This window comes from Nocardia sp. NPDC127606, from assembly GCF_042671725.1.
GTDB lineage: Bacteria > Actinomycetota > Actinomycetes > Mycobacteriales > Mycobacteriaceae > Nocardia.
This window is the reverse complement of sequence record NZ_JBHXWQ010000002.1, coordinates 681,231-738,901: the sequence shown is the minus strand read 5'-3', so window position 1 is coordinate 738,901 and position 57,671 is coordinate 681,231. Positions and strand designations below refer to the sequence as shown.

The 57,671-nt window shown below is 68.0% G+C and carries 42 protein-coding genes (2 of these 42 cut by a window edge); 10 read left to right on the top strand and 32 right to left on the bottom strand.

The genetic code is table 11. From position 1 onward, the window contains the following. The 11 genes from ACFVJ5_RS14090 to ACFVJ5_RS14040 form a co-directional block, all read right to left on the bottom strand. A protein-coding gene (locus ACFVJ5_RS14090) for a T3SS effector HopA1 family protein (protein ID WP_379220317.1) crosses the window boundary here: on the bottom strand, window positions 1-10,025 show its 5' portion. 8,347 nt of this gene lie to the left of the window's left edge; only the first 10,025 of its 18,372 coding nucleotides appear in the window; the start codon lies at window positions 10,023-10,025; its stop codon lies beyond the left edge, outside the window. A 16-nt stretch (window positions 10,026-10,041) separates the two neighbouring features. Continuing rightward, the gene (locus ACFVJ5_RS14085) at window positions 10,042-10,473 is read right to left on the bottom strand and encodes a YbaB/EbfC family nucleoid-associated protein (RefSeq protein WP_379220316.1); all 432 of its coding nucleotides are present in this window, start codon (window positions 10,471-10,473) and stop codon (window positions 10,042-10,044) included. A 65-nt stretch (window positions 10,474-10,538) separates the two neighbouring features. Continuing rightward, window positions 10,539-10,859 carry a hypothetical protein gene (locus tag ACFVJ5_RS14080; protein WP_379220315.1) on the bottom strand — a complete coding sequence of 107 codons (321 nt, stop codon included), beginning with the start codon at window positions 10,857-10,859 and terminating at the stop codon, window positions 10,539-10,541. A gap of 149 nt (window positions 10,860-11,008) precedes the next feature. Next, window positions 11,009-11,392, bottom strand: coding sequence for a hypothetical protein (locus ACFVJ5_RS14075; protein WP_056818350.1), 384 nt, complete (start codon window positions 11,390-11,392; stop codon window positions 11,009-11,011). Next, on the bottom strand, window positions 11,389-11,751 hold the full coding sequence (locus ACFVJ5_RS14070) for a toxin-antitoxin system YwqK family antitoxin (protein WP_063893671.1): 363 nt from the start codon (window positions 11,749-11,751) through the stop codon (window positions 11,389-11,391). Before ACFVJ5_RS14070 ends, ACFVJ5_RS14075 begins: the two co-directional genes overlap by 4 nt. 28 nt (window positions 11,752-11,779) lie before the next feature. Next, on the bottom strand, window positions 11,780-13,036 hold the full coding sequence (locus tag ACFVJ5_RS14065) for a hypothetical protein (RefSeq protein ID WP_379220314.1): 1,257 nt from the start codon (window positions 13,034-13,036) through the stop codon (window positions 11,780-11,782). A gap of 7 nt (window positions 13,037-13,043) precedes the next feature. After that, window positions 13,044-26,282 (bottom strand): hypothetical protein, encoded by a 13,239-nt coding sequence (locus ACFVJ5_RS14060; RefSeq protein ID WP_379220313.1) that lies wholly within the window; start codon window positions 26,280-26,282, stop codon window positions 13,044-13,046. Between the two features lie 11 nt (window positions 26,283-26,293). Continuing rightward, window positions 26,294-26,764 carry a YbaB/EbfC family nucleoid-associated protein gene (locus ACFVJ5_RS14055; protein WP_379220312.1) on the bottom strand — a complete coding sequence of 157 codons (471 nt, stop codon included), beginning with the start codon at window positions 26,762-26,764 and terminating at the stop codon, window positions 26,294-26,296. Beyond that, on the bottom strand, window positions 26,761-27,105 hold the full coding sequence (locus ACFVJ5_RS14050; RefSeq protein WP_056818360.1) for a hypothetical protein: 345 nt from the start codon (window positions 27,103-27,105) through the stop codon (window positions 26,761-26,763). The genes ACFVJ5_RS14055 and ACFVJ5_RS14050 overlap by 4 nt, the downstream gene beginning before the upstream one ends. A gap of 153 nt (window positions 27,106-27,258) precedes the next feature. Continuing rightward, complete coding sequence (locus ACFVJ5_RS14045) at window positions 27,259-28,050, bottom strand: ESX secretion-associated protein EspG (RefSeq protein ID WP_379220311.1); 792 nt, start codon at window positions 28,048-28,050, stop codon at window positions 27,259-27,261. Next, the gene (locus tag ACFVJ5_RS14040) at window positions 28,047-30,017 is read right to left on the bottom strand and encodes a hypothetical protein (RefSeq protein ID WP_379220310.1); all 1,971 of its coding nucleotides are present in this window, start codon (window positions 30,015-30,017) and stop codon (window positions 28,047-28,049) included. Before ACFVJ5_RS14040 ends, ACFVJ5_RS14045 begins: the two co-directional genes overlap by 4 nt. A 348-nt stretch (window positions 30,018-30,365) precedes the next feature. On the opposite strand from ACFVJ5_RS14040, the gene ACFVJ5_RS14035 reads away from it, so the two are divergent. After that, on the top strand, window positions 30,366-31,865 hold the full coding sequence (locus ACFVJ5_RS14035; RefSeq protein WP_379220309.1) for a hypothetical protein: 1,500 nt from the start codon (window positions 30,366-30,368) through the stop codon (window positions 31,863-31,865). Window positions 31,866-31,960: 95 nt separating this feature from the next. Beyond that, window positions 31,961-32,404 carry a D-aminoacyl-tRNA deacylase gene (gene dtd, locus ACFVJ5_RS14030; protein ID WP_379220640.1) on the top strand — a complete coding sequence of 148 codons (444 nt, stop codon included), beginning with the start codon at window positions 31,961-31,963 and terminating at the stop codon, window positions 32,402-32,404. Here dtd and ACFVJ5_RS14025 read toward each other — a convergent pair whose 3' ends face one another. The 15 genes from ACFVJ5_RS14025 to ACFVJ5_RS13955 form a co-directional block, all read right to left on the bottom strand. After that, window positions 32,405-33,691 carry an ABC transporter permease gene (locus ACFVJ5_RS14025; protein ID WP_379220308.1) on the bottom strand — a complete coding sequence of 429 codons (1,287 nt, stop codon included), beginning with the start codon at window positions 33,689-33,691 and terminating at the stop codon, window positions 32,405-32,407. Next, entirely contained in the window at window positions 33,688-34,965 is a 1,278-nt protein-coding gene (locus ACFVJ5_RS14020; protein WP_379220307.1) for an ABC transporter permease, read from the bottom strand. The genes ACFVJ5_RS14025 and ACFVJ5_RS14020 overlap by 4 nt, the downstream gene beginning before the upstream one ends. Before the next feature lie 8 nt (window positions 34,966-34,973). Next, a complete protein-coding gene (locus ACFVJ5_RS14015; RefSeq protein ID WP_379220306.1) occupies window positions 34,974-36,491 on the bottom strand; it encodes an ABC transporter ATP-binding protein in 1,518 nt (505 codons plus the stop codon). Between the two features lie 11 nt (window positions 36,492-36,502). Beyond that, the gene (locus ACFVJ5_RS14010) at window positions 36,503-37,588 is read right to left on the bottom strand and encodes a BMP family protein (protein WP_379220305.1); all 1,086 of its coding nucleotides are present in this window, start codon (window positions 37,586-37,588) and stop codon (window positions 36,503-36,505) included. Between the two features lie 74 nt (window positions 37,589-37,662). Then, window positions 37,663-38,460, bottom strand: coding sequence for a type I methionyl aminopeptidase (gene map, locus ACFVJ5_RS14005; protein ID WP_379220304.1), 798 nt, complete (start codon window positions 38,458-38,460; stop codon window positions 37,663-37,665). Between the two features lie 26 nt (window positions 38,461-38,486). Beyond that, window positions 38,487-39,032 (bottom strand): adenylate kinase, encoded by a 546-nt coding sequence (locus ACFVJ5_RS14000; protein WP_056818371.1) that lies wholly within the window; start codon window positions 39,030-39,032, stop codon window positions 38,487-38,489. After that, window positions 39,029-40,351, bottom strand: a complete 1,323-nt coding sequence (gene secY, locus ACFVJ5_RS13995; protein WP_378632265.1) for a preprotein translocase subunit SecY — start codon at window positions 40,349-40,351, stop codon at window positions 39,029-39,031. Before secY ends, ACFVJ5_RS14000 begins: the two co-directional genes overlap by 4 nt. Before the next feature lie 164 nt (window positions 40,352-40,515). After that, entirely contained in the window at window positions 40,516-40,959 is a 444-nt protein-coding gene (gene rplO / locus ACFVJ5_RS13990; protein ID WP_101464424.1) for a 50S ribosomal protein L15, read from the bottom strand. A gap of 2 nt (window positions 40,960-40,961) precedes the next feature. Continuing rightward, complete coding sequence (rpmD, locus tag ACFVJ5_RS13985; RefSeq protein WP_056819257.1) at window positions 40,962-41,141, bottom strand: 50S ribosomal protein L30; 180 nt, start codon at window positions 41,139-41,141, stop codon at window positions 40,962-40,964. A gap of 1 nt (window position 41,142) precedes the next feature. Further along, window positions 41,143-41,802: a 30S ribosomal protein S5 gene (rpsE, locus tag ACFVJ5_RS13980; protein ID WP_378598341.1), complete on the bottom strand. Its 660-nt coding sequence runs from the start codon at window positions 41,800-41,802 to the stop codon at window positions 41,143-41,145. 31 nt (window positions 41,803-41,833) lie between these two features. Further along, entirely contained in the window at window positions 41,834-42,241 is a 408-nt protein-coding gene (rplR, locus tag ACFVJ5_RS13975) for a 50S ribosomal protein L18 (protein ID WP_379220303.1), read from the bottom strand. A gap of 2 nt (window positions 42,242-42,243) precedes the next feature. Beyond that, on the bottom strand, window positions 42,244-42,783 hold the full coding sequence (gene rplF / locus ACFVJ5_RS13970; protein ID WP_379220302.1) for a 50S ribosomal protein L6: 540 nt from the start codon (window positions 42,781-42,783) through the stop codon (window positions 42,244-42,246). Between the two features lie 15 nt (window positions 42,784-42,798). Next, window positions 42,799-43,197, bottom strand: a complete 399-nt coding sequence (gene rpsH / locus ACFVJ5_RS13965) for a 30S ribosomal protein S8 (RefSeq protein ID WP_056818383.1) — start codon at window positions 43,195-43,197, stop codon at window positions 42,799-42,801. 268 nt (window positions 43,198-43,465) lie between these two features. Continuing rightward, entirely contained in the window at window positions 43,466-44,197 is a 732-nt protein-coding gene (locus tag ACFVJ5_RS13960; RefSeq protein ID WP_379220301.1) for a YoaK family protein, read from the bottom strand. Window positions 44,198-44,342: 145 nt separating this feature from the next. Next, entirely contained in the window at window positions 44,343-44,504 is a 162-nt protein-coding gene (locus ACFVJ5_RS13955; protein ID WP_379220300.1) for a hypothetical protein, read from the bottom strand. Window positions 44,505-44,580: 76 nt separating this feature from the next. Here ACFVJ5_RS13955 and ACFVJ5_RS13950 point away from each other — a divergent pair, with 76 nt between their 5' ends. After that, a complete protein-coding gene (locus ACFVJ5_RS13950; protein ID WP_379220299.1) occupies window positions 44,581-46,140 on the top strand; it encodes an alpha/beta hydrolase in 1,560 nt (519 codons plus the stop codon). On the opposite strand, the gene ACFVJ5_RS13945 is transcribed toward ACFVJ5_RS13950, so the two are convergent. Continuing rightward, complete coding sequence (locus ACFVJ5_RS13945) at window positions 46,133-46,357, bottom strand: hypothetical protein (RefSeq protein ID WP_379220298.1); 225 nt, start codon at window positions 46,355-46,357, stop codon at window positions 46,133-46,135. The two genes, ACFVJ5_RS13950 and ACFVJ5_RS13945, sit on opposite strands and share 8 nt — an antisense overlap. Before the next feature lie 174 nt (window positions 46,358-46,531). After that, on the bottom strand, window positions 46,532-46,837 hold the full coding sequence (locus ACFVJ5_RS13940) for a hypothetical protein (protein ID WP_379220297.1): 306 nt from the start codon (window positions 46,835-46,837) through the stop codon (window positions 46,532-46,534). A gap of 207 nt (window positions 46,838-47,044) precedes the next feature. On the opposite strand from ACFVJ5_RS13940, the gene ACFVJ5_RS13935 reads away from it, so the two are divergent. Together ACFVJ5_RS13935 and ACFVJ5_RS13930 are read left to right on the top strand one after the other, a co-directional pair. Then, window positions 47,045-48,877 (top strand): sensor histidine kinase, encoded by a 1,833-nt coding sequence (locus ACFVJ5_RS13935; protein ID WP_379220296.1) that lies wholly within the window; start codon window positions 47,045-47,047, stop codon window positions 48,875-48,877. A gap of 85 nt (window positions 48,878-48,962) precedes the next feature. Further along, window positions 48,963-50,555, top strand: coding sequence for a protein kinase (locus ACFVJ5_RS13930; RefSeq protein WP_379220295.1), 1,593 nt, complete (start codon window positions 48,963-48,965; stop codon window positions 50,553-50,555). Window positions 50,556-50,643: 88 nt separating this feature from the next. Here the strand turns inward: ACFVJ5_RS13930 and ACFVJ5_RS13925 are convergent, their stop codons facing one another. Genes ACFVJ5_RS13925 through rplN form a run of 4 tightly spaced genes read right to left on the bottom strand, consistent with a single transcriptional unit; the run spans window position 50,644 to window position 52,087 of the window. Continuing rightward, window positions 50,644-50,829 (bottom strand): type Z 30S ribosomal protein S14, encoded by a 186-nt coding sequence (locus ACFVJ5_RS13925; RefSeq protein WP_056818387.1) that lies wholly within the window; start codon window positions 50,827-50,829, stop codon window positions 50,644-50,646. 4 nt (window positions 50,830-50,833) lie between these two features. Beyond that, window positions 50,834-51,397, bottom strand: a complete 564-nt coding sequence (rplE, locus tag ACFVJ5_RS13920) for a 50S ribosomal protein L5 (protein WP_056818389.1) — start codon at window positions 51,395-51,397, stop codon at window positions 50,834-50,836. Window position 51,398: 1 nt separating this feature from the next. Further along, a complete protein-coding gene (gene rplX / locus ACFVJ5_RS13915) occupies window positions 51,399-51,716 on the bottom strand; it encodes a 50S ribosomal protein L24 (RefSeq protein ID WP_056818391.1) in 318 nt (105 codons plus the stop codon). A gap of 2 nt (window positions 51,717-51,718) precedes the next feature. Further along, window positions 51,719-52,087: a 50S ribosomal protein L14 gene (rplN, locus tag ACFVJ5_RS13910; protein ID WP_056818394.1), complete on the bottom strand. Its 369-nt coding sequence runs from the start codon at window positions 52,085-52,087 to the stop codon at window positions 51,719-51,721. A 267-nt stretch (window positions 52,088-52,354) separates the two neighbouring features. Between rplN and ACFVJ5_RS13905 the strand changes: the two genes are divergently transcribed. From ACFVJ5_RS13905 to ACFVJ5_RS13885, 5 genes are all read left to right on the top strand, one after another. After that, the gene (locus ACFVJ5_RS13905) at window positions 52,355-52,798 is read left to right on the top strand and encodes a hypothetical protein (RefSeq protein ID WP_379220294.1); all 444 of its coding nucleotides are present in this window, start codon (window positions 52,355-52,357) and stop codon (window positions 52,796-52,798) included. A 98-nt stretch (window positions 52,799-52,896) separates the two neighbouring features. After that, entirely contained in the window at window positions 52,897-54,933 is a 2,037-nt protein-coding gene (locus ACFVJ5_RS13900; RefSeq protein ID WP_379220293.1) for a M13 family metallopeptidase, read from the top strand. An 81-nt stretch (window positions 54,934-55,014) separates the two neighbouring features. Further along, the gene (locus tag ACFVJ5_RS13895) at window positions 55,015-55,992 is read left to right on the top strand and encodes an ABC transporter substrate-binding protein (RefSeq protein ID WP_379220292.1); all 978 of its coding nucleotides are present in this window, start codon (window positions 55,015-55,017) and stop codon (window positions 55,990-55,992) included. A gap of 39 nt (window positions 55,993-56,031) precedes the next feature. Beyond that, window positions 56,032-57,381: a SagB family peptide dehydrogenase gene (locus ACFVJ5_RS13890; protein WP_379220291.1), complete on the top strand. Its 1,350-nt coding sequence runs from the start codon at window positions 56,032-56,034 to the stop codon at window positions 57,379-57,381. Window positions 57,382-57,481: 100 nt separating this feature from the next. Beyond that, window positions 57,482-57,671, top strand: partial view of a YbaB/EbfC family nucleoid-associated protein gene (locus ACFVJ5_RS13885; RefSeq protein ID WP_379220290.1) — the beginning only. 326 nt of this gene lie beyond the right edge of the window; only the first 190 of its 516 coding nucleotides appear in the window; the start codon lies at window positions 57,482-57,484; its stop codon lies off the right edge, out of view.

The window sequence follows — 57,671 nt, the reverse complement described above, 5'->3', positions numbered from 1 at the left end:
TCCACATGGTCGACCAGGGCCGCGTGATCGGCATTCGCCCGGATGAGTGCTTCGCCGGCGAGTCCGGGATCGGACAACCACGCGGGCCGGACGTCTTCGTCGGCTGCATCGGAATCCCGGAGCACGTGCAGCACACCGGATTCGTCACCGTGCGTACGTGTTCGGGCCGCATCGGCGGGCGCGATTCCCTGCCGCACGAGGTCATCTCGGACGGTGTCGGTGATCTCGTCGACGATGCGCGCGTGCTCCACCGTCGCCCTGGTGTGCTGGGCGGCCAGATCATTGAGCAGCAGAGCGTTGTCGAGGCCGTGCCAGATGTCGATGTCCATCGCCCGCAGCACCAGCATGTCGGTGATCGCGCGGCGCGTGCCGGGCAGTTCGTCGACGGGCAAGTTGAAGCCGCGCACCAGGCGATCGGCGACCAGATCCCAGTCGGCTTCGATCCGGGTGAGCGTGCGCGAGGCCGCCGACTGCTCGCGCATCAGTCGCTCGAGTTCGCGGGCCGCGTCACGATGCGACGGCACGTATTCGTCGAGTCCTGTCCTCGGCGTCGGGTTTTGATGCCGATCCCATTCGGCGCCCGCTTCGGCGCGTCGACTGAACCCGTCCGGGTTGTCGAAGTGTGGGTGGTCGAGCAACCGGGCGACGCCCGCTTCCCGGCCGATCTGCCGCGATTGTTCGGGGCTCAGGGTCGAATCCCGTTGGGTGGCAGCGTCTACCGCCGCGTCGTAGGCCGCGAGGTAGGCCTCGTCCAACGTCTTGCGGGTCGCGACGTCCACCAGATCATGGGCAGTACCGCTGAACGGATCGTGGCCCGCCTCGTTCAGCTCACGATGGAATTCGGCCTGCCTGCCGAAGGCCTCTGCCTCGGCACGGACGCGGGCGGTGATGTGGTCGTCCCGATCGAGCGCCCTGATCTGTGCGGGCGTCACCTCGACGCGGCCGCCGAGCACCGCGTCGGCGAGGCCTGCGGCGTGCACCAATGCGTCGGCCTGCCCGACGCGATCGCGGCCGTCGGCGCCGACGACCACGTCCATCGTCCGGCCGTTGAACGAGTCCGGCGCGTTGTCGTCGAGCGTCCCGAAACGCACGCCCGCGTCGACGGCATCGAAGGTGGCCAGCGCTTCGCCACCGATGTCGGTGCGCGCGAGCAGGTCTCGGATCGCGGCCGTCGCGGGATCGGGTGTGTGCAGCAGCCAGCCGTACGGTTGCCCATCGCGCGGCAGCGGCACGTCGGGATCGGGGCCACGGAGGTAGCCGGGGCTGTCGAGTGAGGGCTCCCCCATCGTGTCGAACTCGGCGATCGGCAACGGGACATCGGCGAGGACATCCACGCCATCGCGCACCAGCAGCAGCTCGGTCACCGTGACCTCGCCGCGCGCGGAGGCGTGCACCAGGTGGTACTCGACCCGCAGGGTGCCGTCCGCGGCCGCCGCGCGCAGCTCGCGCACCGCCTCGCGCAGTGTCCGGCCCGCGTCGCTGTCGGGCTCGAGACCGCGCGCCGCCATCTGGGCCGGGGTCTCGTTGAGGATCCTGGCCAGGTTCTGGTCGATCGCCAGTGTGCGCCGCAGGTATTCCGGCGAACCCTGTTGTGCGTGTGCGGTTTTCGAGCCACCGAGGGACGCTCCGACGCCCTTGGCCTCGACGACGATCAATGTCGTCGGCGCCCCGTCGACGGACCGGGTCATCGACGCGATATCGACGGTGTTCGCACCGTCGAAGGAACCATCGAACGGGGACAACAGGACCGCGCCCGGCCTGGTCTGCGGGTCGAGGGCGAACGCGCGCCCCGTCAGCTCGCCGAGGTGCTTGGAGACCTCGACCATCTTCGGACCGAGGTCGTTGTACTTCGTCGCCGCGACTTCCAGATCGGCGAGTGTGGCCAGCTTGGACACCAGGTCTGCCTCGGTGAGCGATGGATCGGCGTAGAGCCGCGCCTGCTGCCGCTGAGTCTCGGGGCCGAGCCGTTCGGTCGTCAGGTCCGTGAGTCGATCGATCCCGAACTCGGACTTCAGTCGATCGACGGTGTCACGGACCGCGTCCCGCTCGGCCTGCAGTTCCATCCGCTCGGCGGACGCGTCCCGCAATTGTCGAGCGAGGTCGGGATCGCTCACCTCGTAGGGGTGTGTATCGCCCTTCTGCGCCAGGTACTCGTACTCCTGCGCGGTGAGATGATCGCTGAGGAACTGGTTGTTCGCATCGCGGTAGCCGAAGTTCGCGTCGCGGTGGGTGTTCGGCGCGTCATCGGTGTGGTGCCAGGTGCCGTCCGCATCGCGGTAGCTGTCGGTGTGAACGTCTGGGCCGTCCTCGCCCATGACGTCGTATGGCCCCTGCCTGGGTGGGGTATTCGGGTCCGGCGCACCGATTTCGGGCCTGGTCCCCTGTGTGGTCGGAGTCGGGTCGTCCGGGGTGCTCCGCGCGGGCGCTTCGAACGGGATGTTCGCGCGGTCACCGGTGAGCGGCGCGCGGTGACCGTCCCAGTGATCGCCCGGCATGCGCGCGACACGGTCCTGGATTTCTTCCCAGGTGAGGTTGTAATCGTCGTCTTCGTAGCTACGGCGGCGCTGCTCGGACCACTCCCACGCATCCCGCATCAACAGCAGGTCGCCCGGCTCCGGCTCGCCCCTGCTCAGTCGACCCCATGCTTCGGCCACATGCGCCAGCCGGTCGAGTGGACGCCACCGCAGCTGACCCGAATCCGGGTCGGTCATCAATATTTCGTGCTCCATGAGGAACTGCTTGATCTGGCGCACGTTGTCGGGGGTGAGTTCCGGGATGCGGCTCGGCAGCTGGTTCGCGATCGTATCGGCGATGACGTGGTTGGGGACGCCGGACTCCAGCCAGTCGTAGACCTGTCGCAGTGCTTCGCGGCGGGTCTCGGCCTCCGTGTCTTTGCGGCTGAACCGGGTTTCGGGGTCGGCGAGGCTAGCCCTGACCTCGTCGATCAAGGCCCGCTTCCTGGTCTCGGGATCGCCCGGCAGTCGTGCGGCGGCTTCGTCGAGCGCGCTCTTGATGGCGTCGACCATGTCCCGGGCCTGGGTCCGCTGGTCGGCCACGCGCTGATCCCGCACCGCATCCGCGATCGGACCCACATCACCGTCGGTGCGCAGGAACTGGTCGTATTGCTGATCCGCCCAACGCTGCACCTCGGCCCATGCGGCCCGTCGGGCGTCGCGCCGATCCCGCATCTGCGCCGAATCGTTCGGGTGGGCCACCACATCGGCGCGGTCGGGCCGGTTGACGAACGGCTGCTGGTCCGAGCTGAACCGGCGGATGAGGCGCTTGGGCTTGAAACCGGGCTTGATGCGGCTGGAGTCGTTCGGGTCCTGGAACCACGACCAGCCCGAGATCTTCACCAGTTCCACGGTGATCCGCAACAGGTTGGACGCGGCCTCCGGCACCGGATTCGCGTGGCTGTCGAGGCCCGGGTCCAGGGGCGGACCGCCGGGAACCCGGGGCAGGAAGCCCTCATTGATGCCGGGGCCGTGCGAACCGCTGATCCCGTCCACGATGGCCGCCTGGGTCGGGCTGACGCCGACGCTGCTCACGCCTTCGGGCAGCGGCCTGCCTTCGAAGTGGTCGGGCCGTTCGTCGGAGCCGCGCCGGTTCTCCCACCGGGCGCCTTCCGGATTGACGTCGTGCCAGGTCCCATCGGAGGAACGCCACTGCACGACATCCAGATGTGTGCGCCCACCAGCGCTGTCACGGATCGTGTAATCGATGGTGGTGCGCCGCACCTGCGGTCCGTCGTTCGGCATGACATCGACGCGGGCATTGCCTGCACGGTCGGCGGTGATCCTGCGGAACTCCACCGTGGCGCGGTCGCGGGTGAACGCCCTGACCACCGCGTCGGAGGTGCTCAGCGCACGCTGCAGCGCAGTCTCGTGGTCGGTGAGTCCGCCGTCGCGCGGCAGATAACCCAACGGATCACGCGGTCCGTAGACGACGATCCGCGGCGGTTCGCCGTCGACGAGACCGACATCTCTGGTGTGCATCCGGCCGCCGTCGCCCTCGACATCGGTGCGGGCCGCACCGGCCACCAGCGCCATATCGTCCTGGAGGCGGCCGATCCGATTGTGTGCCTCGTTCACGTCGCGGGCGGCGGTGGCGAGTGCGTCGAGTTCGGCGGTGCGGCCGGCGGGATGGTTGTCGCGCAGCTGATCGATCGTCGCGGCGAGGTTCTCCGGGGCGAGCGCGGCCTCGTCGATCGCACCGTCGGCGTCGACCAGGTCGAAGCGCTGCGCCAGGTCGTCGCGCATGGCGCGGTGCGGCTTGATCCGCAGCAGTTCGGCGGCCCGCTGCCTGGCCAGCCGATCCAGTTCGGGGCCTGCCTCGGCACTCGGCGGTCGTCCGTCGAGGGCGCCGCTGGCCTCGAGTTCGGCGATCTGGCGGTCGATGGCGGCGAGGTCCTCGCGCAGGTCGATGACGCGACGCGCGGCATCGTCGAGCTTGGCGGCGGCCTCGCGCCGATGTGCCTGGTCGGCCTGCGAGCGCCGCTCGTTGACCTGCCCGCCCGCTTCCTCACCGATCGGCGCGACCCGGGTGGGCCGCGATGCCGCCTCGTCCGCCAGCCGACGCATCGTCTGCGCGAGGTCGGCCCTGGTACCGACCGCCAGCTCCGCATCGACGATCCCCATCAACCGGATGACCCGGTCGTCGCGCTTGGCCCGCCAGAACTGCGTCTCGCGCGCCAACTGGTTCCGCTCGGCCATCAGCCGGTCGTACTCGGCCTTGGCCCATGCGTCGGCGGCGGCAAGATCTGGTTGCGACGCAGCGGGATCCATCATCCAGTCCACACGCGGGTCCGGCGTCGACGGATTCGACTGCGACGCGGGATCGTTCGTCATCCACGCTTGACGCGGATCAACGCGAGACGGATCCGCCTGCGACGCCGCATCATCCAGCATCCACGCCCGGCGCGGGTCAACCGGCGTCGAATTCGATTGCGACGCGGGGTCATCCAGCATCCACGCCCGACGTGGATCAACCGGCGTCGAATTCGATTGCGACGCGGAATCATCCATCATCCACGCCCGACGCGGATCAACCGGCGGCGACTCGGCCTGCGACGCCGCATCATTCACCATCCAGCCCACGCGCGGATCCGGAGTCGGAGTGGGTGTTTCCGGTCGGTCACCGGCGGCGGACCACAGCAGGTCCGCGTCGGCCCTGAGCTGGCGGGCATTCCAGTCGGCTTGTCGAGCGCGGCCGCGCGCCGACTCGGCCGACTCGCCGTCGCGAGCGATCGGGTCGGACTCGGCGATCGAATCGGCTATTCCGTGGAGGAATTCCGCGCGGTTCGCTTCGAGATCGGCACGCAGGTCGGCGAGTTCGGCGCGTACGCGGTCGGCTTTCCGCGCCGGTGTGTCGTCGCCGGGCTCGTCCTCGCCCATCCGGTCGTAACCAGGACTGTCGGACTCCGGGCGTTGATGCGGGTTGTCCGGCGAGACCCCGGCCTCGGGCAGCCTGCGCAGGACCTCGGCGTGGAAGTCCGCGAAGTCGCCGCCGTTGGCCAGCGTGGCCTCCAGTGCCGCGCGAATCGCGACCGAGCGCACGAATCCGAAACTGTTGCCCTTGGGGTGCGCGCCGATGCCGACACCCTCCAGCATCTGCCGCGTCATCGGGGGCGCGTCCCAGACGAAGACGTCCCCGGCCCGATCGCGATAGTCACGCAACCATTCGGTCACCCGGTGCGCGTCATCGATGTCGCGCACGTAGACCACGATCGCGTCGGGTCGCGTCGCGAGGGGACCCGCCACCTTCGCGGTCTTGACGCCGGTGAAGTCATCGGCGTCGAGGAGCAAGTCCCGCACCATGTTCCGCATCAGCTCGGGTGCGGCGTCCATGTGCGGATTCACGTACACCCGGTACCCGGGAGAGAAGTCGGCTCCCGGCCGGTTGAAGTGCAGGAAGTGGAAATCCTGGTCGACGTCACCGACGGTTTCCGGCAGGACCATGCCGCGACCGTGCGGCGACTGGATCATCGCGTACTGGAGCTCGGGGTTGTTCACCAGGATGTCGGTGACGGCACGCAGGTAACCGGCGGGATCGGTGACCACGTTGGGTTCGTGCTGCAGCGCGTACAGGTTGTAGACATCCATGGCACCGGGCATCGCGTCCCGATCCGCCCAGACCGCGTCGAGGAAGCTGTCGAGGCTCTCGCGCGACAGGCTCGGCGGTTCGATACCGGCCTGCTGGTACAGCGCCTCGCGCAGGTCGAGCAGATCATCGAACGACAGATCGGGCCGATCCCTGCGCAACTCGTCGAGCGAGCGCGGCGGCCCGCTGACATCCGGGGAGTTGTTCGCGAGACTCCCATCGACCGCTGGGCCGAACGGAGCGTCACGCGGGAGATCGGGATTTCGGCCCGCCTCGTACGCCTCGTCGGGATCGTAGAACCGAGGCTCCGCCGGTCGACGCGAATCAGACTGCGGCACAGGTGATTCCGCTGGGCTCCGCGGGTCGAACCGGCGCGCGGGCGATTCCGCCGGGTTGCGCGGGTCAGGCTGACGCACGGGCGATTCCGCCGGGTTGCGCGGGTCGGGCTGACGCGCAGGCGATTCCGCCGGGTTGCGCGGGTCGGGCGTCAGATCGCCGGAACGTGGCGCCGGTCCCGCATCGCCGCGGTTCGCGGCGAACTGCAGGCGGGGGTCGACGACGCGCGGCTCCACGACATTGCCCTGCGAGTCCATCAGGACGGCCGAGACCGTTCGCAGATCCGGCGGTGTCGGCCGCGGATAGAGATGGCGCGTGCCGGTTTCGGGATCGAGGATCTCGACGCGGTGCTGCCCGGTCGCCGGATCGAGACCGACGACCATGGCGTAGGGCGCGCCGCCGACGATGAGCCCTTGACCAGGACTCACGAACTGGTCGACAACGAAGGCGCGTGGCCCGGCACCGCGCGCGATATCGCCGGGGTCCGCGTCGCGGGCCATCCGCATCAATTCGTCGACGATCCCCTGGTGCCGTGGCCGACCGGCGCCGGGGTCGGCGAAGTCGCGCAGCGGTCCACCGAGAGCCGCCTCCAACTCGGCGCGTGACCGGCCGTCCTCGCCCATCCGGTCCATGTCCAGATCGCCGAAGTCTCGGGGTGACCGCGTCGAGTCCGCGGGCTGATGCGACGAGTCCGCGGGTTCACGGGCACCGTCGGCGGTAGGTTCGGCGCCGTTGCGACCGTCGAATATCTCCCATTTGCCCGCAGGCAATTCGGCGGGCTGGTCGGAATCCTGCCGGACGCGGACTTCATCTGTCGGTGCCTCCACCCGCGCACCGAGTAGGTCGGCGAGTGTTCGCGCGAAGCTGCCGTCGGCGCCGCTGTGGCAGGAGAGCAGCCGCACCGGAGTACCGGGAACATAGTGCGGGTTGTTCAGGATCGCCTGGGCGATGAGGGCCGGATCGACCGGGCCCGCCAGTCCCGGAATGGGCTGGCCTGCCCTGCTTCCGTGCAGGACGACGTCGTGCGCGCCCTCGTTGCGCACGTTGTTGCGGACATTGTGCGTCGCGGTGTCGTTGCCGATGGAGGTAGCGGTCGGGGCGTGGACCACGCCCTGTCCGTTGGGCAGGAACGCCGCGTAATCGGGCGTGCTGCCGGCGATTCCGCCGTCGGCACCGTTGTTCCGGTCGGGGGCGCCACCGCGATCGGCGCCATCGGTCGGCGCGACACCGGGCTCGCCGATCGGAACGCGGGCACGTCGACGGACGGGATTCGACGGTGCGTTCTCGCCGGGGGTGAGCGGCACGACCGGCGCCACCGCGTCGTCGACGGGCGAGGCCAGTCGCGTTTCCCCGGTGTCGACGCCGTTGCGCGAACTCGTCGCCGCGTTGTCGGCATGGTCGGCGCGTACCGCGGGTTGGTTGTCCGCACCGACGCGCCCGGCATCGGCGAGGCCTGCGCGACTGTCCGGGGTGGCCGCGACGGCGGCCGCGTCCTCGGGCGCACCCGACCGATCGGCCGAAGACGATTCGCCGGTCACCGGCGCCGAGTCGGGGGTGGAGCCGACGATCCCCGCTCCCGACGGCGCGTCGGGACTGACAGCTTGGCGCAGATCCACGGCTGGACCTCGTACCGCGGACGATGCTGGGGCGCCACGGGTTTCGCCAGCAGCGGCCGCCTGCGAGGCCGGCGCCGGGTTGCCGACCGCAGCGGGTGCCGTGTTAGTAGCGGGCGCCGGACTACCAACGCCTGCGGGCGCCGGGTTGCCGACCGCGGCGGGCGCTGGACTGCCCACCGGGGCATGCGCGGCGAGCGGAGCGGCGGCGGCTGCTACCGGAGTGTGCGTCGCCCCGCCGTGTGTCTCGGCGGTGACCGGCGCGCTGGAGTCGGCGAGACCGCGCGCACCGAGGTCCGCGCCCGAAAGGCCGTTTTCCCCGGCCAGGACACCGGCCCGCTGCGCACCGTTCGGGTCCGCACCCTGGGTGACCGGCGAATCCGGTTCGGTCCCACTGCGATCGGTCGCCGACGGCTCGGCGGCAGGTCGATCACCGTTGGCAGCATGATCCCCCTCAGCACGACCACCCTCGGCACGATCGCCGTCAGCACGATCGCCGTCAGCACGGGAATCCTGACCGGTGAGTTGGGTGTCGGCGAAGTCCTCGCCCCGACCCGCATCCGAAGCACCACCATCACCAGCGGCGGCTGCCCTACTCCCCGATCCACCGTCGGATTCACCGGTGGACAGGCTCGCGGCGGGGCGCATCGACGAGCCGTCGTTGCCGCCGGAGCCGAGCCCGGACGCGCCACTCGGCCTCACCCCCTCGCCGCGAGACCCGCTCCCGGCGCCCTCACCCTCACCTTCCGCGAGACCGGCGCGGCTACCTTCGCCCACCCCCACCTCGTCGTCGCCACGCGTCGGTCCACCCAGCCCGGTGTCGTCGTCAGCGGCGGCGCGTGAGCCCTCGTCCGTACCGAGGCCGCTGTCGTCACCCTCGCCGACACCTCTCCCCTCGGACGGACTGATGCCGACGATGGCATCGATCTGATCACTCAGGCTCGGCCCGCTCATCGTGTCGACGCCCGGTGTGGTGATACCGCGGTTGCGGAACGCGTGCGCGCCGGTCCCGCTCAAGCTGGACAACAGACCGTTGGAAACGCCCGCCGTCAACATCAGCGGATCGTGGTTCTTGGGATTGGCGGCGTGCTGGGCTCGATCCCACGCCGCGTCCCATTCCTCCTGGTTCTTCGCGTCGTGCAGGTCGATGGCGAGCTGCGTGCCGATCGCGGCGTAGTTGCCCGCCTCGGCCCCGACGAAGCCGGCGGCGGGGCCGGTGATCGCGGCCTTGAGCCACCGGTTCATCTGCGGGCCGAGGATGCGGTTGCTGAGCAACTCGCCCGCGGGCCCGGCGAACGCACCGCCCGCGGCCGAACTCACCATCGTGACCAGCAGCTGACGATCGTTGATCTGGTCCCGGTGGCCCTGGCTCACCTGCCAGGCCTGGGTACCGAGTTCCTGCATCGTGCCCAGCGTCAGGTCGATGGCCACATGCCGGGCGAGGAACTTCAGCACCGTCTTGACGAACGCCTGCCTGCCGAAGCGGATGAGGGCTCGCGTCGCTGCCTGCCCGATGATGCGAACCGCCAGCCGGGTCGCCAAGATGGCCGCGGTCTGCAGGGCGGGTGAGGCAGGCGTCGGCGGAATCCAGCACAGCGCGATCTCGAACGCCAGCAGTGCCAGCGACGAGTAGAACATGATCTTCGTGTACTCGACCTCGGTGCCGGTATCGAACACCGATTTGCCGACCTCGTCGAAGTACTCGGCCAGTTTTTCCAGCGACTGATCATCTTCGGACCCGTCGCCGGTGCGCATCGAGTTGAAGTCCTTGATCATCTCCTCGACGCCCTTGCCGAACGGATAGGCCGTCAGCGACGCGGCTTTCGCGGCATCGATGTCGTCGAGAATCCCGCGCAGTTCGTCCGCGGCCGCCTGCCAGTCCCCGGCGAGACCGAACAGCTCGTCTTCGTTCCCGTCGGGCCACTCCATGCCGGCCGGATACTTGAGCCAACCCAGCTCATCAGGAAGATAGATCATGCGCGATTACGGGAGGTCACCAGCTCGAGTCGGTAGCCGAACCCGACCGATCCGGTGCTCCGAGCAACTCATTGCCTTCCGCATTCTCTTGCCGCTCAGGTGAATTGGGGGCAGCGAGTGAGGCCTCCACCGCCTGGGGGACAATGAGGTCCGGCATATCGGCGACCAGGTCGGTCAGTTTCGGCAGCCGCGAACGACCTTCCTGTAGCGGTGCCATCATTTCCTGGGTCAGCCGTGCGACCTCCGCCGCCGCCTGCTGCGCGGCCTCGGTCGTCGCCCTGGCGATCTCGGGGTAGGTGAGATCGTCGATGTCGGCGCTGAACTTGGTCTCGATGACCTTGTAATCAGCGTTCACCGACACCGTCACCCGCTTGCGAACAGTCGCGCTGGCAACGATTTTCGCGCGATCCCGCTGTATCTGCGCGATCCCGCGCATCTGCTCCTGCACGCCTTCGATGATCTCGGCGAGCTGGGCCTTTGCCTGTTCATTCGTCATGATTCAGCGACCCCTGATCAGCGCATGCCCTCGTAGTTGCCCTTTTCCATCTGCTCGAGCAACCGGGCGCTCTCCAACTGCCCGTCGCACATCGTGCCCATGTTGCCCGCGATGGCTTTGGCGCTGTCGGTGGTGTTCTTCTTCGACGCTTCGTAGCCGTTGTCCGCGTCGCCCTTGAAGAAGTTCTGACCCAGCGTGTCATCGCCCCAGCAGGTGCCACGCCCGGCGGCCGCCGCGTCCAGCCGAGCGATGACACCGTTGATCTGGTCACGAACAGACCCGGTTTTGACGGCTGCCCTGCGGAACAGCAAGGGTTCGTACTCGAACTTCTCCACCATCGCGTTCGTGTCCCTCCAGCGTCAGCGCACCGATCCCACAACTCGTTTGCTGCGCAAAAGAATGGCAGGGGTGAGCGAATCTTTCGTTACACCAACATGAATGGGGAGTTCCCACCACATGATCGCTACGCGATCACCAGTGGTCGCGGCTAGCAGAAGTAGCGCAGCAACGCGTCGTAGAACGTGTCATTGTCCTCGACCGCGGGTGGGGTGTAATCGATGGACCGCACGTACTCGACGAAATCAGCGGGGATCTCCAGCGGCTGAGCGGCCAGGTACTCGACCGAGTCCTCGCGCCAGACCCACACACCGTCGGAGTTCAGCGACGAGCCGCCGGGGATCCAGCGATCCTTCTCGAACAGGTGAACCACCGCCTCCATCACGTCGAATCCGGCCGGGGGATTGCGCAGGTACGCGATGATCTCGGCGCGGTCGGGCAGTACCTGTTCGGTGCCGGATTCGGCGATCGAGGGCAGTTCGTCGTGCTGGCCACGGAACATCTCCCGGTACATGCCAACGGGTTTGAGGATCACTGGGTCACATCCTGGATCAGCGTGCCCGCGGCGTCCCACTTTCGCCGCGCGCGCAGTCTGCCGGTGTCGTCGTAGACGTCGATCTGTTTGACAGTGCCGTCGGGGTACCACTCGCGCCACTCGCCGATCGCCCGGTTCCGCGCGGCCCTCCCGTCGGATTGGGGGGTGCCGTCGGCGTAGAAGCCCTGGGACGGACCGTCTTCCATGCCGTCGACGTAGGTGGTCAGGGTGAAGAGCGTGCCGTCGTCGTAGAGCTCGACCATTTCACCGGTGAACAGTTCGCCGCGGTAGTACATCAGACCGTCGGGACCGGTCGCGTCGGCCTCCGGATCATCCATGTCGATCCGCCGGGGAGTCATCGATACCTGCCTTCCGTTCGCTTCGCGCCTACGGTGTCACACCCGCGGCGACCGTCGCATCCGGTGCGGTAGCGCCTGCGACGGTCAGTTGGAAATACGCGCCGTCGACATCGAAATCACCGTCGAACACCTCGGTGAGCACGGCGCGGGTGACCACGCCTGCCTCGGCATCGGCGACCAGTCGCCGCGCGGCCGCGTACTGCGACTCGGTCGGGTCGTCGGACAGCAGACCGGCGATGATGCCCGCGACGATGTCGGCCGTCCACACGCCGGGTACCGCCTCCGCGAGCTCGTCGGCACCCGGCGAATCCGCGCGATACCAGTGCCCGTCGGCCCACCAGTAGCAGAACGAGAGCAGGCCGGAACCGGTGCGCGCGTTCAGGACCGGGTCCGCGACCCACGCGGGCGCGCCGCGGTACAGGTCCGGCGACTCGGCGCCGTCACGGTAGACCGCGGCCAGCGCCGGGGCGTTCCACACGCCACCGGAGAGCACCGCCCGATTCCCCGGCAGCGCCTGCAGGGTGGACCCGCTGCGGCGCACGCCCTCGAAAACGCAGGTCGACGGCGCCACCCGCGGACCCCACATCGACCCGACGGCAACGAATCCCGCCGCGATCACCGCCCATCGCCTGGCGAGCACGCCGAAGTCGGGAAATTCGGTGTCGGTGACACATCGCACCGGCACCCGCCCGGTCGCCTCGTCGTTTCTGGCCTGCGCCGCCGCCAGTTGCGGCGGACGCGACTGCCTGCCGCCGTGCCCCACATAGGCGGCCAGCCACAACGGCACCTGCGAACGTGGGTACACCGCGAGGTCGGCGAGGTAGGCCTCCGGCGCGAACAGTTGGTCATCGGGGAACGGGTCGTCACCGTAGTCGTAGTCGACGTCGAGTTTTCCCTCGTCGGTCAGCGTCAGCAGGAAGCGCCACCACGGGCCGTCACCGAGCGAGGCCGACAGATGCCGGTGCTCCCGCAACAACGCCAGTACCGACTCGGTCGGGAAGACCCGCGCCACCCGATCGTGCTCATCGGTGAAGACCATCGCCGTCGATTCACCGGCCACGGTCATCGAGAACGTCGCCTGCACCCGGCGCCAGCCCGGCGGCCCGAGCGCGGCCGTCTCGCGCGCGATCTGACGGCTGAGCTCCGCGGCATTGTCGAGCGGCGACAGGGTGAACCCGACATCGGGTGCCTCGGCGGCGGCGGTTTCGGCGTCGATCGCCTCGGCGCCGGGTGTGACCGCGTCGGTGCTCGGGGTGGTCATCGCCTCGTCCTTCCAGGTCGGCATCGGCCGCTCAGCCACCGAAGATCGTGGCCCGGCGAACCGGGTCGGCCATCACATCGCGGACCATCAGTCCCAGATCCATCTCGGGCGGCACCGACCAGTAGATCAACTCGCAGCGCACGGTACCGGCGACGACCACCGCGAGCCTGGTCTGTCGCTGCTGCGACTGCGCCCACTCCACACTCACCGACCCGTCCAACTCGATCCGCTGCCCACCGACCCGCAAACCCAACCGGCCCGCGTCCCGGTAGAACACCACGAAGACATTACCGAGATCGGCGAAGAACCCGCCCAGTGCGAGACCGCCACCGGCCGACGCGAACAACGATCCCGTCGCCGGATCGAACTGCGCCTGTCCCCCGTTGCCGAAGTAGGGCTGCACGAAAATCGGTGCATAAGCCGGGTTTTCCGCATGGTACGGACGCTCGGGCATTCGTCCGGCGCCCCGACCCCCGCCACCTTGCTGAGGCGACATGGGCATCATCGGCGGCATCATCGGCGGCTGGGTGCTCGGCTGGTACTGACCGCCGGCCGATGCCCGCGGTCCGGTGGACCCGGCATCCGCGGGGGTATGCCATGGCGGATAAGCGGGCAACGGGGAACTACCTGGCCCAGCTCCGCCCGGCGCCCCGTACCCGTTTCCGGTGGGCGGTTGCGCGGAGCCAGGGCCGCCCGCTCGATACTGGGGAGCTTGCCCCGCCGACTGATGCCCAGCACCCGGACCGCCCTGCGGGTAGTACGGGCCCTGCCCGTTCGCGGGATAACCGGACCCCTGCGACTGCCCGCTCGAGGAGTAACCGGACCCGTGCGGCAGCCCGGTCGACGGGTAACCCGTACCTTGCGGCTGCCAGTTCTGCGCATAGCCGGACCCCTGGGGGTATCCGGGAGTCTGCGACTGCGGCGAACCGGATGGATACTGCGGTGCGGGCGGCTGCGGTGGGTACCCGGGAACCTGTTGCGGCGAACCGTACGGGTACTGCGGCTGCGGATACTGCGGGCCGGACGGCTGCTGCGGACGACCGGACTGCGGTTGCTCGGCGCCTTGCCCGTACGACGATTGTCCGTAACCCGGCGGGGGAGGCGAACTCCCCGCCCCGTGCGACTGACGCGCATCAGCCTGTGGGCGTGGATCATTCGACTGCCCATGGCCGGATCGGGACTCGTCGCGGCCCCCATCGTGACCCGTGATCGCCGACTCGGGAACCGGCCAGCGCGCGGGCTCACCCGGCAACGGGACCGACAGGTCGTACTCGTACTCGTGCGGCGGATGCGGAATATGCGAGCGCATCGCGTGCCACGGCACACCGTGTCGATCGGTGGACCCGGAGGTGTCGTCATCGTCGGTGGACTCGGGATTCGGCGGCGGATCGTCGCCGTCGGCCGGGTCGTGATCGCCGGAGACCGGCTGTGCATCCGGATCGGCGCCGACGGACGAATCGGGTTCACCCGACACGACCCGCTGGTCGGGAGCGCCTTCGGCGGGGACGGCCGCGTCGGGCGTGCCGAGGTAGCGTCCGTCGAGTTCGTCGAAACGCCGACCGATCTCGCGCTGGGCGGCATCGAGATCACCGGCGATACGGGCCCGCTCGGCCATATCGGCGCTGACCCGATCGAGATGATCGAGCAGTTCCCGATGCACCGCTTCGGCTTCGGCCGCGCGGCGGTCGAACTCCGCGTCGATGCGCACGAGTTCGCGGGCGAGCACGGCATCGATTCGGCCGCGGGCATCGGTTTCGGGCACAGCGCCTGCGATGTCGTCGATCGCGGCGATCGGCGCGGCCAGCGCGGCGCGGGTCTGCTCCATTCGCTCGATGGTTCGGCGCAGATCCGCCTCGGCCTCCGCGGTGAGCAGCCGATGGTGCTCGTCGAGCGCGGCCAGCTCGTGATCGACGGCCGCCTGGTAGCGCGAGGCCTCGTCACCGTCGGCGCGATCACCGGCCCCCATCCAGTCGACGCCGTCGCCCTGGTCACCGCGCGGCGGAGTCTCACCGCGCGGTGGAGTGTGGTCGGCCTCCTGGTCGGGCTCGGACTCGCGCAACCTTTCGGTCAATCTGCCGAGCAGTCCACGCCGTTCGAGCGAGTCGAGGCTCGCGGTGCCGTCCCGCAGAATCCGGGTGACGGCGGCCTCGATGGTGGCGGCGTCGGCAGCCCAACTGGCGGGCAATCGACGGCCGATCACGTCGGACGGGTGTCCCTGGGCGGTCGGCGGTGCCAGACGCCAGTTTCCGTCACCGTCGCCGACCAGCCACAGGGTGAACGGTCGCCCGCCGAGCTCGATGGTTCGCGCTTCGTACTGCGGTGTCGGTCGCGCCGGGTGCCCGTCCAACGGCGCCATCGTGAGCTGCCGGGTATGCAGTTCGTGCGCGACAGCGGCCGGGTGCGTCGGACCGTACCGATCGGGTTCGGCAGTGTGCAACTGGTGGCCGATCGCCGGGAAATCATCGGCGAGCATCGAGACCCGCACGCGCCGCCGCCCGTGCAGGAAGCTGTCGGCGAACCCACTCTGATCCTGGAAGCCGTTGGGGCCCAACTGCTTCAGCCATTCATCGAAACCTGTCCGGATCCGCCCCTCCCCGCGCAGGCTCAGGTAGCGAGCCAACGCGTGCGCCACTGCTTCGTTGCGGTCGGGAGCCCGGAACGGCCCCTCGGCCTGCGCCGCGGGAATATCGCGCAGCGACGGTCGCCCACCGGGACCGACCACCGGCAACTCGTAGCTGAGCCGATGCGACCGGTCCCAGAGCACATTCGAGTATTCCGGGTGGATGATGGCCAAGTCGTTGAGCACCCGCATGTGCTCACCGGCAGGCGCGACGATCACCAGGCGGCGGTAGGCGTCCCCCGCATAGGGCGTGGCGAGGGCGACATAGTCGGTCAGGCGTTGCGCCTCGGGATGGCGTTGCAGGTACCGGGTGAGCGCCCGCACAGCCAGCGCGTCGGCCGCCGCGGGGTCGGCCGGGACCGCGCTGTCGAGCGCGACCGGGTCGACGGCGCGCAGCCGGTCGGCGCCCGCGTCCACCGGCTGCGGACGACCCCACCGCGGCTCGCCTTCGTGCAACCCACCGTGCACCAGGTCCATGGCGACCTGCGCGGTATCGATGCCCGCCTTGTCGATGTAGCGACGCACCGCGGCCCGACCCGCGTCCGCGGCAACCCGCTCGGGCGCCGGCGCGTCGGGCTTACGCTCCGCGACCCGCTCGGCTTTACCAAGGGCTTTGTCGTGGGCGGTGGCATAGGCACGTTCGGCGGGACCGACCGGGATGTACTCCCCCGCGACGCGCAGCGCTCGGAAGGTCTCGATCTCGGTGGTGAACTGATCGGCGAGCCGGTCGCGGCGCTGCGGGGTATCGCGGGCGATCGCGGCCAGGTCACCCGGCTGATCGCCGGCCGGAATCCCGTGTGCCCGATCCCAATTCGCACCGTGATGATCAGCGAGACGGCGACCGTCGACAGTCGGCGCCAGCTCGGCGATCGACGCCCGCACCGCACGCACACCCGCTCGATGAGCCGCGCCGTGCACCGCGGACGGCGTCGCGGTCATATCCTTACCGATCCGCGCGGCCAGCTCGGACGCGCGCTGATACTCGGCGGCGTAGGTCCGAGCGATGGCGTCCCCTGGTGGCACAACGGGATTGCCCTCGTCGCCACGGGTGAACGCCCACGCCAGCCCGTGCGCTTCGGCCGCGCGATCGAGCATGGTCGCGACGTATTCGTCGCGCGACATCGTCAACCGTTCGATGCTGTTGTCGGCGAAGGTCCTTCTCAGCTCGACGGTCATCGCCGCCTTGACCAGTTCCCTTGCCTGGTCACCTCTTTCGCCATTGCGATCGAGAACGGCTTCGTTGGTGACCGGGTCGTAGCCGATCCTCGCGTCGGGCTCGGTGCTGTAGCGGATCGCCACGGCGTTGTCGGCGAGCACCTGGGCCGCCCAGCGCCCCACGGGGTCGCCTCCCAGTTCCGCGAAGACGCCGCGCAGCTTCCGCTCGCCGATACCGTCGAGCTGCGGCGGCATCCGGCGCTCGACGAAGCGCGAGCGCGGGGCAGGTTCGGCCGGGAGGTGGGTGGCCGGTGCGTCACTGACGTAGAGCACACCCGTCGCGTCCCCACGCACGGTCACCGGCACACCGAGATCACCGCGAACCGCCGCCGTGAGATCGACGACCAGCCGGGCGCGTGCCGCGGTGGCTTCCGCGTGCCGGTGCGTCAGCGCGTCCAGGACATGCACTTCTTCGGTGAGATGCGGCATGAACACGTGGCGAACGCGTTCGAGCAGGAGATCTGCCGTCTCGCGCCGGCCGGGTCCGAGTTCGTCGTCGCGGATGTTCATCCGGTCCTGCAGCCGGGAAGCCACCCGCTGCCAGTCGGTTTCGATGCGATGCAGTTCGCGGACCGTGGAAGCCTGCGCGCGCACCAACCCGTCGACGGTACGTGCGTGCGCCTGCGTCGACGGCACGTACTCGCTCAGCCCGGGCGGCGGGGTATGCGCGCGTGCGTTGTCCCATTCCCGGCCTGCGATATCCCGGAAACCGCGCCCATCGTGCGGGAAGTCGGCCGCGTCGAACCGATCGCCCGCCAGCAAACGATCGACGCCCGCGGTCCGGCCCAGATCGAGGAGCCGGTCCCCGTCGATGCCGGGATCAGCCAGGCGGGCAGCGACTACGGCCTCGTCGAATGCCGCCAGATACGACGCTTCCAGATCCTGCCGGTAGTGGCTGTCGATCAGGTCGCGCAGCGGTCCCCCCGACACGTCATAGCCCGCGTCCGACATTTCGCGATGGAACTCCGCCTGCCTGCCGAGCGCCATCGCCTCCGCCCGCAATCTGGCGTCGATATGGGCGTCGCGATCGAGACCGGCGATGCGGGCCGGGGCCACCTCTAGCTCACCGGCGAGCACCGCGTCGGCCAGCACTCCCGCCCGGACGACGCCCGATCCCTGCGCGATCTGGCTGCGCCCTTCGGTGCCGATCACCACCGACATCGTGCGGCCGTCGAAGTGGTCGGCACCGTCGACCTCGAGGGTTACGGGCGTGAAGCGGATCGCGGCGTCGGCAGCGGCGAGCGATCGCAGGGCCCGCGTGCCGAGATCGCTGTGGGCGAGGACATCCCGTACTTCCGATGCCGCGATGTCGGTGGGGCTCGTCCGCCAGGTCGCGGGTTGACCCGCGTTGTCGTCGCCGTAGCGGGGTCGCGGTTCGGGGTCACCGCCCATCCAGTCGACATCGTCGTCGGGGGTGCGGGCATTGTCGGCGGGCGGGGTCTTCGGCGGATCATCCGGGTCGGCGGGGGTTCCCGCGTCCGGCTCCGGGTCGTCGCCGTCGTCGCGAGCCCGGTCGGGCGACTCCGCGCTCGGCTGCTGCTGCGCGTCGTCGAATTCCCGCATCATCCGCAGATGTTCCGCTTGCGCGGCGAGCTCGTCGGCGACCTGTTGCAGGTGGTCCATCGCCGCCCGATGCGCGGCCTCGGCTCGCGCCTCGCGCTCCTCGAATCCGGCTGTCATCCGGTCGATTTCGCGGGCACGGGCGGCGTCGATGAGCGCCGTCGCGTCGGGCCGCCCATCGAGCCCGACCACCGGATCACGCAGCCCATCGAGCACTTCGGCCAGCCGGTCGAGGCGACGCTCCGAATCAGCATCGGCATGCTCGGCGATCTGCCGCTGCGACTCGGTGAACAGCTCGAGCTGGCGGTTGACCGCGTCGCCGAACCGCGAAGGCACCGGCCTGTCGTCCGCCGCGAGGTCGGCACTGTTGTCCGGCGGCGGTGTCGGATCGGGTTCGGCTTGGTTCGGCCGCGGCGAATCGGGATCCACGGAGCCGCTCGGCGGCCCGGCGATCGGGTCAGGCGTTGGTGTCTGCCCAGCCGGTAGCGCCGGTCCGGGCGTGGCCACCGGGCCAGACGGAAGCGCAGGGTCGCGCGGCGGCGCGGGCGGCGGGGTCGAGGCGGGCGGGGTGGGGTCGAGCGCGCGTGGACCGTCGGATTCGGGCGCATGTCCGGGCGTCGGCTCCGCCGCCGTAGGTCGGTAGAACTCGTCGCTGAGCTGGACGAGTCGATCGATGAGCGCGGCACGGCTGCGGACCTCGCCCCGCAGCGCGTTCAGCTCCGCTTCCAGCTCCTCCCGATCGAGTCCCGCGTGCTGCTCGGGCTCGGTGGCGCGGAAGTTCTCGTACGCGTCGTAGTAGCCCTTCTCGTCCAGCGTGGTGAGATCGAGCCCGACCAGTCGCATCCAGTCCGGGTTCGGTTGCGGCCGTTGGTCTCTCGAACCCGGAGTCGTATCGGCGCCGAAGGCGCGATGGGCGTTGTCGGCCAGCAACCGGGCGAAGTCGAGTGGGTCGCCGTCGGGGAACGCGGCCGCGATCACCTCACGCAGGGCATGGATCGCCATCGGGTCGAAGATCGCCAGCGGGCCGACGCGACGCGGGTCGGCGCTGCGGTCACCGGCCGCCACGCCGGAGTACGGGTCGATCCCGATCAGCGTGGCCGCGTACTCCGCCAACGCGGTCGCGATCGCCGGGTCACGACGCTCGCGCTTCTTGACCTCTTTGAGCAGCTCCTTCCAATCCAAGGACTCCGGATCCGGCCCGCGATCGAGTTGACGGGTCTCCTCGTTGGCGGTGACCACTTCCGGTTGCAGCGCATCCGCTTCCAGCCCGAGAGCACTCGTGAGCCGGGCGTGCGCGGCATCGATCTTGTCGGGGTCGACCCCGCGCAGTTGTGCGGCGTATTCGGCGAGAGCCGCGTATTGCTGCCCACGCAGGGGACCTGGCTGGGTGCGGTCGGCCAAGAGTTCACCCAACCGATTCGCGGTCAGTTCGGCGGCAGTGAGCTTGAACGTGTCGGCCAGGCGACTGTGCGCGTCACTGACCGATGAGTACTCGCCGAACGCCCTCGCATAGCGCGCGAAATCGGCCATCCCCTCCAGCATCGCGGCCCGCACCGCATTGTCGACCCGCAGTTCGGCGACCACGTCATCGATGCGACGCACATCCAGCTGTCGATGCCCGAGCCCGAGTTCCTGCGCCACATCGACCAACTCGGTCAGCAACGCGGCGCGCGTCGGCGGCAGCGGCCGCGGCCCGCCGAGGGTAGCGCCGGGTTCGGGTGCCTGCACCGCCCGCCACTCACCGTCACCGTCACGCAGCATCGTGACCACCAACTCGCGACCGTCGCTGGTCTGCCGGATCTGCCGGACGTCCGGTGTCGGAGCGGGATCGAGGTGGATCGTGCCGAAGGCGTCGACGCGCGCGGTCCGGAACTCCAGTTTCAGTGTGCCCGCGGCGAGTTCGTCGGCGAGGTGGGGATGGTCGGCGAGCACCTGCGCCAGCGCGCTGTCACGGTCCAGCGGCCCACCGATGACCAACAGCCGGTCCGGCTGGCCTTCGCCGAGCGGCATCCGGGCGACCTGATCACCGAAGGTCGAGCCGACCGCGTCGTCGATGATCCGCAACACCGGTTCGGCCGCGGCGACGAACTCACCGAGTCGCTCGGCCCGCAGCTGCGCCGCCGCACGCAGATCCGCGATGATCGAATCCCGCTCCGGCCCCCGCATTGCGGCCGGGTCGACCTCGAAATGCCGTGCCCACGTAGCCAATTCGTCGAGCAGCTGCATACGCCGGAACCCGTGTTCGAAGATCGCGCGCTGGGCCGAGTCCCCGCCGGGCTCGGTGCCGAGCTCGCGAAATACCGGCATCGGATCGGAGCCGTTGCCCACCGGGCCCGCGCTGATCAACGCGGTGTCACTGCCGAACGCGGTCATCAATTCGCGCAGGAAGTTGCCGAGCGCGCTGTCGTTGTAGGCGAAGGTCAACTCGCCGAGCGGAACAGCGCGACCCGGCCCGCCGAGGTCGTCGAGCTGCGCGGGCAAGGAGTCACCCGCGGGCGGCGGCGCCGAACCCTCGAGCTCCGGTTGCCGGGTGCCGCCGTCGAGCGCGGCTCGCGGTTCGGGGTCCGACGTCCGGACATAGGGAACGGTGCCCTCGACCTCGGCGCGCCGGGCCGCGGCCGCCAGCCCTTCGACCGCCGCGGCGTCCCGCCAGGCCAGGTAGGTCTGCTCGTCGACCACGCGGCGCACGGTCAGCGGCGACTCGTCGGGGAGGGTGAATCCGAAGCGCGCCGCCAGCCCCGTCAGCGAGTTGTCGGCCACGGGCAGGTGCGAGTCGGGAACGGGCGGCGGCTCGGCCCACGACGGGGGCTCGCCCTGGCGCAGCGCGTCGGCGTCGTCGAGCGAGATCAGGCCTCGCATATCCAGGTCGTCGATGATCTGGCGTCGCAGTTCGCCCTCGGCCCGGTCGAGGGCGTGCAGGAGCATGTCCCGTGCCTCGTCCCTGGACATGCGCCTGGTGTCGAGCTGGTCGAGCGCCATCGTGCGTAGCTCCGCCGGATCGCCTTCGGTGAACCACGGCTGATAGGGCGTGCCGTCGTCGTCGTTGACCGGCACGTGCTCGCCCGCGACCTCGGGCCGCAGCGAGGAGAAGCGGCCCAGGACCGGTGCGTGGACGCGGCCTCGATAGAAGGTGATCGCCGTGGTGACGAACCCGGGGCCCATGACCGCGTGGCCGGAGTCCGGCGCATCCCGGAATTCCTGTTGGCCGGGCGGCGGCGTCGGACCATGGTGGATCGGGAGCTGGGGCCCCGCGTGCAGCTGCGGCAGCGCCTGCGCGCCGTCGCGCAACGGCGTGAAGCCGTCGATGCCGTGCCCGGCGACGTGATCGGGGTTCGCCCGACCGACGAGCCGGTCGCGCAACCGATTCAGCATTCCGCGTAGCCCGGTCGCGGGTACGGGAGCGGGTGGCTCCTCCGGTGTAGCCGGGGTGTTGTCGGGCCTCGTGGCGAGCCGCCAGTTGTCGGTACCCTCGGGCTCCACCCGCACGGGAACCGACTCACCGTCGACCGTGACATCGACGATGCCCGGCTCGTCTCTGCGGACCGGCGACGCCTCACCGGGTTCACCAGGGGGCAGCGCGTTGGCGTCACCCTCGCCGGGCTCGGGGGCGCCCGCGGGCGCGAGTGGACGCGTCGGTGGCTTGTTCGCGCCGCCGGACTCGTCGGCCGAGGGCGGAACGTGCTCGCCGTCGTCGTCATCGCGCCGGCTGCCGAGCCAGTCGATATCGTCGTCGGCGCGATCTCGGTTGGTCGGCTCGTCGGCCCGAACGCGCGCCGCGTCGAGATCGCGCATTGTTCGGACGTTCTCGGCCTGCGCGGCGAGATCACGACGGATCTGGTCGACGCGGTCGAGCACGGCCTGATGCCGCGCCTCGGCCTGTTCAGCGCGCCGCATGGCGAACTCGGTGTCACGCGCGAGCTGATCGGCCGACGCGTCATCGACGCGCTGGGGCCGCGACACCCGGTCCGGCCCCTGGTCGAGGCCGTCGGGCCGCGCGGCCAGTTGTTGTTCGACGCGGGTCAGCTGATCCAGGGTCCGCGCCAATTCCGCATCGGCCTGCCGGGCCAGTGCGTCGAGTCCGGCGTTCGCCTCGGCCAGCGTCGTATCCGCCTGCTGGGCAATCGAATCAGCGATCGTCTCGGAGTCGGGGCCGCCGAGGCGAGCGAAACGGTCGGCGAATTCGGCTCCGGTGCTGTCCAATTCCTCGGTGAGCCTGCGGTGTTCGGCCGTCGAGCCGTCCATTTCCTGCCGCGGCGTGGCTGCGGCATCGGGCGGACCGGTGATCGCCGGGTCCGGCTGTGGCGTGAGGACATCCAGGCCGACCAGCGATTCGATCACCCCGTCGGCATTGCGTCGCACATGATCGAAAGGTGTGAAATCACCTGGTGGATAACTGTTCTGGTAGCCGGTCGCGCTTTCGGTGCCGGCGAGCAGGTTGGTGCAGTTGGCGCAGCACGGCGCGAAGATCCGCACACCCTTGACGAACATCGGCGAGTTGATGATGTCGGGGAGCGCGTCGACGTCGTCGCGGAGATGACTCCACTCCGGCGTCTGCTTCAACCGGGCCCGATCGTGCAATATCTGGTTCGTGGTCTTGACTTCCGCGTGGGCCAGCGGTTCGTCGGGGTGCGGCTGGGTGAAGGTTTCCGGGTCGTCGCCGCGAGTGTAGGAGCCCGCCCGCATCTCGTTCAGGCGCTGGTTCAACGTCGGATGCACGTCGACATCGGCGATCACGTCACCGACGCGCCCGTTGGCTGCCTCGTATACCCGCCCGGTCGCCCGGTCGATCCCGACCGACACCACCGCGCCCTGCGCCTTCTTGCTGAGCACCTTGTCCTTGGCGGCCTGCACGAAATCCGCCTGCCGTTCCAGCCCGAGCCTGCGCACGAAATCGGCGACCGGCTCCCCGTCGACGTGGGTGATCAGCCCGTTCTCCCTGGTCGTGTGCGCCGGGTCGAGCACGCCGAGCAGATGGGAATCGGTACTCGGCGGTGGCGGCACGTCCATCGTCGGCAGATCGGGATCAGGCCGCAGGAACGAGGTCGGCTCGACACGTGGCCCGTCGTCGCCCATCGTGTCGAGGCCGTGACGCCAGTCGGCGTCGTTGTCCAGGTCGACCGGGTCACGCGGGGGCGGTGCCGCGGACTCGCCGTCGACTCCCGGCGCCAACTCGCCGGGCGCCGGGAACGAACGCCACACGCCACCGGGCGCGACCCGGGCAGGAGAGTCCGGATTACGCGGCGCACCCACGGGTTTCGTCGGCGCGAGCACCGGCGCGCCGATCCGGTCGGCGATGTATTGCGCCCACCCGTTGTCGTTACCGCTGTGGCACGACACCAATCGCACCGGTGTGCCCCGCTCGTAGTGCGGGTTGAGCAGGATCGCGTCGACGATCTGCTGCGGGTGCACCTTCGCCCGGTCACCGGGAATCGGCGCGCCGTCCTCGGAACCGTGCACGATGACGTCGTGCATGCCCTCGTTGCGCAGGTTCTGGCGTACCCGATGGGTGCGCGGATCGTCGCCGATGGAGGTGCTGTGCGGGCCGTACACAATGCCTTCACCGTTGGGCAGGTAGCTGTCGAAGATATCGCGCACCTGGGGTTCGTCGACGGTCTCCGGGTCCGGTTTGCGGCCGCTGCGCATTTCGTCGCCCGCGCCGCGGGTGGGGTCGGCACCGTCGGATCGCGTGCCTGCCTGCGCCGCCCGCGACGTCGGCTGCCCGCCCGGTGCCACCACCGGCAGGATCGGCGCGACCGTATCGCTGCGGCCCGCCCGCAGGCCCGCGCCGTCCGGCGTGACGGGCCCCGCGGCGCGCTGATCGGGGGCACCCGCCCGGCTTTCCGCGTCCGGCCTCGCCATGGAGCCGTCGCCGATGCGCGGCCGTTCGGTGGAGGACTGCGGCGGCGCGCCTCGGGTCTCGGGCGCGCCTGCCCTGACCTCGTCGACGCGTGACTGATCGGCACCGGGCGCGCGCAGTTCCGGTGCCGGACCCGAGCGCGCGGGCGTCGTCTGCGGCCCGCCGGGCTTCACTTCGCCGCCGCCCTGCGTCGCAGCGGGTGCTTGTCCCGGATTGGTCGGGGTGGTGGACGGTTGAGCCGCATTCACCGGGGCGGCAGCGGGTTGAGCCGCATTCACCGGGGCGGCAGCGGGTTGAGCCGCATTCGCCGGGGCAACGGGCGGTTGACCGGCATTCACCGGGGCGCCGTGCGCGGCCCCGGTGGCCGCGGCCGTGCTCGTCGCACCGGCGGCGATCTCGGGGCCGTCCGAACGGGTGGGGTGCAACCCGCTGTTCTGCGACCCCGGCTGCTGCGTAACCCCGTCGTCGGCGCCACGAGTCGCACTGCCCTGCTCCGGCAGTCCGGCCCGATGATCTTCGCCGTGCCGGCCGGCCGAATCCGATTGTCCGGACGCCTGATCGGTGTCATCGGCCGCACCGGGTCGCTGCGGACCACCTTCACTGCGCGCCGGTGCGCCACCCTCGCCCCTGGCGGAATCACCCTCGGCGCGCGGCGCGTCGACGCCCGTCTTCGGCGAGTTCTCGCCGGAGCCCGCCCGCCCACCATCGCCGGGATCGGTGGCGACGGCGCCCGGATCGGTGGTACCCGCGGGCCGCATCGCCGAGCCGTCGCCGTATCCGCGGCTGCGCTGTCCCTCGGTGTCGTCTCGCCGCTCGCCCCTCGTCTCCGGGTCGTCCCCGCGCGCCTCGCCATCAGGGCCTGCGCCGAGCTCGTCCTCCCCCGCTCCGCGCGCCCGTCGACCGTCCTCACCCTCGCCCTCGGCCCGACCACCAGGACCGTTCTCACCACCCTGTCGACCACCCGCACCCTCACCCGCGCCGATGTTCCCGAAATCCCCGAGCAGTGGGTTGATCCGGTCGGCCAGACCGGAACGGCCGCTCATCCCCGGTGCCATGTGCTGCCACGCGGTGTTCGCACCGACCTTGTTCACGCCCGACATGAAGCCGTTGCTGGCACCCGCGGTGAACATCAGTGGGTCGATCGAGCTCAACGAGTTCTTCGCGTTGTCCCAAGCCGTGTCGAGGTCGAATCGGTAGGCGTCGATGCCGAACTGGGTCGCGGTCGCGGCGGCCAGCCCAGCGCCCGCGCCGACCAGCCCGGCAGCGGGGCCGGTGATCGCCGACTGCAACCACTTGTCGGTGACGCCGTTGTTCTTGAGCCACTTGCCCATGGCTTCGCCCGCGGGGCCCGCCGCCGCACCACCGGCAGCCGAACTGATCGCGGTCACGATCACCTGGTCGACATTGATCTTGTCGCGGCTCCCCTTGTCGACCTGCCACTGCTGGACCAAGTACTCCTGCATCGTGCCGAGCGTCGCGTCGATCGCGACGTGCCTGGCCAGGAATTTGACGATGGTGTTGGCCGCGGCGCGCGCGACCCACCGCATGATCGCGGCCGTGGCGCGCTCGCCGATGAGGCGCACCGCGATCCTGGTCGCGGCGATCGCGAGGCCCTCCACCAGCAGCGCCGTCGGCGGCCACAGCCATGCCGCCGCCAGCTCCGCGGCCAGCAGGAGCAGCGAGGTCCAGAACATCATCTTGGTGTATTCGATTTCCATGGCGACGCCGTCGACCGATTCACCGACGAGGTCGAAATACTCGGCGAGCTTGCCCAGCGACTGATCACCGCTGCGCATGCTGTCGAGTGCCTTGGTCATCTCCGCGACGCCCTCACCGGACGGATACGCCTTCAGCGAGGCGGTTTTCGCGTCGTCGATGTCGGGCAGGATCGCGCGCAGACCCTCGGCGGCGGTCCGCCAGTCCTGCGCCAGCGCCCACATCTCGGTTTCGTCGCCGTCCGGCCACTCCATCCCCGCGACGATCTTGAGCCAGCTCAGCTCATCAGGCAGCTCGATCATGCGAGGCTAGGTCACCAGCTCGAATCCGTGGCGGCACTGGATCCACCACGATTGCCCTGATCGTCGTTCTCGGCTAGTCGATCTCGTGCCTTCGGCGGGTCGAGCGACGCCTCGACCGGCTCCGGGATCCGCAGCTGCGGCATACCGTCGACCAGGTCGCTGAGCTTGGGCATCCGCGCACGCTGCTGATGGAACGGTGCGGTCAGCTCCGCGGTCTTGCGGGCGACCTCGGCGGCGGCCTGCTGCGCGGCTTCGGTGACCGCCTTGGCGATCTCGGCATAGTCGAGGTCATCGATGTCGGCGGCGAACTTCGTCTCGATCACCCGGTTGTCGGCATTCACCGTCACCGTCACCCGCTTGCGCACGGTAGCGGTGCCGATGATCTGCGCGCGCTCCTGCTGAATTCGCGCGATCGTGCGCAACTGCTCCTGCACCCCGTCCATCACGGTGTGCAGGTCGGACCTGGCCTGCTCGTTGGTCATCCGCGCCCGCCTCGGCCGCGTAGGCCGTCGCGGTTGCCCTGCTCCATGTCCCTGAGCAGCACCGCGCTCTCGTGCTGACCGGTGGAGAGGTTCTTCATGCCGGTGGCCATGCTGCCCGCGTTGTCCACGGTGTTCTCGCGCGAGGATTCGTAGCCGTTGTCACCGTCCGGGCCGCAGAAGAAGTTGCGGCCGAGGGTGTCCGAGCCCCAACATCCTTCACGACTCGACGTCGACGTGGCCAGCGTGTCCAACACACCCTGGATCCGATCACGGACGCGGCCGGTCGCGTCAGCGGCCTTGAAAAAAAGGCCGGAATCGAACTCGACATTCTCGTCCGTCATCGGTAGCCCACTTCCAGCGCCCGTACGGCGCACCGCACCAGTTCAGATCGTTCAAGACGACACTGCGACTGTAAGGCGAATTCCGGGTGACGGCAACGTAAACAGAACTATGCGGCGCGGATCGCGGTGCCGGAGAGCACCTTCGGCACGCGGTTAGGCGCTCGCCTCCCAGTGCGCCTCGACGCGGACCATCATGCGGTCGATGCCCGCGTTGATCGCCTCGATCAACGCAGGTCGCGACGTCGGCGTCGCGACGGGCGCGTCCGAGGGCAACTCGATGGTGTAGCGGCCGTCAGCGGGCAGATCACGCCAGACCAGGATCTCGCGGCGCATACCGCGGGAGCCGAACATGGATTGGTTCTGGAGGATATCGATCGTTCCGGTGCGGTCAGCGGGAATGTCGAAGAACTCGGCACTGCGCTGGGCCACCGAGGTGTCGGCCTCCTCGAAGAACATCGAGGCGCGCGGCTGATACTCCGTGGGTTCGGCATCGGTCGCCAGCGGAACAAGGCCACCACCGCCCGCACCGACTGCGGGCATCAAGTCGACGAGCGCCTCGGCGATACCGTACGGACCACAGTCGATCACCACGTAACCACCACTGTGCGTATAGGTTTCGCCCGGCCGCTGGTAGATGAGGTAACCGTTGGCGCCCGCACGCGCCGCGCGAGCCTTCACCCAGTACTGCGGGTCGCTCTCCTGCGCGTCGTTCCAACCACGCAGTCGCACCCACACTTCCGGTCGTTCGAGCACCTCGAAGACAGTGCGCAGCACCGGGTCGACGGTGTGCTGCAACCGTTCCCAGGTCTCGTAGCTCTCACGCTCGAAATCGGCGAGCAACCGCGTGTTCGTCTGGAAGGTGAGTGGACGCGGCAGCGTGCCCCCGACCAATCGTCGCCAGAGGACATAGAACTCGAGATCGGTGAATTCCCACGTCCGGGTCACTCGCCGGCCACCAATCGGGCAGCCGACGCGGACGAACCGTCGCCTCCGTCGAAAGCTTCGACCAGGGGCACGACCTCGGCCTGCGGGGCGGCGGCCACGAGACCGGTCAACGGCGCGCCGACCTCCTCCAGGCTCGGGAGCAGGTTCGAGAAATCGGGCAGCGAGGCACGGGGGAAGGCGCCCGCGGCCGACGCGGTTTCCGGCAGTTCCGAGGTGGTCTCGGCCGGTTCGGTCACCGCTGGTGCGTCCGCCACCTCGATCCCCAGCATCGCAGCCAACGGCTCCAACGCGGGGTTGGCCGAGATCAGACTGTTGACCTCCGGCGAGTCCGACAGAATCGCCGCCAGGTCGGGGAACTGCTCGAACACCGAGCCGAGCTGACTCAGATCGGGCAGGCCCGCGGTCACGTCCGTCGAGATCTGCTGCAGCGCGGTCAGCACACTCGGCAGCGCCTCGGACAGGGACGAGACCGTCGACGTCACCGCCGACATCAGCGAGGACAACATCTCGGTGCCCGAACCGGACCCGGAGCCGGATTGCGTGCTGCCCGTCTGCTGGCCCACGATGCCCGCTCGCGAGGCGCCGGTGGCGGGATTCGTCGCACTCGACGAACCGGTACCCGTCGAACCCGAACCTGTCGAACCCGAACCCGTCGAACCCGTTCCCGTGGAACCGGTTCCGGTGGGTGTCGACGGGATTACGCCGGCCTGGATCTGCTCGGCGGTCTTCTGCGCCGCCTGACCCTCAGGCGTGATCTGCGGCTGAGCGGGCGACTGCGCCGAGCCGGCACTCTGCTGCCCGGACCCGCCCTGAGAACCGCCACCACTCTGCTGAGAACCGCCGCCGCCCTGCGACCCACCACCCTGGTTTCCGGACGGTTGCTGCGAACCCGACGGCTTGTCCGACGGATTCTGTCCGTTATCGGACGGCCTGTCCTTCGGTTTCTCGACCGGTCCCGCCGGCGCGGCGGGTTCGGTGAAGACCGGGAAGAGCTTCTCGGTGTGGCTCAGACCGTCGACATAGTGGATGCGATAAGCCTCGCGCTTGTCGCCTTCATCGTCGCCACAACCACGCGGCTCGTTCTCGCTGAGCGGCATCGCCACCTTCGTCGAATACAACCAGTCCGCTGTGTACCGCAGGTTGGCCTCGGTCATCCGAAAGCCACCGGACAGCTCGTACACCGACTTGGCGTAGGTCTTGATCGCCTGCAACGCGGTGTCACCGCCCTGGCTTTCCCAGCTCTCGGTGGTGATCTTCTGAAGCTTCACCTCGAGCTGCGATGCGGCCTTGTAGACCTCGGTCGCCATGTTCGCCCAGATCGTCGCCGCGTCACCGACCTCCGCCCATTGGATCCGAACGCCGAGTCGATGGAGCTCCCCCCAGTTCATGCTTTCCGGCGAGGCTACGTCTATGGGTTCGATCTCTTTGGGCTTTGCCGTCGTCTTGAGTTTGGGCACGGTCGCGACGTCGACGTCGGCTTCGTGCCTCTTCACGTCGTCCGCGTCGTAGTAGCCGGGGCGATAGTCGTCGCCCTTCTTGCCCATCGACGTGCCCAGCTTGTCCTGCTCCGCCGTCGAGGGCTTCACATCCCCGAGTTTGGTCTTGTCGGCTTTCAGCGCGGCAATCTCCGTGCTCGACATATGATCCGCGCCGGTATAGGTGTCACCAGCTGACTTGAACAAGTCCATCATGTCGGTCAACGAGTCGACGTGCCGTTCGAGACATTCCTTGGCGTCCCACGCCTCGATCTCGAACCTGGTCGCCAGCAGCGGGCCTGCGATAACCTCCGACCCGCCGAGTTTCTCACCGTCGAAGTGCCCGAACTTCTCCGCACCGACGATCTTCAGGCACGCGTTGAACACCTCGATCGCATCGCTGCACGCCTTGGCGGCATCGAGTGCGGCACCCGTCTCGACCCGCACCTTCGCCCTACCGGCCAACCCCGACCAGGGAGTCTCGTTACCCACGCACTCGCTCCTCGATGCACACCACCGACGACTCTCGTCGACGGGCTCGATCGTGTCGGAGTCTAACGACCACGACGAAACATGCACAGCCCCAGCAAGTCACGCTTCGACGAACATCGCACCGACTGTTTTCACCGCTCGCGTCCCACATCGCAGCGAAGCCGGCAATCCGATCACGATCCGACGGCCGAGACCGATCTGTGACAGACTCGATCGAAGCGCAGGCGGCCGTCCGACGGCTGACGAACGAACGAACGATAGGGCTCAGGTAGACGTCGCGATGGAACTGCTCATGACCAACGTGGACACGTCGACTCGGCTCAGGTCGACGTCGCGACGGAACCGCTCATGACCGACCTGAGCGACCTCGAACGGCGCGTCGCGGCCAATCGCGCCAACACCCGTAGCCAGCACTCCGACGACTATTTGCGCCTGGCCGGTTCGCTCACCGAACTCGCCCAGGGCCTGCTCGCCACCCGTGATGACCCGTCGGGTCGCGATCGCACCGCCGAGGCGTTGGAGCCCGCGCAGGAAGCGGTGGCGATCCGGCTGCACTGGCTGGTCGGCGGGTACGTCTCCTACGAGTACGCGGGCGCGTTGCAGGACGCGTTGCGGTTGTTCGAGCAGGCGACGCGGTTGGTCGGACATCGCCAGCTCGCCACCAACACCATTCGCAGCGCTTGTTCGGCGTATCGACAGGTCGCGCAGGACTACCCGGATGTGTCGGCCATGTGCGCCGACGGGTTGTCCAAGTGCGGTGTGTGGTTGATGCGTCTCGATCACGATGCGGCGGTAGCGGCGAGTGAGTCGGCGGTGCGGATTCGCGCGGCGATGTACGCGCGCGCTGGCGAACAACCCGGCAAGTATCTGGCGAGCCTGAGCACCCTGCTGCGCACTCTGATGGTGGGGCGCTCGCGCAAGCAGGCCATCGCCAGCTATCGCGCGTTGTATTCCGAGGTCACCACGACCGCGAGTACCGCGAAATTGCGGGAAACCCGGGTCGAGGAACTGGATCTCACGGTCAAGACCACCCAGGCGTTGATCAAGCTGGGCGCGCCGACCCTGGAACGCGCGGGGCGGCTGACTCAGCAGCAGATTCTGTACCAGTCGGGCGGCGACCTGGCCACGATCGACGAGATCAACTGGCGGTTGGCGCTCGTCGGCCTCAAGCCCCTCGCGGCAGGGGCGATGCCGGAGCCGCCCTCGCGGCCGGTGGAGATCTCGGCGACCTACGGTGCGATCGCCGTGCGGTGCTCGGCGCCGGACGCGCTCGACCAGGTCCGCGCCGCCATCGTCGCCGCGTACGCCCAGGACAAAGCGGAGCCGGTCGATGCCGGGCGATTCGCTGGTGTGCACGACAAGCATTGGGGCGTCAAGGAACCCAAGACCAATCTCGACACCGAGCTCGGTGCCGATGTGGTGCTCGTCGAGAAGTCCTCCGGCAGCTGGATTTCGGTGAAGAGCCTCAACTGGGAGATCGGCGCACTCGGCAAACACCCACTCGCCGTTGCCCTCTCGAAGAAATGGCCGGTTCTCACCGTCGCCACGATCGAGAAGATCTCCTACGAACTGTGCCTCTACGACAACGGCATCGCCACCCAGTACGCGGCCCTCGGCCGACCCTCCGGTCAGGCGCCCCTCGACGCCCCGCTGGCCCCACTGGATTTCGCGACCCTGGCCGATTACGGCGCCGATTACGCTTCCGAGACCCAGGTCAGAGCAGCCTTCGGTAACGCCGAAATGTTCGCCAAGGTCACCGAACTCCCCGGCGCCGGTATCCGGCAGGCCGCGGAGAAGGCCCCGCTCACCGACTACGGCCCGAATATCCTCTTCTTCGGCGAGAACTGACCCGTCGCGGCGAACGGCCGCTGCCTCCCCACCGGGCGTCAGTGGCCTCCGCCCCGGAGTGCCATGGAGCACGGCCGCCCGGCATGATCGAGGCTGTGCGAGTACTGCTACAGCGCGTGACCAGCGCCGAGGTGAGCGTCGACGATCAGGTCGTCGGACGTATCGACCCGGCGGCGACAGGTGTCCCCCACGGCCTGCTCGCCCTTGTCGGCGCCACCCACACCGACACCGAGGCCATCGCGAAAGCGTTGGCCGACAAGACATATCGCCTGCGAATTCTCGACGGTGAACGTTCGGCCGCCGACCTGGACGCCCCCATCCTGGTAGTCAGCCAGTTCACCCTCTACGCCAACACCGCCAAGGGTCGGCGCCCCTCCTGGAACGCCGCCGCCCCCGGCTCCCTCGCCGAACCCCTCGTCGACACTTTCGCAGACACACTCCGCGAACTGGGCGCCACCGTCGCCACCGGAAAATTCGGCGCCCATATGCAGATCGAACTCACCAACGACGGCCCGGTCACCGTCCTGCTCGAAGGCTGACTACTTGTCGCCCGGCCGGTACGGAATACCATCGGCGGCGGGCGCGACCGCCTTTCCGATGAATCCGGCGACCACGACCAGGGTGACGATGTAGGGCAGCATGCCGAGGAATTCGGTGGGGATCGGGTTGCCCGGCATGGTGTTGAGGAAGCGTTGCAGGGCGCTGGAGAAACCGAACAGCAGGGCGGCCAGCAGGGCGCCGACCGGCTTCCAGCGGCCGACGATCATCACCGCCAGGGCCACGAAGCCGAGCGCGGCGGTCATGTTCTTGCTGAAGGCCACATTGTTGGCGATGGTGAAGAACGCGCCGCCGAAACCCGACAGGGCGCCGGCACAGGTGACGTTCCAGAAGCGCAACCGGTTCACGTCGATGCCCGCGGCGTCGGCCGCGGCCGGGTGTTCGCCGACGGCGCGGGTGCGCAGGCCCCAGCGGGTCCGGAACAGCAGATACGACAGCCCGAACACACAGGTCAGCGCGACATAGACGAACAGGTTCTGGTCGAACAGCACCGGCCCGAGCACCGGGATGTCGGTCAGGAAGCCGAGGCCGATGTCGTGGAGGAACCCGCCGATGCGCGGCACCGTGCTCGGCTGGTTGAGCGAATGGTCCATGCGCATGAGCCGTTCGAACAGGAAGCCGGTCAGCCCCAGCGCGAGCAGATTGAGGATGACACCGGTGACCAGCTGGTTGACCTCGAAGCGGGTGGCCAGCCAGGCCAGTAGCAGCGTCGACAGCATGCCGCTGATCACGGCGGCCAGAATCCCGACGTAGGGGTTGCCGGTGATCGAGGAGAACAGCACCGCGGTGAACGCGCCCGCCAGGAACTGTCCCTCGATGCCGAGGTTGATCACGCCCGACCGTTCACAGACCACGCCGGACAGCGCACCGAAGATGAACGGCAGCGCCAGGAACAGCGTCGACGCCAGCACGAACTCCACCGGGAAGCCGACACCCGGCGTCACCACCCACGACAGCGCCGCGATCACCAGGGCCGCCACCGCGATGCCGACGATCGCCCCGTGCGCGCGCCGCGAGAGCGGCCGCGCCGCCAGCACCCCACCGAGCACCACCGCCACCACGCTGAGGACCAGCACGATCGTGAGAGTGTCGACGGTCCAACCACTTTCGACCGTCTGATCCAGCCGGAAGGTGGTCGTGCGCCCACCCTCGACGAACAGCAGGCCGAGGACGCCGAGACCGATGCCGAGCACGATGAGCACCACCCCGGCCGCATTGTGCCGGGCGGCTTCGGCCGTGACGACCGGTGACGCGGTGGTGGTACTCACCAGCCCCTCGCTTCCAGAGTGTTGAGGCCACCGCGCGGTGTACGCAGGTGCAGCAGGGTTTTCACCAGCGCGGGCGCGGCGACGAACAGCACGATCACCGCCTGCAACAGCGTGGACATCTCGACCGGAATCGCGGGCTGCATGTGCAGCGTGCCCGATTTCAACGCACCGAACAGCAGTGCGGCGGCCACGATGCCGCCGGGATGGGCCCGCCCGAGCAGCGCGACGGTGATCCCGTCGAACCCGAATTCGGCGACCGTGCCCGGATTGACCGTGTACGGGTTGAGCCCCAATACCAGTGCGGCGCCGCCCAACCCGGCCAGCCCGCCCGACACCGCCATCGTCGTGATGAACGTGCGCCCGATATCGATACCCGCTGTCTCCGCCGCGTGCGTATTCGCGCCGACCGCCCGGATCCGGTACCCGAAGGTGGATTTGCGCAGCAGCCACCAGATTCCGGCCGCGAGCGCCAGCCCCAGCAACAGCCCCGCGCTGACCCGCAGGCCCGAGCCCGCCCAGCCGAGCAGCCGGGGCAATCGGCCGGAGAAGTCCACCTGCTTGGAGACCAGTTCCTGCGAGGTCGTCGAGTGGATGAACGTGGTGCTCAACGCCCAGAGCAGGAAATAGGTGGCGATATTGTTCAGCATGATCGACGAGATCACCTCGTGCGCGCCGGTTTTCGCCTTGAGCACACCGGGGATGGCACCGAGCAGACCGCCGGCGAGCGCACCCGCGAGCAGGGCCAGCGGAACGTGCAGCAGCGGCGGCAGGTCGAGCGCGAACCCGACGATCACGCCGCCGAGCAGGCCGAGGATGAACTGCCCGTGCCCGCCGATATTGAACAGTCCGGCCCGGAAGGCCAGGCCGACGGCGAGTCCGGTGAAGATCAGCGGGGTCGCGTAGGTGAGCGTCTCCGAGATCGGGCGCAGCACCTGGGCCAGGGTGGCGTCACCGTCGACATACTGTTGCACGCGCCCGAAGTCGATGATCGCGCCCTCGAACATGTCGCGATATCCCGCGCTCACCGCCTGCCACGAGAAACTCAGCGCATCGGCGGGACGGTTGAAGAAGTAGCCCCAGGCACCCCGCACCGCCGCGTCGGAGACGATGATCAACAGGGCGCCGATCGCGAAGGCCAGCAGCAACGAATAGATCGTCACCATCACGCTGTTGGCCTCGGTCAGGTACCCGACGAACGTGCGGCCGACGTCGCGTTTGTCTGGTTTACGCTCGCCGGGTGAGTCGATGTCCGGCTCGATGGTCGTACTCGGCATGGGTGTCCTCAGCTCGCGGGTGCTGGATCTGCGGGACGGTGGCCTGCCATCAGCTGACCGATGATCTCGCGCGGTGTGTCCGGGGCCAGGACGCCGACGATCTGCCCGTTGTGGATCACCGCGATGCGGTCGGACAGGGCCAGGATCTCGTCCAGCTCCGCGGAGATGAGCAGGACCGCTGTTCCCGAATCACGTTCGGCGACCAGACGGCGATGGATGAACTCGATGGCGCCGACGTCCACTCCTCGCGTCGGCTGCGCGGCGACCAGAACCGTGCGCGGCCTGGAGAATTCGCGCGCGATCACCACCTTCTGCTGATTGCCGCCCGACAGCGCCGACACCGGCTCCCCCGGCCCCCTGGTGCGGATGTCGAAATCGGCGATGGCCTTGTCGGCCAGTGTTCGCACCGCCGCCGCGTCGACCACGCCGCGATTCGACAGCGGCTTGTCGCGGTACTGATTGAGAACGAGGTTCTCGGCGACGGTGAAATCGGCGGCAAGCCCGTCGCGGCCGCGATCCTCCGGGATGTAGCCGAGCCCGGCGACGATCCGGCGGTACGGGTTCCACCCGGTGACCGGCGTACCACCCATCTCGATCGAGCCGCCCTCAGGCGTGACGGTCCCGAGCACCGCCCTGGCCAGTTCGGTCTGCCCGTTGCCCTCGACCCCGGCCAACCCGACGATCTCACCGGCCCGCACCGCCAGAGTCAGTCCGTCGAGCATCGGCGTCCCGCGCTCGCCCAGCACCGTCAGATCCTTGATATCCAGCGCGATCTCGCTCGGCTGGGCCTGCGGTCGATCCACGGTCAGCACCACCGACCGCCCGACCATCGCCGCCGCCAACTCGGCCTCGCTGTCCTGCGGCGACGCCTCGGCCACGACCTTCCCGCGCCGCAGGACGGTGATCGTGTCCGCGATCGCCTTCACCTCTTTGAGCTTGTGGCTGATGAAGATCACCGACATCCCCGAGGCCGTGAGATTGCGGATAATTCCGAGCAACTCGGCCACTTCGGGCGGGGTGAGCACCGCGGTCGGCTCGTCCAGGATCAGCAGATCGGTCCTGCCCGACAGCGCCTTCACGATCTCGACGCGCTGCTGCACACCGACCGGCAGGTCCTCGCAGATCGCGTCCGGGTCCAGCGCCAGACCGTACTGCTCCGACACCTCCAGCACCGCCCGCCGCGCGGTCGCCCGATCGAGACCGCCCCGCTTGACGTGTTCGCGACCCAGCTGCACGTTGTCGGCGACACTGAACGGCCCGACGAGCTTGAAATGCTGATGCACCATGCCGATTCCGGCGGCGATGGCATCGCCCGGCGATCGCAGCCGCGCCGGCTCGCCATCGATCAGGATCTGACCGCTGGTCGGTTCGAGAATGCCGTACAGCATGTTCATCAGGGTCGACTTGCCCGCGCCGTTCTCCCCGAGGATCGCGTGTACCTGGCCGGGTTCCACCACCAGGTCGACACTGTCGTCGGCGAGGAACGTTCCGAATGCCTTGGTCAATCCCTGTGCTTCGAGTCGCATGCGCCTGTCCTCTACAGCTTCGGAGCGGCCGGGGAATTGATCACGATCTTGCCGTCGACGATGTCGCGCCGAAGTGTGGTGAGCTCCTGCTTCAGCGGCTCGGGCACCTTCGCGTCGAAATCGTGGAACGGCGCGAGCCCGACCCCGGCATTGCTCAGGGTGCCCACGTACCGGCCGTCCTTGACGCCGTCGCCGAAGGCATTGTCGATCGCCACCCGCACCGCGGCGGAGATGTCCTTCATCGAGGAGGACAACATGATGTCCTGGTACTCCGGAACCGCCTCGTAGCCATCGGAATCCACCCAGATCATGGAGACGTTCGACGCGTCCTGCACAGCGGAGGCGCCACCCATGCCGACCGGACCGGCGACCGGGTGGATCACGTCGGCGCCCTGGGCGATGAAGTTCTCGGTGAGTGAGCGACCCGCGCTCGTATCGTCGAAATTGCCGGTGAACGAACCGTTCTGGTCCTCGACATCCCAGCCGAGCACGGCGATCGCGGTCCTGTGCGCCGTGTTGTACCCGGCCACCCCGGCGGCGAACCCGTCCATGAAGATGGTCACCGCCGGAATCTGCATGCCGCCCCAGGTGGCGACCCGGCCGGTCTTCGACATCCCCGCCGCGAGATAGCCTGCCAGATAGGAGGATTGGGCGGCGTTGAACTCCATCGAGTAGACATTGTCCAGCTCGACGTGCGCGTCGACGATCGCGAAACGCTGATCGGGATACTCCGCGGCGACCTGTGTCACCGCCTCGGCCATCAGGCCGCCGACGCCGATCACCAGATCGCAGTCGTCGTCGGCCGAGGCTCGCAGGTTGGGTTCGTAGTCGGCGGAACTGTTGGACTGGCGGTAGGAGCCGTAGACGCCGGGGTTGGCGTCGATCGCGGCTTTCACCCCGTTCCAGCCGGATTCGTTGAACGACTTGTCGTCGACACCGCCCGCATCGGTCACCATGCAGGTCTCGAAACCCGCGTTCGCGGTGCCGTAGGTGTTGCCCGATCCCGTATAGCGCGCGTCGGGCGGCGGCTCACCGCAGCCGACGAGCAAGGCCGAGGCCGCGCAACCGACGGCGACCAGCGCGATCCGAGATCTCATCACTCAGAGATACAGGATCGCGCAGGCGGCCAGACGGATTAGAAAGATTACTTCACCGACAAGTCGTCGGTGAACTACTCGGGGCGCAGCGTGAGAATGCGCGGCCCGTCCTCGGTGACGGCGACGCTGTGCTCCCAATGCGCCGCGCGCGTCCCGTCGGTGGTGACCACGGTCCAGTCGTCATCGAGTGTCTTGGTCTCGGTGGTACCGAGCGTCAGCATCGGCTCGATCGCCAACACCGACCCCACCACCAGGCGCGGTCCCTTACCGGGCGCGCCTTCGTTGGGCAGGAACGGATCCATGTGCATCTCGCGCCCGATGGCGTGGCCACCGTAACCGTCGACGATGCCGTACTGCCGACCGTGCGCCTGCTCGGCCGCGCGCGTACCCAGCTCGATGGCGTGCGAGACGTCGGTCAGCCGGTTGCCCGGCAGCATCGCCGCGATGCCGGTCTCCATCGAGAGCCTGGTGGCCTCACTCAGCAGCTGATCGGCCTCGATGATGTTGCCGATGCCGAACGTCCACGCCGAGTCGCCGTGCCAGCCGTCGAGGATGGCGCCGCAGTCGATGGACACGAGATCACCCTCGGTGAGAATCTCACTCGCCGAGGGGATCCCGTGGACCACACGGTCGTTGACCGAAGAACAGATCGAGCCGGGGAAGCCGTGATAACCCTTGAACGACGGGACGGCGCCCGCGTCACGGATCGTCGCCTCGGCGACCTCGTCGAGCTCCAGCGTCGAAACGCCGGGCTTGGCCGCCGCGCGAACGGCGACCAGCGTCGCGCCGACGATCGCGCCGGCTGCCTGCATGGCATCCAGCTCGCCCGCCGAACGGAACGGCACGACCTTCTTCTTACGGGTGAAGACCATCCGGCCTCAGTACTCCGATCCGCTGATTACTGACCGAGCGCCGCGAGCGCCCGGCCGTTGACCTCATCGACTTCGCCGATGCCGTCGACGGTCACGACCAGACCGTCGTAGTGCTCGAGCAGTGGCTCGGTCTCCTCACGGTAGACCCGCAGCCGGTTGCGGATAACGTCCTCGGTGTCGTCGGCGCGCCCACGGGCGAGCATGCGCTCGACCACGGTGTCCTCGGCGACCACGAAGCACAGCACCGCGTCGAGCGTGGTGCCGTTGTGCTCGAGGATCTTCTTCAACGCGTCGGCCTGGTCGACCGTGCGCGGGTACCCGTCGAGCACGAAACCGTTCGCGGCGTCGGGCTCGCCGACGCGCGCCTCGACCATGCGGTTGGTGACGTCGCTGGGGACCAGGTCGCCCGCGTCCATGTACTTCTGTGCCTCGCGACCGAGGGCGGTCTGCTGGCTGATGTTCGCGCGGAAGAGGTCTCCGGTGGAGATGTGCGGAACGCCCAGCTTCTCTGACAGCAGGACGGCCTGAGTACCTTTGCCGGCACCCGGCGGACCGAGCAGAACAACTCTCACTTGAGGAACCCTTCGTAATTTCGATTCATCAGCTGGCTCTCGATCTGCTTGACCGTGTCGAGACCCACGCTGACCATGATGAGCACCGCGGTACCGCCGAACGGCAGGTTCGCGACCGCACCCGAATTGCCCATGTCGAGGAACAGGTTCGGGAGCACGGCGACCAGACCGAGGTAAATCGAGCCAGGCAGGGTGATGCGGCTCAGGACATAGTTGAGGTAGTCGGCGGTCGGCTTACCGGGCCGGTAGCCCGGGATGAAGCCACCGAACTTCTTCATCTCGTCCGCGCGTTCCTCCGGGTTGAAGGTGATCGCGACGTAGAAGTAGGTGAAGAACACGATCAGCGCGAAGTAGATCGCGATGTAGACCGGGTTGGACGGGTTCACCAGGTATTTCTGGATGATCTCCTGCCACCAGCTCGGATCCGTCGCCGTATTCGAGTTGGTGAGCTGCGCGACCAGGTTGGGCAGGTAGAGCAGCGAGGACGCGAAGATCACCGGGATGACACCGGCCTGGTTGACCTTCAACGGCAGGTACGTCGATGAACCGCCGTACATCTTGCGACCGACGACGCGCTTGGCGTACTGCACCGGAATCCGGCGCTGACCCTGCTCGACGAAGATCACGGCCACGATGATCGCCAGCACAGCGGCACACACCAGACCGAAGACCAGACCACCGCGGGTATCCAGGATGCTCTTGCCGTCGAGCGGGATACGCGCCGCGATACCGGCGAAGATGAGCAGCGACATGCCGTTACCGACACCGCGCTCGGTGATCTGCTCGCCGAACCACATGACCAGCGAGGCGCCGGCGGTCATCACCAGGACGATGATGATCATGCCGAAAATGCTGGTGTCGGCGAGGATTTCCTGCTGGCAGCCCTGCAGTAGCTGACCGCGCGCGGCGAGCGCGACGAGGCCGGTGGCCTGCAGGATCGCCAACGCGACCGACAGGTACCTGGTGTACTGCGTCATCTTGGTCTGGCCGGATTGGCCTTCCTTGCGCAGTTCCTCGAACCGCGGGATGACGACGGTCAGCAGCTGGATGATGATGCTCGCGGTGATGTACGGCATGATGCCGATCGCGAACACCGACAGCTGCAACAGCGCGCCACCGGAGAAAAGGTTGATGAGCTGGTAGATACCGGCGGATTCACCACCGGAGACCAGCTTCACGCAGTCCTGGACCGCGCGGTAATCGACGCCGGGGGACGGCAGCGCGGCACCCAACCGGTACAGCGCGATCAACCCCAGCGTGAAGAGAATCTTCCGCCGTAAGTCCGGAGTCCGGAAGGCCGATACGAAGGCGGAAAGCACAAATCCTCCTGGCGAACGACATGGTCATGCCATGCGACTGAACCACTGGACAGCATGTGGAATCGTCAGCCGATGACGAGCTTGGCAGACAACACTTGGAACTCTAACAGTGACACCGGACGAGCTCGCGACTCGTCCGGTGTCAGCTGCTGACTACAGTACCGTCAGGCCAGTTCGGTGACAGTGCCACCGGCTGCGGTGATCTTCTCCTTGGCGGAGCCGGTCACCTTGTCGGCGGTCACCTGGATGGCGACACCGATCTCGCCGTCGCCGAGAACCTTGACCAGCTCGTTCTTACGAACGGCGCCGGCCTCGACGAGCTCGGCCTTACCGATGACGCCGCCCTGCGGGAACAGCTCAGCGATGCGGCCAACGTTGACGACCTGGTACTCGACCCGGAAGCGGTTGGTGAAGCCGCGAAGCTTCGGCAGACGCATGTGCAGCGGCATCTGGCCACCCTCGAACGCCGCGGGGACGTTCTTGCGTGCCTTGGTGCCCTTGGTACCGCGACCGGCGGTCTTACCCTTGGAACCCTCACCGCGACCCACACGGGTCTTCTCGGTCTTGGAGCCAGGGGCGGGACGCAGGTGGTGCAATTTGATGGTCATGTCTAGACCTCCTCAACTGTTACGAGGTGGCGCACGACGTTGATCAGACCGCGGTTCTGAGCGTTGTCCTCACGAACCACCGACTGGCGGATCTTCCGCAGACCAAGCGTCCGCAGGCTGTCGCGCTGGTTCGACTTGGCACCGATCGTGCTCTTGATCTGAGTCACCTTGAGATCAGCCATGTCAGGCTCCCTGTCCTGCACGCGCACGCAGCATGCCCGCCGGAGCGACATCCTCGATCGGCAGACCGCGACGAGCGGCAACCTCTTCGGGACGCTGGAGCATCTTGAGCGCGGCAACCGTCGCGTGAACGACGTTGATCGCATTGTCGCTACCGAGCGACTTGGCCAGAATGTCGTGAATGCCTGCGCATTCGAGCACGGCGCGAGCCGCGCCGCCCGCGATCACACCGGTACCGGGCGAAGCCGGACGCAGCATGACCACACCGGCCGCCGCCTCACCCTGAACCGGGTGGGTGATGGTCGAGCCGATCATCGGGACGCGGAAGAAGCTCTTGCGAGCCTCCTCGACACCCTTCTGGATGGCCGCGGGAACTTCCTTGGCCTTGCCGTAGCCGACGCCGACCAGACCGTTGCCGTCACCGACGATCACGAGGGCGGTGAAGCTGAAGCGACGACCACCCTTCACGACCTTGGAGACACGGTTGATCGCGACGACGCGCTCGAGCTGGTTCTTCTCGGCCGCGTTGTCGCGACGGTCGCCGCCACCGCGACGATCGCCACCGCCACGACGGTTGCCCTCGGGGCCTCCGGCGTTGCTGTTGGTGTTGTTGTTCTGTCCGGCGGGTCCGTTGCCGCCGTCACGCCGCTGACGTCCCGGCATCAGACGTTCCTTCCGTTCGAAATAACAGTCATCAGAACTTCAGCCCACCTTCACGAGCGGCATCGGCCAGCGCCGCGATACGGCCGTGGTAGTCGTGACCACCACGGTCGAACACGACCGCCTCGATACCGGCAGCCTTGGCACGCTCGGCGATCAGCTGACCGACCTTCGCGCCCTTGGCGGACTTGTCGCCCTCGAGCGCACGCACGTCGGCCTCGATCGAGGAAGCGGCGGCAAGGGTCTTGCCCACCGAGTCGTCGATCAGCTGAGCGTGCAGGTGGCGCGCGGAGCGGTTGACCACCAGGCGCGGACGCTCGGTGGTGCCTTCGACCTTCTTACGAAGACGGAAGTGACGGCGGGTCTTCGACAGGCGACGCTTCGTGGAAGCATCCTTGCCCAGCGGAATCCGCTTCGCCTTCTGGTTAGCAGTTTGCGCCATGATCACTTACCCGTCTTTCCGACCTTGCGGCGAACGACCTCGCCGGCGTAGCGGATGCCCTTGCCCTTGTACGGGTCGGGCTTACGCAGTCCGTGGATGACAGCGGAGATCTGACCGACCTTCTGCTTGTCGATTCCGGACACCGAGAACTTGGTGGGCGATTCCACCGCGAAGGTGATGCCTGCCGGGGCCTCGATCGGCACCGGGTGGCTGTAACCGAGGGCGAACTCGAGGTTCGAACCCTTGGCCTGAACGCGGTAACCGACGCCGAAGATTTCCATCTTCTTCTCGTAGCCCTTGGTGACACCCTCGATCATGTTGGCGATCAGGGTGCGGGAAAGGCCGTGCAGCGAACGGTTCGCGCGCTCGTCGTTGGGACGAGCAACCTCGAGCTCATTACCTTCACCCTTGGTGACGGTGATGGGCTCGGCCACGGTGTGCGAGAGGGTGCCCTTGGGCCCCTTGACCGTGACAACCTGGCCGTCGATGTTGACGTCGACGCCGGCCGGAATCTCGATGGGCTTCTTACCAATACGCGACATTTGTCCTGACCTCCCTTACCAGACGTAGGCGAGGACTTCGCCCCCGACGCCCTGCTTGGCCGCCTGACGGTCGGTGAGCAGACCGGTCGACGTGGAAATGATCGCCACGCCGAGGCCGCCGAGGACCTTGGGCAGGTTGGTGGACTTCGCGTACACACGCAGACCCGGCTTCGAGACGCGACGCAGGCCCTGCAGGCTGCGCTCACGGCTGGGGCCGTACTTCAGATCGACGACGATGGCCTTGCCAACGGTCGCGTCTTCGGTGCGGTAATCGGCGATGTAGCCCTCACGCTTGAGGATCTCGGCGATGTTCACCTTGATCTTCGAGTGGGGCGCCTTCACCTGATCGTGGTACGCCGAGTTGGCGTTGCGCAGACGCGTCAAGAAGTCTGCGATCGGATCAGTCATGGTCATGGTTAGACCTCGACACCTTTCTCGCTGCGGTTCCCATGCAACATCTCCCGCACTCTCACGCGGTCGACCGTGGGCCTACAACAATTCGGCTGGTCCGGTCGGCACTTACCGACCGGATGAGTTCTCTTGCGAGCTCTCGGCGCCTGGCACGGTCCCACCCGCGCCGAAGCGCGCAGCGGACACAGATCTGCCCAGGCAACCGCTCTAGTGTAGGCAATGCCGTGGTCAGGACCAAACTCGGGGGGGCGACGGACCGGGGCGATCTCCGTCACGCGGCGGTGTGGCCCGCCCTCCCGCCCGTCTTGTAAGTGATCAGGATCGCCGAGGCCGAGACACCGGCGGCGACGATCAGCATCATCTCACCACCCACCACCATGCTCATCAAGCCACCGAGCAGGGCGCCGACGGCGAACGCCGCGTACTGCAGGCCGTAGCCGAGCCAATCGCGCGCACTACCCCCGCTGACATGGCTTTCGATGCCCTGGCTCAGCTTCACCACCGTTCCGGTGGCATAGCTGAGCGGAACGCTGGTCTCGCCGTTCTTGACGAACGCGGTGTTGAGCGCGCCCACCGCGAAGGCGACGAACGCGATCGGGATGAACCCCACCTCCTGGCCGCCGGTGCGGTCGAGGGCGTAGTCGACCATCGCGGCCACGGCGAGCGCCACGGTGGTCACCACGGACGCGCCGTAGTGACCGCGCCGCCACAGCCGCCGTCGCAGCATCGAGGCCACGAACACACCGAGCCCGAACGAGAAAAGCAGCGTGATCGCCCCGGTGGCCAGCAGCTGATCATTGTCGAACCAGCCGAGAACGGCGCGCTCGGTATTACCGGTCATGAATGTCACGAAATATCCGGCGGAATGCGTATAAGCCGCCGCTCCGATAAATCCGGCCAAAATAGAAAGAAACGCGACCATCGGCATCGCGCCGGCGGGAATTCCACGCAGAGACACCCGGTGGGCCACGTCACGTGGCTTGTTCGCTGTGGTCGGGGTCACGAATTCACATCCTCTGCATTCACTCGGCAAGGGATCGACACTGACGCCCATCTGCACGCTGCATTGTTACGCAACAGCCCCGACAGTAGCCACGAAATAAATTGCCGGCCAGCATGGAGATCACATTCTCGGGAAAGACACAGGATTATGAGAAGCCGGTAATGCCGTGGTAACCGAAAAATCCGAAGACAATTCCGTGGACGACCGCATCCACCGCCACGCGAAGAAACCGGCGACCTGCGACGATGCCGCCACGCGATTCCGTCCGATCCGCGCCACCGATCGAATTGTGTTCGATACCAACCACTTTGCGTTAGTAAGCGCTGCTCACGAGTGTGGTAGCTTCGCGAGGTTCGTCGGATCTGCGCAGGAGGCTCGGCCGTTTGTCTTCCCACTGTGCACGCCGCCGGGGCTCGGCATATCTGCTCGCCGTACTGCTCGGGATAGGCGCGCTCGTCACATCCGCGCGCGCTGCGGCCGATCCCTACGTCGACCAGCTGGCCGACGCGGCCGCCACCCCGACGCTCGGATGGGACGCCTGCTCGGACGGTTTCGAGTGCGCGACCGCCCGGGTCCCGATGGACTACAACAGCCCGCAGGCCGCCCAGATCGACCTGGCGGTCATCAAGTTGCCCGCCGCCGACCCCGCACGCCGCATCGGCACGTTGTTCGTGAACTTCGGTGGGCCCGGCCCCTCCGGCGTCGACCGCCTACGCGAACGGGCCCGCTGGCCGTGGCTGTTCTCCGACGAACTACGCGCCCGCTTCGACCTGGTCTCCTGGGATCCGCGCGCGGTCTCGCGCAGCGCGGGCACGCAGTGTTTCCCGAGCGCCGACGAGCAGGCCGCCTACCTCGGTTCCTTCCCCGGCACCCCCACCGATCCGCGCGACGAGCCCGCGTTCTTCGCCGCCTCCGCGGATATCGCCGCCCGCTGCGCCGAGAACGCGGGTCCGATCCTGCACCACGCCTCCACCGCGAACACCGCCCGCGACCTGGACCTGCTGCGCCGTGCGGTCGGGGATGAAGCTCTGACCTACCACGGCATCTCCTACGGCACCCAGGTCGGCGCGGTCTACGCCAACATGTTCCCCGGCCGGGTCCGCGCGATGGCGTTCGACGGTTCCCTCGACTTCGAGGGCAATGTGAACGGCCACGGCGCCGACGGCGTGGATCTGCCCCTCGACACCCGCCAGGGCGTAGCCGCGGGCATCGCCGAAACCTTCGACACCTTCCTGCGCGACTGCACCGCCGCGGGTCCACGCTGCGCGTTCGCCGGGGGCGACCCGAAACTCAAGTGGATCGCGCTGGCCGAACGAGCCCGCCTCGCGCCGATCACGGTCGCCGGCACCCCGTGGACCTTCTCCCAGATAGTGAGCGCCGCGGGCAGCCTCTCCCGCCCCGACACCTACCCCGATCTGGCGATTCTGCTCCAGAACCTCTTCGACGCGGCAACAGTCCTGCCCGCCAGAGTCCCCGACGCCCTCTTCGCGGAGAACCACCCCGCCAATCGCGTCGAGGCCTTCTACACCATCCAATGCTCCGACAGCACTGTCCCCACCGACCCTGCCGTCTACAGCCGGGCGGCCGCCGCCGAAGACCTCCAGTCCCGTTACTTCGGCCGCACCGCCGTCTTCAACGCCACCCCCTGCGCCTTCTGGCAGGGCGAGGACCGAGACCGCTACACCGGCCCGTGGAACCGCGAAACCGCCGCCCCGATCCTCGTCCTCAACAGCCGATACGACCCCGCCACCCCACTACATGGGGCCAAAGCCGGTGCGGCCCAACTGCACCGGGCCCAGGTAGTCGTGATCGAAGGCGCGGGCCACAGCTCCATGTACGTCCAGAGCACCTGCGCCGAACACCTCAAACGCGACTACCTGTTCACCGCCCAGCTCCCGCCCGCCGGCGTCAGCTGCGGAATCGACCGGTCCCCGTTCAGCTGAGCAGGCAGAGCAGGTCATAGAGCGGCGGCTTCTCCACACTCCCCGTGGCGAACAACAACTGCGCGATCGGCGAACAGATCAACTCCGTCTCCGACGACCCCGACCCACCCCCGGACCCGGACCCGGAACCGGAACCGGCGCTGGGGGCGGCGGATGCAACAGCGGGCGCCCCGAGGAGCGCGACGGAAAGAACAGCGACAGTGGCGAACTTCTTCATGCGCCAAGAGAACACATCAGCAGCCGCGTCGTGAGTGAAATGCTCACATTTCATCCATCCTCGTGACAACACACAAGCCCGTACCCTCGGACTGTCATCGCACCATGACGAAAGCGCATCCCCAGTGCCCGATCTGCCCGCCCGAATGGCCGGACAGATCGGGACACGGATCGGTCAGCCCGCGTTCTTGAACTGCACAGACCCGTCGGTGCAGACTCCGATAACAGGGGTACCGGGGACGAAACCACCGATCGCGGGTGCGTTCAGGGACGTGGCGACGCCCCAGGCGTAACCGAGCCCGTACACCGAGCAGCTGTGCGGGATCGGGGGCGGGAGCGCATCTTCGATCGTGACTGTCCCTGACCCCACGGGGCCGGGGTGGATGGTGACCGGAGCAGCAGCGGCTACGCCCGATCCCATGGCGATCGCCGCTGCCAGCGAACCGAGCGCGATGGCAATTCGGCCTGTGTGGTTTCTCATCAGATCTCCTGGTTGAGGCCGCCGGAAAAGTGGCGGTGGTGGTGTCGGCCACCGGTCGGCGGCACACCACAAAATTACGTTCTGACCTGCACATTCCTCGTCCGTGAAGGCACGGAATCCACTCAGTGCCAGCACGGATTGCGCGGATGGTTGTGCACCCGTTTCCAGCAGAGGATCCTGAGTAGGTCGATAGTTGGAGGCTGTTCGATGACACCTCGTACGATCGCGCTCATCGGTGGGGTGACGGCATGTGCCGCCGCGCTGAGCGTCGCCGTGGTGCTGTCGGTGGACTGGTCAGAAGCCGCCCTGTACGACCCGGCCCGGATCCTGCTGCTCGGGCCACGCGAGGCATTCTCGGCGGCTCAGCACTCGCCGGTGTTCGGGCGGGTCGAGCTCACCCTGTTTCTGCTGGCTGGGGCGTCATTCGTCGCATCGGGGTTGTTCACCTGGACGAACCGGCCTCGCGACCTGGCCGGACCGCTGTTCGTGCTCGCCGGCCTGGTGTGGCTGGCCTGTGGTGTTCGCCGGTCGAGCGACCCGGTGTTGTTCACCGCGGGCGCGGTCCTGACGAATATCTATCTGCCGGTGATGATTCCGGTGCTGCTCGGCTTTCCGTCGGGACGCCTGCAACGCTCGTGGGAACGCTGGTGTGTGCGGGCGTGCTGGGCGCTGGCGGTGTTCGGGGTGTGGGCCGAGTGGATGTTCTTCGATCCGAGACAGGTGCCCGCGCCACATCGGTCGACCTCGGTGAATCTGTTGCTCATCCGGCACGATCCGGTCCTTGCCGATCGAATCCAGCTCACCGTCGGAGCGCTCGCATTCCTGATCGGCGTTGTTCTCATCACGATCGTTATCGCCCGCTGGCGATCGGGGACCGCCGCCTATCGCGCAGGCTTCGCACCGGTTCTGATCTTCGCGACGATCGCCGGGCTGATCGTCCTCTGGATCCTGTCGACCGCAGTCCTCTCCCCGGGTTCACTCCACAGTTGGACGCTCGACCTGCGATACATCCCGATTGTGTTGCTGCCCATGGCCATCGCGTACGGACAGGTGCGCTATCGCATGGCGCGCGCGGCAGTCGGTGATGCGATGGTCGAGATCGGGGCAACCCCGATCAAGTCGGGCTTCGTAGAGGCACTTCGTCGGGCACTGCACGACCCCACTCTCGAGCTGTGGAGCTTCGACGCCGAACGCGGAGGCTACGTGGACAACAATGGCGCACTCCGGCAACTACCGCACGGCACCGGTCACCGGGTGGCCACGATCCTCGAACTGGACGGCGCCGCGGCGGCCGCACTTGTCTACGACAAGCAGTTGCAAACCGAACCAGAGCTGCTGGCCGCCGTGCGCGGCGCGACCGAGCTCGCCCTCGGCCACGAGCGCCTGCGCAACGACCTGGCCGCTCAGCTCGCCGAAGTGCGCCGTTCGCGGGAACGCATCGTGGCGGCAGGCGACGCCGAGCGCCGCCGGGTCGAACGCGATCTGCACGACGGTGCGCAACAACGTCTGGTTGCGGCGGCGCTTCTGCTGCGCCGGGCTCAGCGCGCCGCGGACACCGAAACACGAGGCGATCTGGTGACGCTCGGCGCCGCCGAACTGGACACCGCACTCAGCGAGCTACGTGAACTGGCAAGGGGCGTGTTCCCACCGATCCTCGCCGAGCGCGGCCTGACGGCCGCGTTGACCTCGCTCGCCGAACGCGCCCCGATCGCCGTGCGGATCCACGGCGCGCTGGTCCCGAGGCCACCGGCCGGGGTGGAGCTGGCCGCGTACTTCATCGCCGCCGAGGCCGTCACCAACGCGGCAAAGCATTCCGGCGGTACGCATGTCGATATCCAGGCGGGCATCGTCGACGAGGCAGTGCGGCTCGTGATCGCCGACGACGGCCGCGGCGGAGCCCATATCGGACCCGGCGGCGGACTCAGCGGCCTGGGCGATCGAGCCGCGGCGCTCGGCGGACACCTCCGGGTGGACAGCTCGCCCGGCGCGGGCACCGTGCTCACCGCCACCCTTCCACTCCGTGCGCAGGACACGTCATGACCGCTGCCTGGTCGTCCTCACTGGCGGCGGATACACAGCGAGTCTTCGATGAGCACCCATCGAAGACGCGACCAGGGGGTGACGCATGAGCGGGGTCGATCTGGAACCAGGGGCCGTGTTCGCGGGCTACACCATCGAGCGGGAGCTGGGTGCGGGCGGCATGGGCAGTGTCTACGCGGCCCGGCACCCCACACTGCCGCGCACCGTCGCGCTGAAGGTGCTGCATCCCTCGCTCACCTCAGACGACTACGTGCGTACTCGATTCGAGTTCGAAGCCGATCATGTCGCACGGCTGGAACACCCCGCCATCGTGGCTGTCTACGACCGTGGTCGTGAGGGCGACCGGCTCTGGATCGCGATGCAACTGGTGCCGGGGACCGACGCCGCCCAGCTGGTGCGTGACGGGCCGGTGGCACCGGCCCGCGCCGTGCACATCGTCGAAGTAGTCGCGGCCGGACTCGACTACGCGCACCGGGCCGGCGTATTCCACCGAGACGTCAATCCGGCGAATATCCTGCTGGCCGCGCCGTCCGAGCCTGGCGACGCCGAGCGGGTGCTGCTCACGGATTTCGGCATCGCCAAAGCACTCGACGACACTGTGCACCTCACCGCGGCCGGGATGATGGTCGCCACACTGCGGTATGCGGCCCCGGAACAGATCGAAGGGCGAACCATCGACCATCGAGCCGACCAATATTCGCTGGGCTGCACCCTGTTCCATCTGCTCACCGGCTGCGCGCCCTATCCGGGACCGAGCCCGGCGGCCATCATGAACGGCCATCTCAACGCACCGGTACCGCTGCCGAGCGCACGACTGGCTTCGCTTCCGAGAGCACTCGACGCGGTGATCGCGCGGGCGATGGCCAAGCGTCCGGCCGCTCGCTACCCCAGCTGTGGCGCCTTCGCACAGGCCGCGCGGGCAGTGCTCATCGCGGCGACCGACGCTACCGCCGAACAACCGACGATCCACGGCGGCCGGACGATCGCGGCCGGCCTCGGGTTCCCACATCGCGATTCACGCCGATTGCGTGTTGTCCTCGCCGACGACTCGGCGCTACTTCGACAGGGAATCGCCCGGCTGCTCGAGGACGAGGGAATGGAGGTGGCGGGGCAGGCAGGTGATGCCGCTGGGCTGCTGAGCCTGGTCCGCGCGCACCGCCCCGATGTCGCGGTCGTCGACATCCGGATGCCACCGACCTGCACCACCGAGGGCATCGACGCCGCGGTGACGATCCGTCGAGAGTTTCCCGAGACGGCGGTGCTGCTGCTGTCGCAGTACATCGAAACCGAGAGCGTTCTCGACCTGCTCTCCGGTGGCGCGCGCAGCCTCGGCTACCTGCTCAAAGACCGAGTCTCCGATATCGACGAGTTCGTGACGGCCCTGCAGCGGGTGGCTGCGGGCGGCTCGGCGATCGATCCCGACCTGGTCGGCCGCTTGGTCTCGCGACCGCACCACGGCGCCTTGCCACTCGACGAGCTGTCCCCTCGCGAGCGAGAAGTACTGCGGCTCATGGCCGAAGGGCGCTCCAACCGCGCGATCGGCGCCGCGCTGTTTCTCGGCGAACGCACGATCGAGACCCACGTGCGCAGTATCTTCGTCAAACTCGGGCTCCAGCCCGAACCCGACGACCACCGCCGCGTCCTCGCCGTGCTCACCCATCTGCGAGTCTGCAACTGAACGCGCGAAGGCACGGACTCCCGTCGGAAGTCCGTGCCTTCGTCGATATTTCGCCTAGGCGGCGGGTGCACTCACGAGGAGCGCAAGCTCACCAGGAGCTCTTGTGCACGCCCGGGAGCTCACCGCGGTGCGCCATTTCGCGGACGCAGATACGGCACAGGCCGAACTTGCGGTAGACCGCGTGCGGGCGACCGCAACGCTGGCAGCGGGTGTAGGCGCGGACGGCGAACTTAGGCTTGGCCTCCGCCTTGATGCGCAGTGCTTTCTTAGCCATGTGCTCAGTTCTCCTTGAACGGGAAGCCGAGGTGCTTCAGCAGCGCGCGGCCTTCTTCGTTGTTGGTCGCGGTGGTGACCACGGTGATGTCCATACCGCGCGGGCGGTCGATGGAATCCACGTCGATCTCGTGGAACATCGACTGCTCGCTGAGGCCGAACGTGTAGTTGCCGTTGCCGTCGAACTGCTTCGGCGACAGGCCGCGGAAGTCGCGGATACGGGGCAGCGCGATGGACACGAGACGGTCCAGGAACTCCCACATACGGTCGCCACGAAGGGTGACCTTCGCGCCGATCGGCATGCCCTCACGCAGCTTGAACTGCGCGATCGACTTGGTGGCCTTACGGATTTCGGGCTTCTGGCCGGTGATCAGCTCGAGGTCCTTGACGGCACCGTTGATGAGCTTCGCGTCACGGGCGGCGTCGCCGACACCCATGTTCACGACGACCTTGACGACGCCGGGGATCTGCATCACGTTGGCGTATTCGAACTCGCCGTTCAGCGCGTCCTTGATCTCGGCGCGGTAGCGCGCCTTCAGCCGGGGCTGAGTCTGCTCAGAGGTGGTCATGTCAGATGTCCTTCCCGTTTTTACGGGAGATCCGGACGCGCTTGCCGGACTCTTCGTCGGTGCGGTAGCCGACGCGAGTCGGGTTACCGTCGGAGTCGACGACCATCACGTTGGAAACCTGGATGGGGGCTTCCTGGGTGACGATGCCACCCGAGGACGCGCCACGCTGGTTCGCGGAATCCGCGACGTGCTTCTTGATGCGGTTCACGCCTTCGACGAGAACCTTGCCGGTCGCCGGGAAAGCCTGAATGACCTTGCCCTTGGCGCCCTTGTCCTTGCCCGAAATGACGAGCACGGTGTCACCCTTGTGCACCTTCATAGTCAGAGCACCTCCGGGGCCAGCGAAACGATCTTCATGAAGCGCTTGTCACGCAGCTCGCGGCCGACCGGGCCGAAGATGCGGGTGCCACGAGGATCGTTGTCCGGCTTGATCAGCACGGCAGCGTTCTCGTCGAACTTGATGTAGGAACCGTCCGGACGACGACGCTCCTTGGTCGTGCGAACGACGACAGCCTTGACGACGTCGCCCTTCTTCACGTTGGCGCCGGGGATGGCGTCCTTCACGGTGGCGACGATGATGTCACCGATACCGGCATAGCGACGCGACGAGCCACCGAGCACGCGGATGCAAAGGATTTCCTTCGCCCCGGTGTTGTCGGCGACGCGCAGTCGCGACTCCTGCTGAATCACTTCAGCACCTCCTGGACCTGGATGTATACGTACGCCGGATTGCCGACCCGACGCACATGGTCAGTCACCCTCCGGACGCGCGCCTGCCAGCGGAAATACCTTCCACTGGGGGTTCACTGCCGGATTGCGAGGGCATAGCTCCCGCAGGCAACCGTTCTAGTGTAGGTGAACCGCCAGGGCGAAACGAATCGGGGTGCGTCGACCAATCTGAAGTAGATATGTTTCAAACTTGCTTCGTCGCGTGCGGCCCGTTGCTAACGTCCCGCCATGAACATCACCCTGCCGATGAAGCGCCGTCTCGCGACCACGGCCACCGCGTTCGCCGCCGTCGTCACCATGGTGGCACCGCACGCGAGCGCGGGCCCCGTCATCGACATGCTCACCGACACGCTGACCGTCGGCTGCACCTCCAAGATCGACGTCGTCGGCCTCGACAACTATGTGGGCGCACAGGTCGACTTCCTCGCCAACGGCAAGTTCTTCGCCAGCGACACCGTCGACCTCGAGGTGAACGTCGCGGGCGTCACCGTCGCCAAGGCCACGGCGTTCTACCACGTCGAGACCGAGGTCGAGGTGCAGCTGTCACTGCTGCTGCACGCCACCGGCACACCGCTGGTCACCAAGCGCGTGCCGACGGTCATGCGAATCCTGAACGCGGGCAGCGGACTCGCCTGCGACCTGGCCACGGGCAGCTCGAGCCTGTCTTCCTAGCCACCACTCCACCGAGACGGCGTCGCGCCGGTAGCCTGTGCGAGCTAGCTGGATCGCAACAAGCAGGGTGCGGCTGCCGCATCGGGGAAGGAAGTCCTGTGACATCGTCCGGTCGTCCGTCGGTGGTCGACCGCCGCGCATTCCTGATCGCCATGGGCCTGGTGCCCGTGGCCGCCGCGCTGGCGTCGTGCTCGCCCGAACCCACCGAAGTCCAGCTCACGGGCGTCGATCTCGGCGGCGGCGACCCCGCCATCCGCCCGCAGGACGACCTGTACCGCCATGTCAACGGCTCCTGGCTGCGCGATTACCAGCTCCCGCCCGACAAGGCCTCGGTCGGCGCGATCACCGATGCCAACGACCGGACCCTGGATCAGCTCCGGGCGATCATCGAGGGCATCAAGGATCCGAAGCACGGCTCGGAGGCGCAGCAGATCAAGGATCTCTACGACGCGCGCCTGGACCTCGACGAGATCGAGCGACTCGGCATCACGCCGCTCAACAGCCTGTTCGCCGCGATCGACAAGGCCGTGGGCAAGCCGGAGCTGGCGAGGGTGATGGCCGAGGCGCCCATCGCCGGGCTGATCGGGATGGGCATCGGGATCGACCGCAAGAACTCCAAGGCCTATATCCCCAGTGTCGGCCAGTCCGGGCTCACCCTGGGCGAGCAGTACTACCGCAAGCCCGAGTTCGCCGCCCAGCTCGCGGGCTATCAGATCTACCTCGAACAGCTGGCCGCGGGCCTCGGCCTGTCCGACCCGGCCGGGGTGGCGCAGCGGACGGTCGATCTGGAGAAGCGGATCGCCGCCGGGCACTGGGACAGCGTGCGCCTGCGCAACACCGATGCCACCTACAACCTGATGAGCTGGCAGGAACTGACCGCGCTCGGCCCGCAGTTCGATTGGGATCCGTGGCTGGCGGGCATGACCGACCGGCCCAAGTCGCTGTTCGACAAGATGGTGGTCGGCCAGCCCTCCTTCGTCACCGCGGCCGCGCAGCTGTGGGGCGAGGTCGATATCGCCCAGTGGCGCGACTACCTCAAGCTGCATGTGGCCAACAACTACGCGCGCTTCCTGCCCAAGGCCATCGCCGACGCGCGCTTCGAGTTCGTCGGCCGGGTGCTGAGCGGTATCGAGGAGAAGCCGGAGATGTGGCGCTCCGCGGTGGGTGTGGTCGACGACAATCTCGGCGAACCGCTGGGAAAGCTGTACGTGGACAAGCACTTCCCGCCCGCGGCCAAGGAACGCGCGTTGGAGATGGTCGCCGACCTCACCGCCGCCTACCGCGACAACTTCACCAATTCGACCTGGATGACCCAGCCGACCCGCGACGCCTCGATCGCCAAGCTGGACAAGATCGTCGCCCAGATCGGCTACCCCGACAAGTGGGTCGACTACTCGTCGGTGCAGGTCACCCGCGGCAAGCTGATCGAATCCCTGTTGGCCATCAACACTTTCGAGTCCCAGCGCGCGTTCGCCCGCCTCGGCACCGAGGTGGACAAGATGGAGTGGAGCATGTCGCCGCAGACGGTGAATGCCTACTACAGCCCGACCACCAACCAGATCGTCTTCCCGGCCGCCTATCTGCAGCCCCCGTTCTTCGACAAGGACGCCCAGGCCGCGGTCAACTACGGCGCGGTGGGTTCCACGATCGGCCACGAGATCGGGCACGGCTTCGATGACCAGGGCTCCAAGTACGACGGCGACGGCAACCGTCGCGACTGGTGGACGCCCGAGGATCTCGCGGCGTTCGACGCCAAGACCCAGCAGATCATCGCGCAGTACGACGTGCTCGTTCCCGAGGGCGCGCCCGAGGGCCAGCACGTGAACGGCGCGCTGACCGTCGGCGAGAACCTGGCCGACCTGCGCGGCCTGCAGATCGCGTTGGCCGCCTATCAGAAGGTTGCCCAGCGCTCCGGCGAGCAGCCCGACTTCCGGACGATGTTCCTGTCGTGGGCACGGCAGTGGCGCGACAAGCAGACCGAGGAGGCGACCCTGCAGGGGTTGCAGGACACCCACTCCCCCAACGAGTTCCGCTGCAACCAGGTGGTTCGCAATATCGGCGAGTTCTACACCACCTTCGAGGTGAAGAACGGCGACAAGCTGTTCATGCCGCAGGACCAGCGCGTCACGCTATAAGGGCACAGCTTCCCGCCGAAAAGCGACGTAGGTTAGCCTAGGCTGACTTACGCTGGAACTTGCTCTACGGAGGGTGTACCCATGACGACTGTTCGGACTTCGCGCGGCTGGCGACGCGCGGCGGTGGCCGTGCTCGCCGGTGCCCTCGCCTTCGGTGTCGTGGCCTGCGGTTCCAGCGAGGACGAGGCCGCCTCGGGCGAAGCGGTGACCATCACCCACGCCCGCGGCGAGACCACCGTCCCCGGTACCCCGAAGAAGATCGTCGCCCTCGGCAACCAGTGGCTCGACAGCTCGCTGGCGCTCGGCGTGGTCCCCGTCGGCTACATCGACAACGTCTCCGCGGTGTCCAAGAGCACCCCGCCGTGGACGCCGGAGTCCCTGAAGGCGGCCACCGCCCTCAACACCACCGGCAATATCGCCGAGCAGGTCGCGGCGCTCGAGCCGGACCTGATCCTGGCCGACCCGTTCATCGCCGATCAGAAGACCTACGACGACCTGTCCAAGGTCGCCCCGACCCTGCCCGCGCTGACCAAGGACGCTGTCACCCCGTGGCAGGACCAGGTCACCGCGCTGGGCAAGGTGCTGCACAAGGAGTCCGACGCGAGCGCGGTGATCAAGAAGGTCGATGACAAGGTCGCCGCCATCGCCACCGCCAACCCCGGGCTGAAGGGCAAGACCTTCGCCAGCACCTGGCTCGCGAGCCCCGCGCAGCTGATGGTGCTGACCGACCCCAACGACGGTTCGGCCAAGGTGTTCACCGCACTCGGCATGGGCATCCCGGCCAACCTCACCGCGCTGCCGGCCAACCAGGGCCGCCTGGCACTGTCGCCGGAGAAGGTCGACGAGCTCACCGCCGATCTGCTGCTGGCCGGCTACTCCCCCGGCCTCGACGAGAAGTACCGGCAGCTGCCGGGTTACGCCGATCTGCCGTCGGTGCGCAAGGGTTCGGTCGTCTTCCTGACCACGCAGGAGATCAGCGCGATCAACCAGCCCAGCGCACTGTCGGTGCCGTACATGCTGGACAAGCTCGAGCCCGCGTTCGCCGCTGCCGCGAAATAGGCTCCGCCCCAGACCGGTTCTACCCCCGAGGATTTCACCGTGCTCGCCTCCGCTTACCCCGCCCAGACCCGATTCGCCCTGCGCGCGGGCGTCACCTGCCTGACGACTCCCGCCGGCGCGGTGCTGCTCAACCCGCCGCGCAACGAGAAGCTGACCGGTCTGGGCGCGGGGGCGCTGCAAGCGCTGAAAACCCTGAACCAGGGCCCGGCCACCGCGGCGGAAATGGCGACCGCGGCAGCCGGCGACGACATCACCGCCCTGATGCGCAAGCTCACCGACGGCGGCTGGCTCTCGGTGACAGTCCGCGACGGCGGCCGCGACCTCTACAGCATCCGCCCCTTCGCCGACCCCGCCCCACGCCCCACGGTGGCCCTGCCCACCTGGTCGGCGACCCTGTCGAAATTCGCTGTCCTGCACCGCGACAACCAGGGCTTCGTCCTCGAACACCCCCAGGCTTGGTGCGACCTGCGCATCCACGACCCGCGCCTGCTCGCCCTGCTGGACGGCCCCCTCGCCGCCGATTCGCCGGTGCCCGCCGCCGTGAAGACCCAGTTCATGGCCGACCTGCAGTGGTGCGGCTTCCTGGTCGACGGCGACGAGGAAGAGCGCGAGTTCACCACTCGCTCCTGGAACACCCCCGACCTGTGGTTCCACCGCCGCAGCACCCTCGGCGCCCGCACGGTGACCTGGGACGACTTCGGCCCCACCCGCTGGGCCGACGGCCAGTTCCCCGAATTGCCCTTGCGCCGCGCGTCGTTCGATGGCGAGCCGGTCGCCTTGGCGGCGCCGGACCTGGTGTCGCTGCGCGTGTCGGATCCGAGCCTGGCCGCCACCATCGAAGACCGCGTCTCCACCCGCGCCTTCGACGACGCCGCCCCCATCACCTCGGTGCAGCTGGGCGAATTGCTGTTCCGCACCGCCCGCACCCGCGAGGACGGCTCCCGCCCCTACCCCTCCGGCGGCGGCGCCTACGAACTCGAGATCTACCCCGTGGTGCGCAATGTCGCAGGCCTGGAAAACGGCATGTACCACTACGACTCGGCCGACCACGCCCTGCGCCCGGTCGCGCCCGCCGACGCCCCCGCCGTCCAGAAGCTCCTCAAATCCACCTCGGCGACCCTGGCAGGCGGCGCGCAACCCCAAGTCCTGCTACTGGTTTCGGCCCGCGCGGGCCGCGTCATGTGGAGCTACGAACAGGTCGCCTACGCCAGCATCCTCAAACACGTCGGCGTCCTCATGCAGACCGTCTACCTCGCCGCCACCGCCATGCACCTCGGCGTCGTCGCCCAGGGCTTCAGCGACACCTCCGCTTTCGCCGCGGCCACCGGCCTCGACGAGCTCGAAGAGTGCAACGTGGGCAGCATCATCATCGGCTCCCCCGCCCGCTGACATCACCGCCGCCTGGTGAGACCTGCGTCACACCATGCAACCTCCGGCGTCTGCCGCGCGTCCAAACCTATGACGTGCTTCCTGACAGATCGAGGGTCTCATGAACGACGATTGGTCGGCGCCGACACAGGCATCGAACAACGCTTTGCGTGCGCAGATCGATTCGATGCTGGATACCTTCACCGCGGAGAAGTCGGCCCTGCTCGACGCCCAGTCCCAGGCCACCCAGCTCGTGACCGCCTGGTCGGCCGACGGGTTGGTCCGCGCCTGCGGCACCATCGCGGGGATCT

What these genes read in the sequence shown, in the direction of transcription:
- ACFVJ5_RS13905 (WP_379220294.1), top strand. Translation starts at nt 52,355, where the DNA reads ATGAACATCACCCTGCCGATGAAGCGCCGTCTCGCGACCACGGCCACC.
- ACFVJ5_RS14050 (WP_056818360.1), bottom strand. Translation starts at nt 27,105, where the DNA reads ATGACGGACGAGAATGTCGAGTTCGATTCCGGCCTTTTTTTCAAGGCC.
- rplE (WP_056818389.1), bottom strand. Translation starts at nt 51,397, where the DNA reads ATGACCACCTCTGAGCAGACTCAGCCCCGGCTGAAGGCGCGCTACCGC.
- rplR (WP_379220303.1), bottom strand. Translation starts at nt 42,241, where the DNA reads ATGGCGCAAACTGCTAACCAGAAGGCGAAGCGGATTCCGCTGGGCAAG.
- ACFVJ5_RS14010 (WP_379220305.1), bottom strand. Translation starts at nt 37,588, where the DNA reads ATGAGATCTCGGATCGCGCTGGTCGCCGTCGGTTGCGCGGCCTCGGCC.
- rplF (WP_379220302.1), bottom strand. Translation starts at nt 42,783, where the DNA reads ATGTCGCGTATTGGTAAGAAGCCCATCGAGATTCCGGCCGGCGTCGAC.
- ACFVJ5_RS14065 (WP_379220314.1), bottom strand. Translation starts at nt 13,036, where the DNA reads ATGCCGACCTGGAAGGACGAGGCGATGACCACCCCGAGCACCGACGCG.
- ACFVJ5_RS13895 (WP_379220292.1), top strand. Translation starts at nt 55,015, where the DNA reads ATGACGACTGTTCGGACTTCGCGCGGCTGGCGACGCGCGGCGGTGGCC.
- ACFVJ5_RS14060 (WP_379220313.1), bottom strand. Translation starts at nt 26,282, where the DNA reads ATGATCGAGCTGCCTGATGAGCTGAGCTGGCTCAAGATCGTCGCGGGG.
- rpsH (WP_056818383.1), bottom strand. Translation starts at nt 43,197, where the DNA reads ATGACCATGACTGATCCGATCGCAGACTTCTTGACGCGTCTGCGCAAC.
- ACFVJ5_RS13945 (WP_379220298.1), bottom strand. Translation starts at nt 46,357, where the DNA reads ATGAAGAAGTTCGCCACTGTCGCTGTTCTTTCCGTCGCGCTCCTCGGG.
- ACFVJ5_RS14070 (WP_063893671.1), bottom strand. Translation starts at nt 11,751, where the DNA reads ATGACTCCCCGGCGGATCGACATGGATGATCCGGAGGCCGACGCGACC.
- ACFVJ5_RS14055 (WP_379220312.1), bottom strand. Translation starts at nt 26,764, where the DNA reads ATGACCAACGAGCAGGCCAGGTCCGACCTGCACACCGTGATGGACGGG.
- ACFVJ5_RS14020 (WP_379220307.1), bottom strand. Translation starts at nt 34,965, where the DNA reads ATGCCGAGTACGACCATCGAGCCGGACATCGACTCACCCGGCGAGCGT.
- rpmD (WP_056819257.1), bottom strand. Translation starts at nt 41,141, where the DNA reads ATGGCTGATCTCAAGGTGACTCAGATCAAGAGCACGATCGGTGCCAAG.
- rplO (WP_101464424.1), bottom strand. Translation starts at nt 40,959, where the DNA reads ATGACCATCAAATTGCACCACCTGCGTCCCGCCCCTGGCTCCAAGACC.
- ACFVJ5_RS14015 (WP_379220306.1), bottom strand. Translation starts at nt 36,491, where the DNA reads ATGCGACTCGAAGCACAGGGATTGACCAAGGCATTCGGAACGTTCCTC.
- ACFVJ5_RS13930 (WP_379220295.1), top strand. Translation starts at nt 48,963, where the DNA reads ATGAGCGGGGTCGATCTGGAACCAGGGGCCGTGTTCGCGGGCTACACC.
- ACFVJ5_RS13925 (WP_056818387.1), bottom strand. Translation starts at nt 50,829, where the DNA reads ATGGCTAAGAAAGCACTGCGCATCAAGGCGGAGGCCAAGCCTAAGTTC.
- rpsE (WP_378598341.1), bottom strand. Translation starts at nt 41,802, where the DNA reads ATGCCGGGACGTCAGCGGCGTGACGGCGGCAACGGACCCGCCGGACAG.
- map (WP_379220304.1), bottom strand. Translation starts at nt 38,460, where the DNA reads ATGGTCTTCACCCGTAAGAAGAAGGTCGTGCCGTTCCGTTCGGCGGGC.
- ACFVJ5_RS13935 (WP_379220296.1), top strand. Translation starts at nt 47,045, where the DNA reads ATGACACCTCGTACGATCGCGCTCATCGGTGGGGTGACGGCATGTGCC.
- ACFVJ5_RS13940 (WP_379220297.1), bottom strand. Translation starts at nt 46,837, where the DNA reads ATGAGAAACCACACAGGCCGAATTGCCATCGCGCTCGGTTCGCTGGCA.
- ACFVJ5_RS14035 (WP_379220309.1), top strand. Translation starts at nt 30,366, where the DNA reads ATGACCGACCTGAGCGACCTCGAACGGCGCGTCGCGGCCAATCGCGCC.
- ACFVJ5_RS14080 (WP_379220315.1), bottom strand. Translation starts at nt 10,859, where the DNA reads ATGGTGGAGAAGTTCGAGTACGAACCCTTGCTGTTCCGCAGGGCAGCC.
- rplX (WP_056818391.1), bottom strand. Translation starts at nt 51,716, where the DNA reads ATGAAGGTGCACAAGGGTGACACCGTGCTCGTCATTTCGGGCAAGGAC.